Source organism: Streptomyces sp. NPDC127097 (assembly GCF_042724075.1).
Taxonomy (GTDB): Bacteria; Actinomycetota; Actinomycetes; order Streptomycetales; family Streptomycetaceae; genus Streptomyces.
In genome coordinates this window covers 48345-104148 of the sequence record NZ_JBHXFI010000016.1, presented here as the reverse complement: position 1 = coordinate 104148, position 55804 = coordinate 48345, and the positions used below count along the sequence as shown (strand labels likewise).

The window sequence follows — 55804 nt, the reverse complement described above, 5'->3', positions numbered from 1 at the left end:
CGCTGCTGATGCTGGCCGGCTCCACCGCCGACCGGCTCGGGCGGCGCCGGGTCTTCCTGGTCGGCCTGGTGGTCTTCGCGGCCGGCTCGCTGCTGTGCAGCCTGGCGCCGAGTCTGGAGTGGCTGGTGGTCTTCCGGATGGTGCAGGCGGTCGGCGGCTCGATGCTCAACCCCGTCGCGATGTCGATCATCACCAACACCTTCACCGAGCCGCGCGAGCGGGCCCGTGCGATCGGGGTGTGGGGCGGCGTCGTCGGCATCAGCATGGCGGCCGGGCCGGTGATCGGCGGACTGCTGGTGCAGAGCGTCGGCTGGCGCTCGATCTTCTGGATCAACGTCCCGATCGGCGCCCTCGCGCTCTTCCTGACCCTGCGCTACGTCCCCGAATCGCGCGCTCCCAGGCCGCGCCGTGTCGACCCGGTCGGCCAGCTGCTGGTGATCGGGCTGCTCGGCTCGCTGACGTACGCGATCATCGAGGCCCCGGACGCCGGCTGGGCGTCCCCGGAGATCCTGGCCTTCGTCCTGGTCGCGCTGGCCTCGCTGGCCGGGCTGGTCGGCTATGAGCGGCGCCGCCGGGAACCCCTGATCGACCTGCGGTTCTTCCACAGCGCGCCGTTCAGCGGGGCCACGGTCGTGGCGGTCTGCGCCTTCGCCGCGCTGGCCGGCTTCCTCTTCATCAACACGCTGTATCTCCAGAACATCCGCGGTCTGTCCGCTTTGGACGCCGGTCTCTACATGCTCCCCATGGCCGGGATGACGCTGCTCTTCGCCCCGCTGTCGGGACGGCTGGTCGGCAGCCGGGGGCCGCGGCTCTCCCTGCTCCTGGCCGGTGCGGCGATGGGGGCCAGCGGAGTGCTCTTCGCGGCGTTCGACGCCCAGTCGGCGGACCCGCTGATGTTCACCGGCTATGTCCTCTTCGGCATCGGGTTCGGCCTGGTCAACGCGCCGATCACGAACACCGCGGTGTCCGGGATGCCCCGTGCCCAGGCCGGGGTGGCCGCCGCGGTCGCCTCCACCAGCAGACAGGTCGGACAGTCGCTCGGCGTCGCGGTGATCGGCGCCGTACTGGCGAGCGGGGCGCATGCCGCCGCCACCGCGGACGCCTTCCTCGCGGCCGGCCGCCCGGCGTGGTGGATCATCGCCGGCTGCGGCGCGGCCGTCCTGCTGCTCGGCGCGCTGACCACCGGCCGCTGGGCGAGGGCGACGGCCGACCGCACGGCGGCACTCTTCGAGGACGAGGCCCCGGGGTTCCGGCCGGCGGACGCGCGCTCCTAAGGGGTATCTCCTCTTCGGTCTCCGTGGGCCTGCGACGCCTGGCACCGCAGGCTGATCCACGGAGACCGAAGAGAGACACCCCCTAGGCGTACGGTCCGGCTCCAGGCGCACGACGCAGGAGGGGTGCGCGGGTCCTCACTGCCCGCCCAGGAGTCCCAGCACCTTGTTGACGGCCTCGACGATCGGTACGCCGAGCGTGCCGAAGGTCGCGGCGATGCCCGCGACGGCGTACAGCGCACGGTGGCGCTCCTGCTGCGGGACGTCCGCCTCGGCACGGAGGGCGGGCAGCGAGTCGTCGAGGGCCTCGGCGCCTGCCTGCGGGACCTGGTCGCGCAACTCCTGCACCAGGGCGAGGAGTTCGCGGAGCGCCTCCTGGACGGCCGGAGCCGGCTCCGCGGCCGGGGTGACGCGCTTGTCGATGCCGAGGTTGCCGGTGCCGCCGTGCAGGGTGACGTGGTCGCCGCTGCCGAAGTAGTAGTGCTGGCCTCCGCCGCTCATCAGCTCGCCATCCCCACGTTGCCGGTGCCGCCGTACATGTTGACGCTGTCTCCGAAGTAGTAGTGCTTGGGGCTGATATCGATGGTGTTCACCCGCACCGTGAACTCGGCCTCGGGGTTCTCGATGGCGTGCGCGATCTGATGGGCGAGCCGCCGTAGTTGGTCCGGGTCGGGGCTGGTCACCACGGCGGTGGAGGGGCCCGTCGTCTCCACGGCCAGGACGAAGTGCGGGGGCGCGCTGAGCACCCTCAGCATCTCCACCACGGAGTAGACCAGTGCCGCACCCGCGGCGATCACCACGAGGGCGATGACTCCGCCGGAATCGTCGCTGCTGCTCCCGAAGCCGCTGCTGGTGGCGGCGAGCAGGAGGAGGAAGACCGTGGCCGCCCCGAGGAGCAGCAACCGCTTCACGAAGGTCACGACGGCGTCCTTGCGCCGGGGATGGATGGTGAGCGTGTACACCCGCGCGACGTTCTGGAGGGGGTAGTAGGCGTCACCGACCCAGAGCAGCCGCTTGTCGACCCGCAGATCGACCCCGATGATCGGCTGTGCCGATGCCGCCGGTGCCACATCGGGGTAGAGATCGGCGGCAGGCGACGGAGCGGCCGGTGGCTGCGGCGGGGCAGCGGGCGGCGGCGGTGGCGCGGCGGGCGGCGGGACCCCGGGGGTGTCCCGGGCCTCTGCCGGCGGGTTCCACGGCTGCTCCGCCGGACCTGTTGACGTCATACGAGTCCCCCTCTTCAGACCTCACTGCGCGAGATCCGGTCGCCTCGCGGCAAGGAGATCTCTTCCTCTCTCCGTGCCGGACCATGCAAGAGGATTCACTGTGTCAGAGGTGCTGCCACGGACGGAAGTTGGTTCTCCGTGGCCAGTCCCTCGGCCCCTCGCCGCCTCAGCCCCTCGCCCGTACGGTCACACCGCCGCGAGCGCCGCCGGTTCGGCGGCCAGTTGCTCCAGCCGCTCCCGGGACATCTCGTCCACGGGCGTGTAATACAGCAGCTTGGGACCGGGGTTGGGGCCCGTCCACAGGCTGGTGGCGGTCAGTTGGAGCGCGCCCACCCGTGGATGCCGGAAGATCTTCACGGCACTGACCGGGCGGAGGACCTCGTGCTGCGCCCAGATCTCACGGAACTCCGGCGAGGCTTCCATCAGCCGCGCGACCAGCGCCTTCCAGGCCGGCTCGGCGAGATGTTCGGCCATCGACGCCCGGAACTTGGCGGCCATCACGCGCAGCGTGGCCTCCAGATCGCCGAGGCCCGCCCGCCACACGGGGTGGGTGAACGCCAGCCACATGCAGTTGCGGTCCTCTTCGGGCACCGCGTCCAGATCGCACAGCAGACGGCCGTAGGTGCGGTTGTAGGCGAGGATGTCGAACCGGCTGTTCTGGACGACCGCGGGGAACGGCGTGAGCTGGTGCAGCAGTTGCCACAGCTCCCGGGTGACGCCCGTGCACTCCGTGCCGGGCATCGGATCGACCGCCCCCGCCAGCGCGAACAGATGGCTGCGCTCGGCGCGGTCGAGCAGCAGCGCACGGGCCACCGCGTCCAGGACCTGCGGCGATACATGGATGTCCCGCGCCTGTTCGAGCCAGGTGTACCAGGTGACGCCGACCGCGCCCAGGTGCGCGACCTCCTCGCGGCGCAGACCGGGCGTACGCCGGCGGGCGCCGCGCGGCAGTCCGACCTGCTCGGGTGTGATCCGCTCGCGTCGGCTGCGCAGGAAGGCGGCCAGCTCGGCCCGGCGGGCGGCGTCATCGCGCGGGGCGGTGCCGTACGGCGGGGCGGCGGCGCCACCGGGGCCTGTGGCAGGCTGCGGCAGGAACGGGTCCACGGTCATGGGTCCAGCCTGCCGCAGGCCCGAGCCGGTTGCCAGGTAGCGCTGGTACCAGGATAAGAACACTCTGGTACCTGGTTGAGCGGTCGACGATCGTCGACTCCGTGAGCGATACCCGAGCACAGATGACCACCCGGGAAGCCCCGGCCGGGCCACTCGGCGCCCCGGCCGCCGCCCCGGAGGCCGCGTTCCCGGACGCCCCGGCGACCCCGGAGGCACCGGCCGCACCCGGCCCCGCCCGACAGCCGCAGCGGATCCCGACCGTGCTGACCCCGCTTGGTCTGCTGACCGTACTGCTGGGCGCGGCCCTACCCATGATCGACTTCTTTATCGTCAATGTCGCCCTGCCGACCATCGACCAGGATCTGCACGCGGGTCCGGCGTTGCTGGAGATGGTGGTGGCCGGTTACGGCGTCGCCTACGCGATGCTGCTGGTCATCGGCGGGCGGCTGGGCGACATGATCGGCCGCCGCCGGCTGTTCCTGTGGGGCCTGGCCGCCTTCGGCGTGACCTCGCTGGCCTGCGGTCTGGCACCGGACTCCTGGACGCTGGTGGCCGCCCGGGTCGCCCAGGGCGCCGCGGCCGCCCTGCTGCTGCCGCAGGTACTGGCCACCATCCAGGCCACGACCACCGGCAAGCGGCGCGCCAAGGCCGTCAGCCTGTACGGCGGGACGGCCGGGGTGTCCAGCGCCGTCGGCCAGGTCCTCGGCGGACTGCTGGTCTCCGTCGACCTGGTGGGCACCGGCTGGCGCGCGGTCTTCCTGGTGAACGTCCCGATAGCCGCCGCGGCCTGGCTGCTGGCCGCCCGTACGGTCCCCGAGACCCGCTCCCCGCACCCGGCCCGGGTGGACGGCCCCGGCACCGCACTGCTCGCCGCCACCCTGATCACCCTGCTGCTGCCGCTGACCGAGGGCCGGGCGGCGGGCTGGCCCCTGTGGTCCTGGGTCCTGCTGGCCGTCTTCCCCTTTGCCGCGACCGGATTCGTGCTGTTCGAGCGCCGGGCCGAGCGCCTCGGCCGTACGCCGCTCGTCCCGCCCTCCCTGCTGCGCATCCCCTCCGTGAACAGCGGACTCCTCATGCTCGTTCCGTTCACGCTGGGCTTCGGCGGCTTCATGTTCGTGGTGGCGGTCGCCCTCCAAAACGGCCTGCACTTCGGCCCGTTCGCGGCCGGACTGTCCCTGGCACCGCTGTGCGCCGCCTTCTTCCTCGCCTCGCTGGCCGGTCCGCGGCTGGTGCTGCGGTTCGGGCGGCGGGTGGTGATCGCCGGTTCGCTGATCCAGGGCACCGGGCTGGCGCTGCTGGCGCTGACCGTGCACCAGGGCTGGCCCGCGATCTCGGTGGCCGGCCTCGCGCCGAGCATGGCCGTACTGGGCATCGGACAGGGCATGTTGATGCCGGTGGTGATGCGCATCGTGCTGAGCGAACTGCCGATGTCGCAGGCGGGCGTGGGCGGCGGCGTCATGGTCACCACCCAGCAGTCCGGCCTCGCCCTGGGTGTGGCCACCCTCGGCACCCTCTTCCTCTCGCTGCTGCCGTCCGTCGGCATCCGCGACGCCCTGCTCGCCGCGCTGCTGACGCAACTGGCGATCGTCGCGGGCACCACGCTGCTCACCCTGCGCCTGCCACGCACTGTGCGTTGAGGTGCATTGAGCTGGGCTGAGCTGGTCCGGGCTAGGTCTGCGCGGCATGACGACTGACAGATATTGAAATCTGTCAGTCGTCATGCCATGCTGGGTGCACGGCAGCCGTACTCCGTCCCCCTCCTCCCTCCATCCCCTCTCACTCCCCTCATCACCTTCAGGAGCACACAGTGCAGACCCGCACCCTGGGCACCACCGGCCCGCAGACCTCCGCCCTCGGCCTCGGCTGCATGGGCATGTCCGCCCTCTACGGCGACAGCGACCGCGGCGAATCCCTCGCCACCGTGCACGCCGCCCTCGACGCGGGCATCACCCTGCTCGACACCGGCGACTTCTACGGCATGGGACACAACGAACTGCTGATCAACGAAGCGCTGCGCACCGCCCCCGCGGCGGCTCGCGAAAAGGCGCGGATCAGCGTGAAGTTCGGCGCCCTGCGCACCGTCGAGGGCGGCTTCACCGGCTACGACGGCCGGCCGAACGCGGTGAAGAACTTCGCCGCGTACTCCCTCCAGCGCCTGGGCACCGACCACATCGACATCTACCGGATCGCCCGGGTCGATCCGGACGTCCCGATCGAGGAGACCGTCGGCGCCATCGCCGAGCTGGTCGAGGCCGGCCATGTCCGCCACATCGGCCTGTCCGAGGTGGGCGCGCAGACCCTGCGCCGGGCCGCCGCCGTGGCCCCGATCTCCGACCTCCAGATCGAGTACTCCCTCCTCTCCCGGGGCATCGAGGAGGCGATCCTGCCGACCGCCCGCGAGCTGGGCATCGGCATCACCGCCTACGGGGTCCTGTCCCGTGGCCTGATCAGCGGCCACTTCACCCGCGACCGCAAGCTCGCCGCGAATGACTTCCGGGGTATGAGCCCGCGCTTCCAGGGCGAGAACCTCGACCGCAATCTCGACCTGGTGGATGCGCTGCGCAAGATCGCCGACCAGAAGGGCGTCTCGGTCGCCCAGACCGCCATCGCCTGGGTGCTCTCCCGCGGCGCGGACATCGTCCCGCTGGTCGGCGCCCGCCGCCGCGACCGGCTGACCGAGGCCCTCGGCGCCCTGGACATCACCCTGGACGCCGACGATCTGACCGCGATCGAGCACGCCATCCCGGCCGGCGCCGCCGCCGGCGACCGCTATCCCAGCGAGCAGATGGCCCACCTGGACAGCGAGCACTGACGAAGACTGACGAGGGCTGACGAAGACTGAAGAAGGGGGAGGCGGAGCACTGTGAACGGGGACTACTGCGGGAGGTCACCGCCGGGCCGGCGCCACCATCGAGCGGCGGTCCCATTGGGCGGAGCACCCGTCGGACGGCGCTCTCATCGGGCGGGCGCTCCCGTCGAGCGGGCGCTCTCATCGGGCAGAGCTCCCATCGGGCGGCGCCTTCATCGGGCGGGCGCTCCCATCGGGCGGCGGAGCTCCCATGGGGCGGGCGCTCCCGTCGAGCGGAGCTCCCATCGGGCGGAGCCATCACGGGGCTACCGGGCGCACACCGGCCCCGGCGGACCACCGAGCCGGCGGCCCCCGAGCCATCGGACCACCGAGCCCTCGGGGCATGCGGGCCACCGGGGCAAACGCGCTACCGGCCATGCGGCCACCGCAGCGGGTACGGGGCGCGGCCAGGTACCGTCCGTACGTAACACCGTCCCCGCTCCATCCCTCCCCGACGCCGCGCCGTCGCCGCCCGGTCCCGCCCCGTCGCCGCCGCGTGACCGTCCGTCCTCCCGAAAGGCCGACCCGCCGCATGCCCCCCGAAACGTTGACCCCAGAGCGCATCCTCGAAGCCACCGAGGAGGTGCTGCGCCGGTACGGCCCGGCCAAGGCCACGGTCGTCGATGTGGCACGGGCCCTGGGCGTCAGCCACGGCAGCGTCTACCGCCACTTCCGTACGAAGGCGGCGCTGCGGGAGGCGGTCACGGCACGCTGGCTGGACCGTACGAGCCAGGAACTGTCGGTCATCGTCACGGCGGAAGGGCCGGCTCCGGAGCGGCTGGACCGCTGGCTGACCGCCCTCTTCGAAGCCAAGCGGCACAAGGCCGGCGACGATCCCGAACTGTTCGCCACATACATGACGTTGATCGGGGAGAGCGGCGGCGTGGTCGAGCGCCATGTCACCGACCTCGAATCCCAGCTGACCTCCATCATCGAAGCCGGTGTCAGCCAGGGCGACTTCCACACCCCCTCCCCCGCCACCACCGCCCGCGCCGTCTTCGACGCCACCGGCCGTTTCCACGACCCGTGTTACGCCCCCGAGTGGTCCCGTCCCGGGATCACCACCGACTTCGAGGCCGTCCGCGACCTGGTCCTGCGCGGCCTGCGCACGGATGCCTGAGCAGGAACAACACCTGCGCTGACGGGGCAGCACACCGCAGGGGCAGGGACTGGCCACGGACTGGCCTCCGGGCCAGGCGCACCCCTGCCGTGACGGACGGGGTGCGGGACCGGGCGGGTACGGGACCGAACCGGCGCAGGACCGGACCGGCGCAGGCCCAGACCGGCCCAGGACCGGACGGCCCCCTGGCGGATGCCATCCGCCCCGCTCCCCGCTCCCTGCCCGCTACACCACCCCCGCCGTGCCGTGCAGAAAGAGGGCCCAGGCGAGGAGGCCGAAGGCTGCGGTGTGCAGGAGGGCGCGGATGGTGTTCCAGGTGACCCAGCGGCCCTCGAAGGCGGACCGGGCGGCCGCGGTCCGGTGGTCGTCTCCCGTATCGGCCTTGTCGAGGGCGTTGTTGAGCGGGACGTTGACACCGCTGGTGACGAAGAAACCCGCCAGGTAGAGCACCAGCGCGGCGAGAACCCAGGGCAGGGCCACCCGTCCGTGGCCGTTCCAGGCCAGAACCGTGGCCAGGACCAGCAAGGGGATCGGCAGCAGAAAGGGGATCAGGAACCAGCCGTTGAGGATGGCCCGGTTGATGTGCTGCATGGCCTGGACGAAGGTGCGGTCGGCGGAGCGGGCCAGACCGGGCATCACCGCGTAGGCGAAAGCGGCGAAGAGTCCGGCCATCAGGCCCGCGCCGAGCGTCGCGACCAGCAGCGTGGCGGTCTGCAAGGCCCTCATGGCTCCTCCGTGTGCGCTACGCGATGCGATCCGTGAGCCGACCCTACCGAGCACATCCCCGGAAACCGTCCCACCGGGAGGAGCTGCGATCAGGTCTGTTCCCCGCCGCCCGCCCGGGAGCGCTCGGCCAGCTCCGCGGCCCACCCGTCCGACCAGCGGACGAGGGGGCGAAGGGCCCGGTGGGCGTCCTTGCCGAGGGCGGTGAGCGCGTACTGGCCCTCCGGCGTCTGCTCCACCAGGCAGGCGTCGACCAGTTCGAGCAGGCGTTGACGCAGCACGCTGGAGGACATGTTGTCGCACCGTTGCTGAAGGGAGCGGAAGCCCAGGGAGCCTTCCTTCAGCTCCCAGACGACGCGCAGCGTCCACCGCCGGCCGAAGAGGTCGAGTGCGGCCATCAGCGGCCGCCCCGTGGTCGAGCCACGGACGGGCCGTCCCGGTGTCGGCGATGCCATGGGCGGTTCCTCCTCCGGACGTTCCCCGGTGATGGCGATCATCGCACGCGACGGGCGCCGGGGCAGCTGCCCCGGCGCCCGTCGGCAGCGGTGGAACTCAGTCCGAGCTCTGCTGGCGGTAGCGGACCCACGTCACGACCGTCAGGCACGCAGTGGTCCACATCAGGACGCTGGTAGTGGCCACGGATTCGACGTACGGCTCGTAACCGTTCGCGCGCAACTGGACCGCGAGGACGCCCAGCACCGTCCCTAGCGCCGCAAGCGCGGCGGACAGAGAAGCGAACGGAGGCTGCTGTCTCATGTCATCTCCTTTTGAGCTGTGAGCCGGCAGGGTGATCATCAAGTCTATGTAACGAGCGCCCGCCCAGGGCCGGTTGTGTCGCGATCGACGTCAACCCACCGCGCACGCCCACCACCTGACCCGCCATGCTCCGCCGAAAGCGCCTGAGGCGGCGCGGCCGCGAATCGCCCGCCCGGCGGTCGAAACTCGCCGCCTGGCGGGCGCTGCACGGCGAACTCGCCCGGAGCCCGGGCCCGGGGCCCGCCGTGCCACCTGGCTGCCACTACAGGTCGAGTCCGGCGACTACAGGTCGAGTTCGGCGACGATGGCAGCGTGGTCGGAAGCCTGGTCGCCGGGCCCGGACACGGTGTCGAACGGGGTGCCGAACTCGAAGATCCCACGCCGCTCCACCTCGACCTTGTCCACCTTGGCGAACAGTTGCGGCGAGAACATCAGGTAGTCGATCTTGTCGCTGGGACTCGTGCACTTCCCGTGGGTGCCGGGCGGCCCCTCGTAACTGTGGTGCGTCATCGCGTCCTTCAGGCTGGTGGCCTCGAGGAACGCGAGCGGCGGGCTGCCCGGGGTGTCGTTGAGGTCCCCGGCGACCACGACATGGGCCGAGCGCTTGAGCGCGGCCCGGTAGAGCTGGGCGACGCGCTCGCCCTGGAGCTTGCGCTTGTCGGCGCCCCCGCCACCGAGCTTGCTCTTGAAGTGGTTCCCGAGGAGCCAGAGCGGCTCGCCATCGATGTCGATCTCGAATTCCGGGCAGTCCCGGCTGAAGATTTCCCGGGAATCCTTCTTGTCGAAGATGTGCGAGCGTATGGAGGTGATCGGGTGTCGGCTGAAGATCCCCACGTCGATACCGCGAATATCGTTGCCGTCGATCAGCATGTTGAACGGATACGGCTCCACGTCGAACTGGCCCGCCAGCACCTGTTTGTTGAAGCGGTGCAGGGTGAGCCGGTCCTCGACTTCGACCGTCAGCAATATGTCGGCGTTCACCTCGGCGATCACCTTGGCGGTGTTCGTGACGGCGTCCCAGCTGAGGTCGCCCTTGACCAGTTCGGCCCAGCCGACCCAGGAGTCCCGTCCCGTAACCTCGGCCCTGACCTCGATGTTCCTGCCCTCACCCTTGAGCAGCCGGGCCTGTCCACGCGGCTCGTTCATCAGGATCGTCTGAGTGGAAATGTCCTGGGAGACATCGACGCTGTGCTTCTTGAGAAGCTCGATGATCTTCTTCTTGTCGTTGGCCGTATACGTGCCGTGATCGAGGATTTCGACAAGTTTTCTGAAGTCCTCGAGCACGGCTTCGCGTACAGGGTCGTTCCCGGCGCCGAAAACGATGGGCCTCCGGAAGAGATTTTCGCAGTTGAAAGTGGCTATGCGGATACTCATGGGCCCCTCCTCACCTACCTACTTCCGATTCTCCGGCGGTGGGGCACGGCTGTCGAACGGAGCAGCGCCGCTCCCGGAGGAGCGCGGCTCCGGGGCGTCACACACCCCCTAAGGGCTCTCCCGTCATCCCTGGCGGAACAGCCCTTAGCCCCCCATCCCCAGGAAACGCAGCACCGCCAGCACCCGTCGGTGATCGGCATCGGCCTTGGGCAGATCCAGCTTGGCCAGAATGTTGTTGATGTGCTTGGCGACCGCGCTCTCGCTCACCACCAGTTGTGCGGCGATACCCGCGTTGGAGCGGCCCTCGGCCATCAGCGCGAGCACGTCCCGCTCGCGGGCCGTCAGCCGCTCCAGCGGATCGCTCGCCCGGCGCACCAGCAGCTGCGCGACGACCTGCGGGTCCAGCGCGGTGCCGCCGCCCGCCACCCTCCGCAGCGCCTCGATGAACTCCTCGACATCCGCGACCCGCTGTTTGAGCAGATAGCCCACCCCGCTGGTGTTCGTCGCCAGCAGTTCGGCCGCGTACCGCTCCTCGACGTACTGGGAAAGCATCAACACCGCTGTGTGTGGCCACTTCTGACGGGTTGTCAGCGCCGCGCGCACACCCTCGTCCGTGAAACCGGGCGGCATCCGCACATCCACCACCGCCAGATCCGGCCGGTGCTCCTCGACCGCCGTCAGCAGCCCCTGCCCGTCCCCCACCTCGGCCGCCACCTCGAACCCGGCCATCTCCACCACCTTGACCAGCCCGATCCGCAGCAGAACGGAGTCCTCGGCGATCACGGCACGCCTCACATCGGGCACGGCAGCTCCACGCTCATCATGGTCGGGCCCCCTACGGGGCTGCTCATCCGGAAGGTTCCGTCCACGGAGCGCACGCGCTGGGCGAGCCCCTTCAGACCGCTTCCCCTGGACGGATCGGCGCCGCCCATACCGTCGTCGGCGATCACCACCCGCAGTATCCCGCCGAGCCGGGTGACCGTCACGTCCGCCCGGGTCGCCTCCCGCGCGTGCTTGGCGACATTCGTCAGCGCCTCGGAGACGACGAAGTAGGCGACGGCTTCGACGGCCGGCGCGGTCCGCTGCGGCAGCTCAGCCGGCAGATCCACCCGCAGCCGTACGGGGAGCGGCGCGCGGGCCGCGAGCCCCGACAGCGCGGCATCCAGCCCCAGTTCGTCCAGAACGGCCGGATGGAGGCCGCGCACCAGATTGTTGAGCTCCTCGATCGCGTCCTTCGCCTCGCGGTGCGCGGCATCGATGACCTGCTGCGCCTCCGCCGGCAGATCCGTGAGGGTGGCCTTGGCGAGCCCGAGGTTCAGCGCGAGGGACACCAGCCGCTGCTGTGCGCCGTCGTGCAGATCCCGCTCGATGCGCCGCCGTTCGGCGTCGGCGGCGTCCACCGCACCGGCCCGGCTCTCGGTCAGGTCCTCGACCCGCCGCGCCAGTTCGTCGGACCGGCTCACCCCCAGCACCGCCCGCCCGACCAGGATCTCCAGCCGCACCAGCCCCGCGGCCAGCGCGGGCACCGCGGCGAGCGCCAGCAGCCCCAGCACGGTGAGATAGGTGGCCGTGGTGGTGTAGCCGCGGTGCTCGATGCGCCATTGCGCCGGCGCGAGCCACACCCACACCAGAACCAGTGCCGCGGCCAGCGCCGTCAACACCAGCCCCAGCAGCAGGACTTCCAGCACGCCGAGCAGCGGACCCACCAGCCAGTGGTAGCCCAACTGCCGCTTCCCCTGCGCGAACCGCAGCCGGGGCAGCTCCACCCCGCACAGCGCCCGGAACCGCCATCGCTGCGCCTCCGTGAAGCCGTACCCGGCGATGACCAGCAGGGTCAGCGGGGCCGTCAGCAATACGGGGGCGTCGGGGGAGGCCCCGGTCACCGTGTCGGCCAGCAGGGACAGCGCCCACCAGGACAGCAGCACCGGGACGAGATGCAGCGGCACCCCGGCGGCGGCGAAAGCGAGGTCGCGCCGCATACGGACGAGAGCCCGGCGCTGCCGGGGCGGGATGGTCATGATCACACCGTATGGGGCCGGTGATGGGGCGGCCATGACGGCAATGTCCGTACCGGGGGTGTAGCTGGTGCCACCCCAAGTCGGACAGCGACGTTACTGACGGAAGGCGCCCGAAACCGGAGTGTTGATCACGAGCCCGACGGCCGGGTTCACGACTCCGAAAGCGACCCTTCCATGACCCTGCTCGCCTACAACTCGCCTGCCACGCACGCCAGTTGCTCCCGTCGCGGCATCTCCACCGGTCCGGCGCGAATCGTCACCGGACGTCGCCGACAGTCCGGAACCCTGACCGCCACCGGAGGCCGCCGGCAGTCCAGGCTCCTGACCGCCACCGGACGTCGGCGGCATTCCAGGATCCTCACCGACACCGGACGTCGCCGGCTGGGCAGGATCCTGACCGGCGCCGGCCTCGTCCTCCTCCCCTGGCTCGGCTACCTCGCCGGCACCCTCCCGCCCGCCGAGGCCGCAGCCTGGGTCACGCTCGACACCCTGGAGGCCGCCGCCCTCCTCCTCACCGGCACCCGCCTCCTGCGCGGCGGCCCCCGCCACCGCACCCCCGCAGCCGCCGCGGCCCTCCTGCTCCTCACCGACGCCTGCCTCGACCTGGCCACCGCCGCCCCCGGCACGGAACTGACCACCGCCCTCGCCATGGCCATCGGAGCGGAACTCCCCCTGGCAACGCTGTGCGCGACACTGGCCGCCCGCGCGGCACACCCGGCCGCCGCTCCGCAGTCGCGTTGAAAACGCCGACGCTCCATACGCCTAGGGGCCGACCGAACAAAACCCGTAGGGGCCCCATGCGCCCCCTGCGGGCCACAACGCGGCGGGCATAACGGCGTATTCCCGCTGCCCCGCTGCCCCGCTGCCCCGCAACGACGCCCAGCCCACGCGGCCACCTCACGCTACGAGCACACAAAAGCGCCGACCAGGCCCGGAATTCCCAGCCCGACCGGCGCTTGAGGTCACCCGCAGGGGCACCACCCCGCAACGCAAACACGCAACGCCGGCCGGCCCCAGAACACCCAGCCCGACCGGCACTTGAGGTCACACGCAGGGGCCCCGCCCCGCGAACCACCGCCCCGCGAACCCCCGCAACGCGCACACGCAAAAACGCCGGCCGGCCCCGGAATACCCGAGCCCGACCGGCGCTTGAGGTCACCCGCAGGGGCACCACCCCGCAACGCAAACACGCAACGCCGGCCGGCCCCAGAACACCCAGCCCGACCGGCGCTTGAGGTCACCCGCAGGGGCACCGCCCCGCGAACCCCCGCAACGCGAACCACCGCAACGCGCACACGCAAAAACGCCGGCCGGCCCCGGAATACCCGAGCCCGACCGGCGTTTGAGGTCACCGCAGGGGCGCAGCCCCGTGGGAAAGCGGCCCCGCCCCGTGAGGGATCAGCAGCCGAGGAGGCGCGCCCCCAGGTACGACTGGATCTGGTCCAGGCTGACCCGCTCCTGCTTCATGGTGTCGCGCTCGCGCACGGTCACCGCGTTGTCGTCGAGGGTGTCGAAGTCGACGGTGACGCAGAACGGCGTGCCGATCTCGTCCTGGCGGCGGTAGCGGCGGCCGATCGCGCCCGCGTCGTCGAACTCGATGTTCCAGTTCTTGCGCAGGTCCGTGGCCAGCCCCTTCGCCTTGGGCGACAGCTGCGGGTTGCGGGACAGCGGCAGCACCGCGACCTTGACCGGCGCCAGGCGCGGGTCGAGGCGCATGACGGTGCGCTTCTCCATCTTGCCCTTGGCGTTGGGCGCCTCGTCCTCGATGTACGCGTCGAGCATGAAGGCGAGCATCGCGCGGTTCACACCGGCCGCCGGCTCGATGACGTAGGGGGTCCAGCGCTCGCCGGCCTCCTGGTCGAAGTACGAGAGGTCCTGGCCGGACGCCTTGGCGTGCGCCGACAGGTCGTAGTCGGTGCGGTTGGCCACGCCCTCCAGCTCGGAGAACTCGGTGCCGCCGAAGTTGAAGCGGTACTCGATGTCGGCGGTGCGCTTGGAGTAGTGCGAGAGCTTCTCGGCCGGGTGCTCGTACCAGCGGATGTTCTCCTCGCGGATGCCGAGGTCGCGGTACCAGTTCCACCGCTCGGCCATCCAGTACTCCTGCCACTTCTCGTCCTCGCCCGGCTTGACGAAGAACTCCATCTCCATCTGCTCGAACTCGCGGGTCCGGAAGATGAAGTTGCCGGGCGTGATCTCGTTGCGGAAGGACTTGCCCATCTGCGCGATGCCGAACGGCGGCTTCTTGCGGGAAGTCTGCTGCACCTGGGCGAAGTTGGTGAAGATGCCCTGGGCGGTCTCGGGACGCAGGTAGGCGACCGAGGCGGTGTCCTGGGACGGGCCGAGGTGGGTGGAGAGCAGGCCGGAGAACTGCTTGGGCTCGGTGAAGCCGCCCTTGTTGCCGCAGTGGGGGCAGTTGACGTCGGCGAGGCCGTTCTCGGGGAGCCGTCCGTGCTTCGCCTCGTACGCCTCCTCCAGGTGGTCCGCGCGGAAGCGCTTGTGGCAGGAGGTGCACTCGGTGAGCGGGTCGGTGAAGGTGGCGACGTGGCCGGACGCCTGCCAGACCTCGGGGGCCAGGATCACCGACGAGTCGATGCCGACGACGTCTTCGCGCGAGGTGACCATGGCGCGCCACCACTGGCGCTTGATGTTCTCCTTGAGCTCGACGCCCAGGGGACCGTAGTCCCAGGCAGCGCGGGAGCCGCCGTAGATCTCACTGCACGGATAGACGAAGCCACGGCGCTTGCTCAGGCTGACGATGGTATCGATCTTGTCGGCGGCCACGGTGCTCTCTTCATTACGACGACGAACGATGGATGGGCGGCGCCCTAGCGTCTCAATGAGGGGTGCTGGTCAAAAGACGGGCGGGCGAATAGTTCAGGGTACCGGCGGCCGTACCCCCCGGATCAAATCGGTTCCGGCCCGTTGTCGCCCCGCTCACACCACCCCATCCGCTGTTGACAATCGTTTCCAATATTGTTGAAAATGAGTGTCATGAACATACGCCGTCCCATATCCACCGCGACCCTCGCCGGAGTCTCGGTGCTCGGCCTGCTGGCCCTCTCCGCCTGCTCCCCCTCGGGCGGCGCCCGGACCGAGGACGGCAAGCTGAGGGTGACAGCGTCCTTCTATCCCATGGAATTCCTCGCCCGGCAGATCGGCGGGAAGCACATCGAGGTGACCGACCTCACCAAGCCGGGGGTCGAGCCGCACGACCTGGAGCTCTCCCCGAAGCAGACCGCCCAGCTCGGCGAGTCCGGCGCGATCGTCTACCTCAAGGGCCTCCAGCCCGCCGTGGACGCCGCCGTCGAGCAGTCCGGCGCCGAGCACGTCGCCGACGCGGCGGCCCTCACCTCCCTCGAAGAGCACGGCACCGAGGTCGACGGCCACCACCACACCACCGGCGACAACCACTCGCACTCGGAGTCCGAGGGCGGCAAGGACCCGCACCTCTGGCTCGACCCGGTGAAGTACGCCGAGGTCGCCAAGGGCGTCAACAAGACCCTCGCCAAGGCCGACCCGAAGCACCAGGCCGACTACCAGAAGAACACCGACGCCCTGGTGAAGAAGCTGGACGGGCTGAACACCGAGTTCAAGAACGGCCTGAAGAAGCGGTCGTCCGACACCTTCCTCACCACCCACGCCGCCTTCGGCTACCTCGCCGAGCGCTACGGCCTCACCGAGGAGGCCATCAGCGGACTCGACCCCGAGTCCGAGCCCAGCGCCAAGCGCATCAAGGACCTGCACACCCTCGCCAAGGAGCACCACGTCTCCACGGTCTTCTTCGAGACCATCGCCAACCCCGCCACCGCCAAGGCCCTGGCCGGCGACCTCCACCTGAAGACCGATGTCCTGGACCCGCTGGAGGGGATCAACGCCAAGTCCCGCGGCAAGGACTACTTCGGTGTGCAGCGCGCGAACCTCGCCGCGCTTCAGAAGGCGCTCGGCAGCAAGTGACGGACACCGCACCGCACGTGACGGAGGCCCCCATGAACCAGCCGCCCACCCAGCCGGTGATCGACCTGCGCGGGGCGACCGCCTCGCTGGGCGCCCGCCCCGTGCTGCGCGGTGTCGACCTCACCGTGCACTCCGGCGAGGTCGTCGCGCTGCTCGGCGCCAACGGCTCCGGCAAGTCCACCGCCGTGCGCTCCGTGATCGGCCAGGTCCCGCTCACCGGCGGTGAGCTGGCCCTCTTCGGCACGGACTTCCGGCGGTTCCGGCAGTGGGCCCGGATCGGCTATGTCCCGCAGCGCACCACCGCGGCCGGCGGCGTCCCCGCCACCGTCCGCGAGGTCGTCACGGCCGGCCGGCTGGCCCGTACGAAGCTGGGCATCCTGCGCAAGGCCGACCGGGCCGCGGTGCACCGGGCGCTGGAGCTGGTCGGCATGGCGGACCGCGCCAAGGACTCCGTCAACGCGCTCTCCGGCGGCCAGCACCAGCGGGTGCTGATCGCCCGTGCGCTGGCCGGGGAACCGGAACTGCTGATCATGGACGAGCCGATGGCCGGCGTCGACCTGGCCAGCCAGGAGGTGCTCGCCGCCGCGCTGCGCGAACAGGTCGGCCGCGGCGCCACGGTCCTGCTCGTGCTGCACGAGCTGGGCCCGCTGGAACCGCTGATCGACCGCGCGGTGGTGCTGCGGGACGGCTGTGTCGTCCACGACGGGCCGCCGCCCGAGGCCGTCGGCCAGCACGCGCTGCCCGGCCACGACCATGTCCACCCGCACGCCGACCAGGCCGCGGAACCGATCCGGACGGGGCTGCTGAGCTGATGCCGCGATCTTCGGGGGACGACCCCCGCACCCCCAGCCGACACCCGAGCACCGGCTCCCTTTCGCGAGGTGGACCGACATGGAAATCCTGAACTACGCCTTCATGCAGCGGGCCCTGATCGCCGCCCTGATCGTCGGCGTCACCGCCCCCGCCATCGGCATCTACCTCGTCCAGCGCCGCCAGGCCCTGATGGGCGACGGCATCGGCCATGTCGCGCTGACCGGCGTCGGCCTCGGCTTCCTGCTGAACACCAGCCCCATCTGGGTCGCCACCGCCGTCGCCATCGCCGGCTCGGTCGTCATGGAGCTGATCCGCTGGTACGGCAAGACCCGCGGCGATCTCGCGCTGGCCATGCTGTTCTACGGCGGTATGGCGGGCGGCGTGATGCTGATGAACCTCTCCGACGCGGGCTCCAACGCCAACCTCGGCACCTACCTCTTCGGCTCGATCACCACCGTCTCCCCGCAGGACATGACGACGATCTACGTGCTCGCCGCCCTGGTGCTGGCGATCACGATCGGGCTGCGCCGCCAGCTGTTCGCGGTGTGCCAGGACGAGGAGTTCGCCCGGGTGACCGGCCTGCCGGTGCGGCTGCTGAACCTGCTGGTCGCCGTCACCGCCGCGGTCACCGTCACCGTCGCCATGCGCGTCGTCGGTCTGCTGCTGGTCAGCGCCCTGATGGTGATCCCGGTCGCGGCCGCCCAGCAGATCAGCCGCAGCTTCGCGGTCACCTTCTCGGTGGCCGTGGCGATCGGGGTCGCGGTCACCCTGACGGGCACCACCACCTCGTACTACGTCGACGTCCCGTCCGGCGCCACGATCGTGCTGTTCGCCATCGGCCTGTTCGTGATCTTCACCGGGCTCGCCGCCCCGCTCGCGAAAAAGCGTGCAAGGGCTGCCGCGGAAGCCTCGAAGGGGTGCACTCTGGAGGTACCCGGCGACCGCTCGGCGACGGACGATGTCAGCGTGGCCGGGTGAGCACGGGCGGCAGGAAGCCGGCGACCAGCGCCGGCGACAGATGCGTGTATCGGTAAGCGTCTCCCCGGCGGGCCGGTCATCACCTGGCACAATGGCGGGACGCACGTGCAGGGGGAAGTCCTGACGTCGTAAACGTCCTAGGGAGGCAACGGTGGCGACGAGCGCGGGATCTCCGGTACGCGGCCGGTCGACGCGGCAGCGGACCGCGGTGTCGGCCGCACTCGACGAGGTCGACGAGTTCCGCAGTGCGCAGGAGCTGCACGACATGCTCAAGCACAAGGGCGACTCCGTCGGGCTGACCACCGTCTACCGGACGCTTCAGTCCCTCGCCGACGCCGGTGAGGTCGATGTGCTGCGCACCAGCGACGGCGAGGCGGTCTACCGCCGGTGCAGCACCGACGATCACCACCACCACCTGGTGTGCCGGGCCTGCGGCAAGGCCGTCGAGGTCGAGGGCCCCGCGGTGGAGAAGTGGGCCGACCAGATCGCCCGGGAGCACGGCTTCCAGGACGTCGCGCACACCATCGAGATCTTCGGGACCTGCGGCGAGTGCGCCGAGCGGGCCACCGAGAAGCAGTAGCGGCAGCACCGCGACGCAAACGCCGAAGGGCCGCCTCCGATGACCGGAGGCGGCCCTTCGCGCGTCTGCCCGCGGCCGCTACGTCGCGGACTCGCCGTCCGCCAGCTGCGCGCCACCGAACCTGCGGTCCCGCTTGGCGTACTCCAGGCACGCCTCCCACAGGTTCCGACGGTCGAAGTCCGGCCACAGAATGTCCTGGAAGACCATCTCGGCGTACGCGCTCTGCCAGATCAGGTAGTTCGAGGTCCGCTGCTCGCCCGACGGCCGCACGAAGAGGTCCACATCCGGCATGTCCGGGTAGTACATGTACTTGGCGACGGTCTTCTCATTGACCTTCGACGGGTCCAGCTTCCCGGCCCGCACATCCGCCGCGATGGCCGCCGCGGCGTCCGCGATCTCGGCCCGGCCGCCGTAATTCACGCAGAAATACAGCGTCATCGCGTCATTGTTCTTGGTCTGCTCCTGGGCGATCTGGAGCTCCTGCACGACCGACTTCCACAGCTTCGGCATCCGCCCGACCCAGCGGATACGGATACCCAGGGCGTCCATCTCGTCACGGCGGCGGCGGATCACATCGCGGTTGAAGTTCATCAGGAAGCGGACCTCGTCGGGTGACCGCTTCCAGTTCTCCGTCGAGAAGGCGTACAGCGAAAGGTTCTTCACACCCATTTCGATGCAGCCCTTGAGGACGTCCAGGACGACGCCCTCGCCGACCTTGTGGCCCTCGGTGCGCGGCAGCCCGCGCTCCTTGGCCCACCGGCCGTTGCCGTCCATGACGACCGCCACATGGTTCGGGACGAGCTCACCGGGGATCTTCGGCGGCCGGGCACCGGAAGGGTGCGGCTCGGGCGTCTCGTACGCACGTCGATTACGGCCCAGAATCCCGCGTCGTGCCATGCGGCCCACTTCTCCTAGAGGTCTTGAGAGGCGTCTTCGCCTTGAGGGTCGTGTTCGCTATTTCTCTACGTACCGGAGAGAGCGCAGGCCCCGCTCCAGATGCCAGTGCAGATACGCCGTGACGAGACCGCTGCCCTCCCGGGCATGACGGGCCTCACAGGCGTCCGCGGTCTCCCAGTCGCCGGTCAGCAGCGCACTCAGGAGCCCGATGGCCTCAGAGGAGGGTACGACGCTCCCCGGCACCCGGCAGTCACCACAGGTCACCCCGCCCGACGCGACCGAAAAGAACCGGTTGGGGCCGGGCAGCCCACATCGCGCACAGCTGTCGAAACTCGGCGCGTAGCCGTTGACGGCGAGCGAGCGCAGCAGGAACGCGTCCAGCACCAGATGCGGCTCGTGCTCCCCGCGGGCCAGCGTCCGCAGCCCGCCGACCAGCAGCAGATACTGCTGTACGGCGGGCTCGCCCTCGTGATCGGTGAACCGCTCGGCGGTCTCCAGCATGGCCGTCCCGGCCGTGTAGCGGGCGTAGTCGGTGACGATGCCGCCGCCGTACGCCGCGATCGTCTCGCTCTGCGTACACAGCGGCAGCCCGCGCCCGATCAGCTCGCTGCCGCGGGCGTAGAACTGCACATCGACATGCGAGAACGGCTCCAGCCGCGCCCCGAACTTCGACTTCGTCCGCCGCACCCCACGGGCCACCGCCCGCACCCGGCCGTGCCCCCGGGTGAGCAGCGTGATGATCCGGTCCGCCTCACCCAGCTTCTGGGTGCGCAGCACGATGCCGTCGTCGCGGAACAGACTCATGGCGCCATTCTCGCGCATGGCGGCGGGGCCGCGGTCGCCCGGCCCGCTGCGTACGCGCCCGCCCTCGATGGCCACTGTTCGCACCCATGGCGTGACGCTGCGCATTCGGGCTGCGTCATGAGATGAGCGCGACAACCGGCCGGCAGGGAAGGGCGGGGGGGGGCAGCGGCCATCGCACCCACCACCGGGGTGCGAATTCCGGGCTCCGGAACTCAAGGACCGACGGGCGGCACCGGCCCGGGGCAGGATCCCCGGTGCCGTCGAAAATTCGCATTTCACCGGCGCCTGACGGCCTTTCACCAGGCGTACACAACAGGCTCACAAAGGCCCCGCCGTCCCGCTGGATGACGGGGCCACATCACGTTATGGTCCGGGTCATCGTGGGCGGAAGGCGACCTTCCGTACTTCTCAGTCGCCCCGTGGAAGTGGCCCTCACGGCTCGTCAACTGCCCGGTAGCATCCCGTGAAGTTCGGCAACACACTGCCGTGAAGGCCGGCCGATCCCGTCAGTACCCAATTGAGGATCTCGATGACATCCATACCGGAGGCGCTGTTGTGGTGCCTCAGCGCAGGTACGGCCGCCGCCGTGGTCCTGGCGGCGCTCTCGATCCGTGCGGGCAGGCAGCGCGCCGATCTGAGAAAGCGCCTGTCCGCCGCTGAGGAACAGAACAGCGCCACGCTCCACAGCAATACGGAGCTGACGGCCCGGCTGCGCGCCACCGAGGCCGAGATCCGGCATCTGGCCGGTACCCGGCTCCCGGATCTGACGCTGGCACTGGCGCATCCCCATGTGCCCGTCCCGGGGCTGCTGGACGCGCGGTTCACCGGGTCGGAGACCGACCAGGCGCTGAACGCCGTACTGGAGCAGGTCAGCGACGCGATCACCAAGGAGCGGGCGCGGGTCGACGCCGCCGCCCAGTCCACCCTGCGCGGGGCGACCACCACCATCCAGGCGCTGCTCTACCAGCTCCAGACGGCGCTCCAGGAGATGCAGCACCGCTACGACGACCCGAACATCGCCCAGGACCTGCTGAACGCCGACTTCCTCAACGAGCAGGCGCTGCGGCGCATTCAGGCCACCGGTGTCGTGTGCGGCGCCTGGCCGGGGCTGACCCGCGAGGACTCCTACCTCGCCGAGCTGGTCGTCGGCGCCACCTCCCGGCTGCGCGGCTATGAGCGGGTGAACATCAGCAACCAGCTGCGTGACCCGATCGCCGTGGTCGCGCGGGCGGTGGAGCCGATCGCGATCACCGTGACCGAGCTGCTGGCCAACGCGCTGCACCACTCACACCGTGAACTGCCCGTCACCATCACCCTCCAGCAGGGCAATCGCGGCGCCTCGGTCATCGTCGACGACTACGGCGTCGGGATGCACGACGACGAGATCAAGGCGGCGATGGAGCTGCTGTCCGGTGACGAGGACCTGCTGCTGACCCAGCTCGGTGACCCGCCGCGGTCCGGGTTCGCGGCGGCCGGTCAGCTGGTGCGCCAGTACGGCTACGGGGTGCATGTCGAGCCGTCCCCGTACGGCGGCGTGCGGGCGGTCGTGTACATCCCGGGTGACCCCCTCCTCACCGTCCTCGACGAGAGCGCCCAGCCGATGTCCGTGATGGCTCCTCTGCCGCACCGTTCCGCGGTGCCGGATCGTTCCGCCTCCGTGCTGCCCACCGGTTCCGCGACGCCGCCTCCGGCCGCCGCGCCCGCCGCCCAGCCCGCCCCCACCGGGCAGCCCGCCGCCTCCTACGAGGCCCCCGCCCAGCCGGCCGAAGGGGAACTCCCGCGCCGGCGGCGCCGTAAGCCCATGTCCGAACCCGACGAGAGTGCCGCGCGCACCGAGTCGGCTCCGGCGCGCTCCCCGGAAGAGACCGGAACCCGCTGGGCAGCGCTCCAGCGCGGTACCGAATCCGGCCGGGCAGCCGCCCAGTCAGAACCCCCTCGCAGTCCCGAAGGGAACGCTTAGTCATGAACAGCCCCACCCGCCGCCGTGTTGCCGAGGACAAGTCCTGGGTGCTGGCACCCCTTTTGGAGCTGCCGCATGTTATTCACGCAGCCGTCATCTCCGGCGACGGATTCATCGAGGGCTCCTCACCCGGTCTGAAGCGGGACTCCGCCGAGGGTGTCGCCGCGATGATGTCCGCGCTCCAGGGTGCGGGCCGGGCCGTCACCGCGGCGTTCGCGGAGAAGGACGACACCCGGCTGCGGCAGACCGTGATCGAGTCCGATGAAGGCTTCGTCTTCGCGATACCGGCCGGCGAGAACACCTGCCTGGCCGTCTTCGCCGGCCCGGAGGTGAACATGGGTGTGGTCGCGCACCATATGCAGGTCCAGGTGACGACCCTGGGCAACAAGGTCATGAACAGCCGGGCGCGGGACCTCGGTAACCCGGTATGACCCCCCGCCAGAGCAGCGGCAGGCGCCTCGTACCGGCCTATCTGGCGACCGGCGGACGCGCCCAGCCCAGCCGCAACACCTTGGACCGGCTCACCCTGCTGCACAGCGTGGGGATGCCGATCACCAGCGAGGTACGCCCGGAGGAGCACCGCATCCTGGAGCTGCTTCAGCCCGGGGCGCTGTCTCTGGCCGAGGTCGCCGCCCACCTTCACCTGCCCGTGAGCGTGGTGAAGGTGCTGGTGGCCGACCTCGTCGACGTCGGGCGGCTGCACGCCCGTGCCCCCATCCCCGAAGCCGAGCAATTCGACCGACACATCCTGGAGAGGGTTCTCGATGGACTCCGCTCTCTCAAGTCCTAGCCCCGGCACCGGCGCGAGCACCGGCAACATGTACCTCTCCGGCGAGAACCAGACACTGGTCAAACTGCTGATCGCGGGACCGTTCGGGGTCGGCAAGACCACCCTCATCCGTGCGCTGTCGGAAACCCCGCCGCTGCACACCGAAGAGGTCATGACCCAGACCGGTGCCGCCGTCGACGATCTCGCCGGAGTCCGGGAGAAGACCACCACCACCGTCGCCATCGACTTCGGGCGGCTGACCCTGCCCGGGGACCTGGCGCTGTACCTGTTCGGCACGCCCGGCCAGAAGCGCTTCCGTCCCCTGTGGCAGGACATCGCCCGCGGCGCACTGGGCGCCCTGGTCCTCGCGGACACCCGCCGGCTGGCGGACTCCTTCGAGGTGATGGACATCGTCGAGGAGGCCGGACTGCGCTACGCGGTCGCGGTCAACACCTTCCCCGACGCGCCCCAGTACGACGCCGAAAAGCTCCGCGAGGCGCTCGATCTGCACCCCGAGACGCCGCTGGTGCTGTGCGACGCCCGCGACCGGGAGCAGTCCGTCGACGCGCTGATCGCGCTCGTCGGGCACGTCCTGGCCCACACCCCCGAGGAGAACCCGAACCCGTGACTTCCCCGCACCAGCCGGGAGCCGCACCGCCACCGGGCTGCCCGGCGCACGCCGCCCCGTACCAGCAGGCACCGGCACAGCCCGACGCCCAGACGCCGGTGAAGCTCTACGGGCCGGACTTCGCCGCCGACCCGCACCGCATCTACGCGCAGCTGCGCCAGTACGGCGCGCTGGCGCCGGTCGAGATCGCGCCGGAGGTGACCGCGATGCTGGTCACCGACTACCGGGCGGCCCTCGACCTGCTGCACGACGACGCCACCTGGTCCAAGGACTCGCGTGAGTGGATGACCACCGTCCCGGCGGACTCGCCGGTGATGCCGATGCTGATGTGGCGTCCCAACGTCTTCTACGCCGACGGGCCGGCGCACGTCCGCTACCGGGACGTCATCGTCGACAGCTTCAAGCTCGTCGAGCCGCATGAGCTGCGGGCCCGCGTCCACCACGCCGCGGACAGCCTGATCCAGCGCTTCGGGGCGCGCGGCGAGGTCGATCTGATCGGCGACTACGCGCGGCTGATCCCGCTGCTGATGTTCAACAACCTCTTCGGGATGCCCGACTCCTACAGCGACCGGCTCATCGAGGCCATCGCGGGGATGCTGGACGGCACCTCCCCGGAGGAGGCCGCGGCCGCCAACGAGGCGTTCACCAACTACATCATGGAGCTGGTGGGCGCGAAGAAGGCCGAACGCGGGCTGGACCTGACGTCCTGGTTCATGGACCACCCCAATGGGCTGAGCGACGAGGAGCTGATCCACAACATCCTCCTCACGATGGGCGCGGGCAACGAACCGCTCGCCAACCTCATCGGCAACGCGCTGTCGCGGATGCTGTCCGACGACCGCTACTACAACACCCTGTCCGGTGGCGCGCTGACCGCGCACGACGCCATCAACGAGGTGCTGTGGAACGACCCGCCGCTGACGAACTACTCCGCCCACTTCCCGGTCCGGGACGTCTTCTTCCACGGGACCTGGGTGCGCAAGGGGCAGTTGGTGATGGTGTCGTACGCGGCCTCCAACAGCCAGTTCGACACCACGTCGCTGGGGACGCCCGGGTCGGGCGGCGGCTCGCACCTCGCCTGGGCGGCCGGGCCGCACGCCTGTCCCGTGAAGCGGCATGCGCTGCTGATCGCCACCACGGCGATCGAGCGGCTCACGGCCTGGCTCTCCGACATCGAACTCGCCGTGGACCCCGGCACGTTGCAGTGGCGCAACGGCGCGTTCCACCGGGCTCTCGTCGCGCTCCCGGCCCGCTTCACCCCCATCACCCCCGACCAGGCAGGAGCTACTCCATGGCACAACAGGGACAGCGGCCCTTCGTCATCGACCCGGTCGGAAGCGACATCCACGGGGAGGCAGCCCGCCTCCGCGCACTAGGCCCGGTGGCCCGGACCGAGCTGCCCGGCGGTATCGAGGCATGGACGGTCACCAGCCACTCCCTCCTCAAGCAGCTGCTGACCGACGACCGGGTCTCGAAGAACCCCCGGGACCACTGGCCGGAGTGGCAGCGCGAGGAGATCCGCAGCAGCTGGCTCCAGTACTGGATCGGCGTCACCAACATGTTCACCGCGTACGGCGCCGATCACCGGCGGCTGCGCAAGCTGATCGCCCCGGCGTTCACGGCCCGCCGTACCGACGCCATGCGCCCTCGGGTGGAGAGCATCACCACGGCGCTGCTGGACGGCCTCGCCGCGCACCCGGCGGGCGAGCCCCTGGACCTGCGGGCGCGGTTCAACCACCCGCTGCCCATGCAGGTCATCTGTGAGCTGTTCGGCTTCCCCGAGGGGGAGAAGCGCGGCGAACTCGCCCGCCTCGTCACGGCCATCATGGACACCACGGCCACCCCGGAGCAGGCCGGCGCCACCGGCGCGGCCGTCCATGCGCTGCTGTCCGAACTGGTCGCCGCCAAGCGCGAGCACCCGGCGGACGACCTCACCAGCCTGCTGGTCTCCGCGCGCGACGACGAGGGCCAGAAGATGACCGAGCAGGAGCTGCTGGACACCCTGCTGCTGGTCATCGGGGCCGGTCACGAGACCACCGTCGATCTCCTCGGCAACGCGGTGCACGCCCTGCTGACCCACCCCGAGCAGCTCAAGCTGGTGCTGTCGGGCCAGGTCTCCTGGAACGACGTCATCGAGGAGACCCTCCGCTGGGCCCCCAGCATCGCCGCGCTCCCGCTCCGCTTCGCCGTGGCGGACATCGAGATCCCGGACGGCCCGACGATCCGCAAGGGCGAGGCGATCCTCCCGGCGTACGCGGCGGCCGGCCGGGATGCCGCGTTCCACGGCGACACCGCCGCCGACTTCGACATCCGGCGCTCCCACCAGGAGCACCTGGCGTTCGGCCACGGCGTGCACCACTGCCTCGGCGCCCCGCTGGCCCGTATGGAGGCCCGGATCGCCCTCCCGGCTCTCTTCGCCCGCTTCCCGGACCTCCAACTGGCCACCCCGGCCGAGCAGTTGGAGCCCACCAGCGGCTTCATCTCGGGCGGTCTGCGCACCCTGCCGGTCCGCCTGACTCCGGCGTGAAGCCCGTCCTGAGCCGGGCCTGAGACGCGCCTGAAGCGGGCCTGAGACGGCCTTTGGGCGGCCCGCCCGCGCCGGCATCCGGCCCCGTCACCCCGCCCGGGTGGCGGGGTCTTCGGCTGCCGCCCTCAGGACGGCGTACGCGCCGCGGCCAGCAGCCGGTTGATCTCGGCGGGGCGCAGCATCAGGGCGCTGCCGACGGTGCTCAGCACCTCGCGTTCCGCGGGGGTGTAGGAGCCGTCGGCGAGGGCGATCCGGGCGCCTTGGAGGAGGAGCGATTCCCGGCCCGCCGGGGCGAGGTGCGGGGCGAGCGGCTCCAGCGCCTCGTGGAGCTCTATGGCCAGCGCGGTGCCGCACGGGTCCAGGCCCTGGTGGCCGCAGTGACCGCCGGTGACCGCGTCGTAGGTGCCGGTCAGCCGGCCGGTGTCGGCGGCGAGGGCGGCGAGCAGGGTCAGCAGCTCGTCCTCGGTGCAGTCCGCGAAGCCGGCCGTGCGGACCGTGTCGACGGCGGTGTCGCGGACCGCGCGGGAGGAGGTGCCGCCGGCCGCCAGCAGCGCGAGGGTGACGGTGTGGACGGCGTCCCGGAGCATCGCGGAGAAGCGGAGGGTGGTGGGGTGGTCCAGGGCGTCCGGGCCGAAGTGGCCGCGGCAGGCGGAGCACTCCAGGACCGGGCCGGCGGCGCCGCGGGAGAGCAGCGGGAGGCCGAGGAGGGTGAGCCGGCGACGGCCGGTCCGGCGGAGGTAGTTGCGGTCCCCGCCGCAGTCCGGACAGAAGAACTCGCCATCGGCGACGGTCCGCCAGGACGTGCGCACGCCCATCACACACATCTTGTGCATCACGTCAGCCCTCCGTAACTCACCCGTGCCCCTCCGGATACGGGTGGGGGTCCGCCCAGCGGTAGCTGGGGGAATACCCCCATGGCCCCCTCGTCGCATTGGACGTGATGTTAGCCACATACGTGATGCGGCGTCAGCACCTCGTACCGGACAACTGGCCGGATGACGAAGCACCCCGCCCTCCGGAAGGTAGGGGGCGGGGCCTATGGACACCGTGAAGAGCATGGCCATGAGGAGGCGGGCAACGGGCGGGGCGGCCGTGGGGGCCGCCGGCGGCGGGGCCCGGCTTGGCCAAATCGGTGGGGGTACGGCGGGGCCGCGCCGGGACCGGCGTCAGCCGTACGAGGTCATCGGCCTTACGGGATCATCAGCGCCCGGGTCACCTGGCGGGTCTGGTTGTCCAGGCCGCGGGCGTTGGGGTGGACGAAGGTGCAGGCCGCGCCGGTGCCGGGGAAGGACCGGCACAGCTCCGTCGGCGGGTCGGTCTGGTCGCCGTCGCCGGTGAGGTCGTCCTTGATGCCGTACATCCACTTCGCGTCGCCGCTCGCGCAGACCCCGTGCGCGGCACTCGGCCCGTAGGTGTCGACGTAACTCGCGCCGTGGTAGGCGGCGTGCTTCTCCAGCAGGGCGTTCAGGCGCAGTTCGAGGCTGTCGAGCCAGGGCATATCGCCCTTCTTGACGCTGCCGAGCTGGTTCCAGCGGCCGAAGGTGCAGCCGGAGTTGTCCGGAACGATGGCCGGATATCCCACGACGGCGACCCGTGCGTGCGGTGCGCGCCGGTGGATCACCGTCATCATGTGGGCGAAGTCGGTCTCCAGCCGGCTGAACCGCTCCTCCAGCCAGTCCTCGCCCGGACCGCCCTCGCTGTAGTGGTCGGTACAGGGCTTCGGCCGAAGGGGCTTGGTGATGCCCAGTTCGAGGCACTTGGTCACGATGGACCCGAAGCCGAGGGAGTTGCCGCCGATGCCGACGGTCACGTAATCGGTGTCCGGGGACAACGCCTCGATCTGCGGGGGCAGATCGGACCAGCCGCCCGGGGGCGGGATGGTCGGCGGCCCGTGAATCTTGGCGGCCGGCTGGGGGCCGAGGACCCCGTCGACCACCTCGGCGGCCCCGCAGGTCACATCCGTCAGCGCGAATCCGAGCTGACCGGCCACCTGGTGCGGGTAGTTGCGTCCGGAGCGGCCGCAGCCGTCGCGCTCCTCCCAGGGGCGGACGAAGACCCCGGCGCTGTAGGAGTCGCCGAGCGCCACATACCGCGGACGGTCCGCCGTCCGGGCCGGGGCCCCGGATGCCGCCGGGGCGAGCGCGGAGGCCAGCACGGCGAGCGAGGCGGCCGCCGCGACGGCCAGCCGGGAGAGTGCGGGCACGCCATATCTGCTCATCTGCACGTCCTTGGTGTCCGCGCCGCGGCCGGTCCGACGGGCGCCACTCACCAAACGTACTGAGCCACTTACGCACAGTGATATGCGTCAGGTCCAAACCCCACCTTCAGGTGGCGGGGTCGCACAACGGCGCCCCCGCGGCTCGGAAGGAGTCGCGGGGGCGCCGAAAGGGGGCGGCCGGCGCCGGGCGTCAGCGACCCGCGCGGTTCACGGCGGAGACCACGGCCTTCAGCGAGGCGCGCGTGGTGTTCGCGTCGATGCCGATGCCCCACAGGACCTTGTCACCGATCGCGCACTCGATGTACGAGGCGGCCAGCGCGGAGGCGCCCTCGCTCATGGTGTGCTCCTGGTAGTCCAGCAGCCGCGCGTCGACGTCGATGCCCTGGAGCGCGTGGAAGAACGCGGAGATCGGGCCGTTGCCGGTGCCGACCAGCACCGTCTCCGCGCCGTCCACCTCGGCCTCGACGGTGAGGGTGTCGACGCCGTCCTTGTCGGTGGTCGTCTGGCCGTTCTTGACCTGGATGCGGCCCCACGGGTTCTGGGGGTTGGGCAGGTACTCGTCCTGGAAGGCCGACCAGATGGCGGTGGGCGTGACCTCGCCGCCCTCGGCGTCGGTCTTCTCCTGGATGATCCGGGAGAACTCGATCTGCATCCGGCGCGGCAGTTCCAGCTTGTGGTCGTTCTTCAGGACGTAGGCGATACCGCCCTTGCCGGACTGCGAGTTGACGCGGATGACGGCCTCGTAGGAGCGGCCGACGTCCTTGGGGTCGATGGGCAGGTACGGCACCGCCCACTCGATGTCGTCCACGGTCTTGCCGGCGGCGGCCGCCTCGGCCTCCATGGCGTCGAAGCCCTTCTTGATGGCGTCCTGGTGGGAGCCGGAGAAGGCGGTGTAGACCAGATCGCCCGCGTAGGGGTGGCGCGGGTGGATCTCCATCTGGTTGCAGTACTCGCTGGTCCGACGGATCTCGTCGATCTGCGAGAAGTCGATCTGCGGGTCGACGCCCTGGGAGAACAGGTTCATGCCCAGCGTCACCAGGTCGACATTGCCGGTGCGCTCGCCCTGCCCGAACAGACAGCCCTCGATACGGTCGGCGCCCGCCATGATCGCCAGCTCGGCGGCGGCGACGGCGGTGCCCCGGTCGTTGTGCGGGTGCACGGACAGGCATACGTGCTCGCGCCGGGACAGGTGGCGCGACATCCACTCGAAGCGGTCGGCGTGGGTGGACGGCGTGGAGCGCTCGACGGTGGCGGGCAGATTCAGGATGATCTCGCGGCCCTCTTCGGGCTGCCAGACGTCGCAGACCGCCTCACAGACCTCCAGCGCGAAGTCCAGCTCGGTGTCGGTGAAGATCTCCGGGCTGTACTGGTAGCCGAAGATCGTCTCGTCGCCGAGGATCTTGTCGGCGTACTCCATGACCAGCCGGGTGCCGTCCACGGCGATCTGCTTGACCTGCTCCTTCGAGCCGCGGAAGACGACCCGGCGGAAGGTGGGCGCGGTGGCGTTGTAGAGGTGCACCGTGGCGCGGTGGGCGCCGCGCAGCGACTCGACGGTGCGCTCGATCAGCTCCTCTCGGGCCTGCGTCAGGACGGAGATCGTCACGTCCTCGGGGATCGCGCCCTCTTCGATGATCGAGCGGACGAAGGCGAAGTCCGTCTCCCCGGAGGACGGGAAGCCGACCTCGATCTCCTTGTAGCCCATGCGTACCAGCAGGTCGAACATCTCGCGCTTACGGGCCGGCGACATCGGGTCGATCAGCGCCTGGTTGCCGTCCCGCAGGTCGGTGGAGAGCCAGCGGGGCGCGACGGTGATGCGGTTGTCCGGCCAGGTGCGGTCGGGGATGTCGACCGCTTCGTAGCGGCCGTACTTGTGGACCGGCATTCCGGAGGGCCGCTGGTGCTGCGTCGCGTTGGTGACCGGGGTGGGCCGGCCGACGGCATGACCTGCGGGGCTCGACGGATTCGTCATGGTGCGTAGGGCTCCTCGTATGTCCGCTGGGGGTCCCCCTGCTCCAAAAGAGCCAGGGAGAGGCCGACGGGGCGATAGATCGCAACACCGAACTCCGCGGGGAGGGGGTCGGCCTACGACTACAGGCCCTCGCCGCGGCAGCTAAGGAGAAGCAGCCCGAAACGCATGATGCACAGCACCCTAGCCGAGGTACGCCGTGTCCGGCGGTCGCGTATCAGTATGCGGGACCGGACGGACGTTACGACCTAAATGCGACCAACCACACTTTTACGGGAATCTTGGACGCAGGCAGTGACAGCCGGATTACACAGTGCCACCGTTTGTGCATGGACCTCAACGACGCGCAGTCAGATCCCGCCACCTGCCACACGCCCGTCTTCTGCACGATCATCCCGCCGCACATCCTCGACAACCTGGCCCAGTCGGACGACCCCGAGCGGCACGAGCCCGCCCGCCGCACCCTGGAGCACGACCACGTACAGCGCACCGAGCGCCGCGCGATCGCCGCCCGCGGCGGCCTCACCCCCGGCGAGCCCGGCGCCGACGCCGACAAGCCCAACCGCACCATCTACGACGCCCGGCACCACGAGGACCTGCCCGGCAAGAAGGTCCGCAGCGAGTCCGACGGCCCCTCCAAGGACGCCTCCGTCAACCGCGCCCACGCCGGCCTGGGCGCCACCTTCGAGCTCTACCTCAAGGTCTACGGCCGCAAGTCGATCGACGGCGCGGGCCTGCCGCTCAACGCGACCGTCCACTACGGCCGGCGGTACGACAACGCCTTCTGGGACGGCGAGCGGATGGTCTTCGGCGACGGGGACAACGACCTGTTCAAGGACTTCACCATCCCCGTCGACGTGATCGGCCACGAGCTCACCCACGGGGTCACCCAGTACACCGCCAACCTCGACTACCAGGGCCAGTCCGGCGCCCTCAACGAGTCGGTCTCCGATGTCTTCGGCGTGCTGATCAAGCAGTACGCCCTCGGCCACACCGCCGACCAGGCCGACTGGCTGATCGGCGCCGAGCTGCTCGGCCCGAACGTCACCGGCACCGCCCTGCGCTCGATGAAGGCCCCGGGCACCGCCTACGACGACGACGTCCTCGGCAAGGACCCGCAGCCCGCCGCCATGAAGGACTACGTCCGCACCACCGACGACAACGGCGGCGTGCACATCAACTCCGGCATCCCCAACCACGCCTTCTACCTGGCCGCCACCGCCATCGGCGGCAAAGCCTGGGAGCGCGCCGGGCAGGTCTGGTACGACGTGCTGACCGGCGGCGAGCTCACCAAGACCGCCACCTTCGCCGACTTCGCCGCCCTCACGATCAAGGCCGCCCAGGCCCGCTTCGGCGCCGGCGCCGAGCACGAGGCGATGACCAAGGCGTGGACACAGGTCGGCGTCACCACGAAGTAGCGGCACCGCGCGCCCGGGGCGGGAGGATTTCGGCAGCGCCTTCCGCCCCGGGCACGATTACCGTGGCCTTACGGGGTAGGAGTCCGTCGAAGACGTCGGAGGAGTCCGTTATGCGCATTCATGTCCATCGCACCGGAGGCTTCGCGGGCGTCGACCGCCGCGCCGAGATCGACACCTCGGGCCGCCCCGACGCCGATGACTGGCAGGACCTGGCCAAAGAGGCCGTCGCCACCGCCCGCACCGAACCCCCCGTCGGGGTCCCGGACGGCTTCAGCTACCAGATCACCGTCGACGGCCGGACGGTCTACTGCTCCGACCCGCGCCTCACGAAGGAACAGCGGTCGCTGATCACGAAGGTGATGAAGGAAGGCGCGTAGCGCCGCCGCGGGGGGATTCCGCGGGGCCGCCCCGGCCGCCCCTCAACTCCCGTACCGCACCGCCCCCTTGACACCGTTACCGCCGGTTACAAAGATCCGGTTCATGACGACCGAGCCGGTGCCCGCCGCCCTGCCCCGCTTCCCCCGTGACTTCGTGTGGGGGGTGTCCACGTCCGCCGCGCAGATCGAAGGCGCGGTGGCGGAAGGCGGGCGGGGGCGGTCCGCATGGGATGTGTTCGCGGCGGAGGCGGGGCGGATCAAGGACGGGTCGCAGCCGCGGGTGGCGACCGATCACTACCACCGGTACCCCGAGGACGTGGCGCTGCTGAAGGAGCTCGGGGTCGGGGCGTACCGGTTCTCGGTGGCCTGGCCGCGGGTGGTGCCGGACGGGAGCGGGGCGGTCAGCGAGGCGGGGCTGGACTTCTACGACCGGCTGGTGGACGCGCTGCTGGCGGCGGGGGTCGCACCGGTGCCGACGCTGTTCCACTGGGACACTCCGCAGGCGCTGGAGGAGGGCGGCGGATGGCTCGTCCGGGAGACGGCGGAGAAGTTCGCGGCGTACGCCGACGTGGTGGCGGAGCGGCTCGGGGACCGGGTGGAGCGGTGGATCACGCTCAATGAACCGGCCGAACTGACCTTGCTGGGCTATGGGTTGGGACAGCATGCGCCGGGGCGCCAGTTGCTGTTCGAGGCGCTGCCGGCGGCACACCATCAGCTGCTGGGGCACGGCCTCGCCGTACAGGCGCTGCGGGCCCGCGGGGCGACGAGCATCGGGATCGCCAATTCGCACGGGCCGACCTGGACGGCGAGTGCGTCGGAGGCGGACACCGCGGCGGCCGATCTCTACGACCTGCTGCTCAACCGGCTGTTCGCGGAGCCGGTGCTGCTGGGGCGGTATCCCGATGAGGAGCTGGCGGCCCTGCTGCCGGGGCCGGTCGCCGAGGACCTGAAGGTCATCGCGCAGCCGCTGGACTGGTACGGGATCAACTACTACCAGCCGACGCTGGTGGGCGCCCCGGGGGCCGAGGGGGCGGCGACGGCCGAATTCGGCGGGATCCGGCTGCCGCCCGAACTGCCCTTCGCGCCCCAGGAGATCGAGGGGTATCCGCGGACCGACTTCGGCTGGCCGGTGGTGCCGGAGGCGCTCACCGAGCTGCTGGTGTCGTTCCAGGAGCGGTACGGCGACCGGCTGCCGCCCGTCGTGATCACCGAGAACGGGTGCTCCTACGAGGGCATCGAGGACGGCGAGCGGATCGCGTTCCTGGACGGGCATCTGCGGGCGCTGCACCAGGCCATGGCGGCCGGGGTGGACGTCCGGGGGTACTTCGTCTGGTCGCTGATGGACAACTTCGAATGGGCCGAGGGGTACGCCCGGCGCTTCGGGCTGGTGCACGTGGACTACCCGACGCTGGCGCGGACGCCCAAGGCGTCGTTCCGCTGGCTGCGTGACGCCCTCCGGGAGCAGGCCCGGGGATGAGCCGCCCCGCCGCTCCGGAGGCGCTCACGGAGCCGACGGAGCCGGCCGGACGCGGGTGGACCGCGGCCCTGTCGTTGGCCAACGGGGCGATCTGGGTCGGCTGGTACGGGCCGCTCCAGATCCTGCTCGCCCTCCAGGCCGCGGAACTCGCGCCGCCGGGCGTCGCGAAGGAGTCGGTGCTGGCGTGGGTGACGGGCGCCGGGGCCGTTGTCTCGATGGTGGCCAACCCGCTGTTCGGGGCGCTCTCGGACCGTACGGCCTCGCGGTTCGGGCGGCGCACCCCGTGGATCCTCGCCGGGGTGCTGGGCGGGGCCGGTGCGCTGGTGCTGCTGGCCGGGGCGGGCACGTTGCCGGCGATGGCGCTGGGGTGGTGTCTGGTGCAGCTCACCCTCAACGCGGCGTTCGCGGCGATCACGGCGGCGGTGCCCGACCGGGTGCCGCACGGCCGGCGCGGGGCGGTGGGCGGCTGGCTGGGGGCCGCGCAGATCCTCGGGGTGGTGGCCGGGACGGGGCTGGCGACGGTCGCGGGTGGCGTGGTCGCGGGCTATCTCGCCTGTGCCGGGTTCACGGTGCTGGGCGCCCTCCCGTATGTGCTGCTGCACCGGGACCCGGTGCTGCCGGCCGGGCGGCGTCCGGCGCTGCGCCCAGGGGCCCTGCTCGCCGGGTTCCGGATCAGTCCGCGCCGCCACCCCGATCTGGCGTGGGCCTGGCTGACCCGGTTCCTGATCAACCTCGGCAATACGCTGGCCCTGCTGTATCTGCTGTATTACCTGCGGGACGTGCTGCACCGTCCGGACCCGGACGGCGGGGTGCTGGTGCTCACCGCCGTCAACGCGGTGACCCTGCTCGGCACCGTCGTCGTCGGGGGCTTCTGGTCCGACCGGATCGGGCGCCGGCAGCCGTTCGTGCTGTGGGCGGGGGTGCTCATGACGGTGGCGACCGGGCTGCTGGCCGGGTGGCAGACCTGGCCGGGGGCGGTGTGTGCCGCGGCGCTGCTCGGGGTCGGCTTCGGCGTCTTCACCTCCGTCGACTTCGCGCTGATGACGCAGGTGCTGCCGGCCGCCGCGGACCGCGGCAAGGACCTGGGCGTCATCAATATCGCCAACGCGCTGCCGCAGGTGGCCGCCCCGGTGCTGGCCGCGCCGATCGTGCAGCACCTCGGCGGCTACCGGGTGCTGTACGGCGTCGCGGCGGCGATCGGGCTGCTGGGGGCGTTGCTGGTGCGGCGGATCCGGGGCGTGGCGTAGCGGGCGGTGCGCCGGGCCGTCGGCCGGGCGCCGGGCCGGAAAGGCTCAGAAGCCCAGCTTGCGCAGCTGCTTCGGGTCGCGCTGCCAGTCCTTGGCGACCTTGACGTGCAGATCCAGGAAGACCGGCGTGCCCAGCAGGGCCTCGATGTGCTTGCGGGACTTCATGCCGACCTCCTTCAGGCGCTTGCCCTTGGGGCCGATGATGATGCCCTTCTGGCTGGGGCGCTCGATGTAGACATTGGCGTGGATGTCGAGGAGCGGCTTGTCGGCCGGGCGGTCCTCGCGCGGCAGCATCTCCTCGACGACCACCGCGATGGAGTGCGGCAGCTCGTCGCGGACGCCCTCCAGCGCGGCCTCGCGGATCAGCTCGGCGACCATGACCTGCTCGGGCTCGTCGGTGAGGTCACCCTCGGGGTAGAGCGGCGGGCTCTCCGGGAGCATCGGGACCAGCAGGTCGGCGAGCAGGGACACCTGGGCGTCGCCGACCGCCGAGACCGGGATGATCTCCGCCCACTCGATGCCCAGCTCCTTGCCGAGCTGGTCGATGGCGATCAGCTGGGCGGCCAGTGCCTTGTTGTCGACCAGGTCGGTCTTGGTGACGATGGCGACCTTGGGGGTCTTCTTGATGTCGGCCAGCTCACCCGCGATGTAGCGGTCGCCGGGGCCGATCTTCTGGTCGGCGGGCAGACAGAAGCCGATCACGTCGACCTCGGACCAGGTGGTGCGCACGACATCGTTCAGCCGCTCGCCCAGCAGCGTGCGCGGCTTGTGCAGGCCGGGGGTGTCGACGAGGACCAGCTGGGCCTCGGGGCGGTGCACGATGCCGCGGACCGTGTGGCGGGTGGTCTGCGGGCGGTTGGAGGTGATGGCCACCTTCGTGCCGACGAGCGCGTTCGTCAGGGTCGACTTGCCGGCGTTGGGACGGCCGACGAAGCAGGCGAAGCCCGCACGGTGCGCGGCGGAGGACTCGGTACGAACGCTCATGGCGCCCATTCTCCCCGATCCCGGGCGCGCCTCCGACCATCCCGGCCCGGAGACGGCCGGCGGGGGGCGCGAACGGCGCGGGGCGGCCCTCCGCTGCCGGCGGGCCGCCCCGTGCGCCGTCGTACGGCCGGCCGGCTCAGGCCGGGGTCCCGCCCGCCGGGACGGTGCTGCGCAGCGTGCCGTCCGGGCCCGCGACGAGCACCGGCGTCCCGGGGCCGCCGAGGTCCCGTACGGCCGCGCGGTCCGCGTCGGTGGCGCGCTCGGCGTCGGTGACCACGGCCGCGGCCTCCAGGGACGTGGCCCCGCTGGCGACGGCCATCGCGACGGCGGTCCGTAGCGCGCTGAGCTGTAGCGAGTCCAGGGCAACGGTGCCGGCGACATAGGTGCGGCCGGTCTCGTCGCGGACGGCGGCGCCCTCGGGCACGCCGTTACGGGCCCGCGCCGAGCGCGCGAGCGTGATGATCTTGCGGTCTTCGGGGTCCAGCGGTGCGGCTTCGCTCATACGGGCGAGCATATGCGGGGCGGCCGGAGGACCGCGGCAAGGGGCGACGGGCCGGGCCCCCGAGGGCCGCCCCCGGGCCGCCCCGGGCCGTCAGCCCGCGACCGAGGACATCCCGCCGCGCCGGCCCTCCGGGGAGGAGAGCCACGCCAGCCTGGCCGCGGTGTCCGTCTCCGGGCGCGGATTGTGCAGCACGATGTTGAGGTCGGGGCGGACCGGAACCCGCAGCTGGGTGGTCTCGAAGAGCAGGGCACCGACGAGCGGGTGGTCCAGCTCCTTGTGGAGCGTCCCGCCGTCCTGCACATCGCCGCGTCCCCACAGCTCGGCGAACTCCGCGCTGAGCGCCGATGCCTCGCGGACCACCTCGTCGAAGCCCTCGTCGCCGGGCCGCGCCGACCACGCGGCCCGGTACTGCGCCACGAGCGAGGGGGCGTTCGCCTCCCAACTCGCCGCCCGCGCACGGTAGACGGGGTCGGTGAAGAAGGCGATCAGGCAGTTCGTCGAGACCCCGGGGCGGCCGTGGCCGAGTACCAGCCCCGCCGCCTCGTTGTGGGCGATGAGGTTCCAGTACGGGTCCATGATGTGCGCCGGGTAGGGCATCCAGGCGTCGATCAGCCGCTGGAGGCCCGCGCACACATCGGTGAGTCCCAGCTCCTCGGCGTCCTGCCGCAGCGGTGGGTTCAGCCCGGCCAGGACGTACAGATGCCGGCGCTCGGCGCCGCTGAGCCGCAGGACCCGGGCGACCGAGTCCAGCACCTGCGGCGAGACGGTGATGTCCCGGCCCTGCTCCAGCCACTGGTACCAGGACGCGCCGACCCCGGCGAGGACGGCGACCTCCTCGCGGCGCAGGCCCGGGGTGCGGCGGCGGCCGCCGTCGGGCAGGCCCGCCTCGGCCGGGGTGACCCGGGCGCGACGGCTCCTGAGGAAGTCGCGCAGATCCTGGCGGCGGCGCGCGGTGTCCGGGTTGGCTGCGTTCGTGGCCACGTTCTCCCCCTGTTCGCGTGGCTGGTGGTGCGGACACCACGATAAGTTCCCGCTCCCCACGCGGTCTTGCGGGGCCGCAGCCTCGTCGTATGCCGATAACCGACAGCACCACTGCTCTTGATACACCGACGGGCGCCGCCCCCGCGCCGGGCGCCGCCCCGGCTGCCGCGCCCGCCGGCGCGCGGATGACCCGGCGCGCCAAGCTCATCCTGCTGCTCCTGTGCGGCGCGCAGTTCATCATCGCGCTGGATTTCTCCATCCTGAATGTGGCGCTTCCGGTGCTCGGCCGGGATCTGGGGATGGGCCAGGCCGATCTCCAGTGGGCGGTCACCGCGTTCGCCCTGCCCTCGGGCGGCTTCCTGCTGCTGTCCGGCCGGATCGCCGATCTCTTCGGGCGGCGCCGGCTGTTCCTCATCGGGCTCGGGCTGTTCACCGCGGCCTCCGTGCTGGCCGCGCTGGCCTGGTCCCCGACGGTCTTCCTGGCCGCGCGGGCGCTCCAGGGCCTGGGCGCGGCGGTCATCGTGCCCACCGGGATGTCGCTGCTCACCACCACCTTCGCCGAGGGCCCGCAGCGCGAGCGCGCGCTGGGCATCAGCGGCACCGTGCTCTCGACGGGCTTCACCATCGGCATGGTGCTGGGCGGGGTGATGACCGATGCGCTGGGCTGGCGCTCCACCATGGGCCTGCTGTCCGTGGCCGGGGTGGCGGTCCTGGCGGCGGCACCACTGCTGCTGACCGAGTCCCGGCATCCCGAGCGGCCGCGGATCGACGTGCCCGGCGCGATCACCGTCACCGGTGGCCTGCTGTCGCTGATCTACGCCCTGTCGACCGCCGCCGAGCAGGGCTTCGGCCGCCCGGACGTGCTGGTGACGCTGCTCGCGGGGGTGGGGCTGCTGGCCGCGTTCGTGGTGGTGGAGTCGCGGGCCGCGCAGCCGCTCGTTTCACTTCCGATGCTGCGCCGCCGGACCGTCGCCTGGGGCAATCTGGCGGGCCTGACGACCTTCGCGATGATGAGCACCGTCATCTTCCTGCTGACGCTCTACCTCCAGGAAGTGCTGCGGCTGTCCCCCTTCCACACGGGGCTGGTGTTCGGGGTGCAGGGCGTGGTCTCGGCGCTCGCCGGCCTCGTCGCCCCGAAGGTCATCGGCCGGCTGGGCGCCCGCCGCACCCTGCTGACCGGGCTGCTGATCCAGGCCGGTTTCACGGCCGCGCTGCTGGGGCTGGGCACCGGCAGCGGCCTGTGGCTGGCCCTGACCGGGGTGGCCCTCGGCAGCCTCGGCCATCTGTGGGCGATCATCTCCTACGGCGTGACCGCCACCTCCGGGGTGCCGGACGCCGAACAGGGCCTGGCCACCGGGCTGGTCACCAGCTCGCAGCAGGTGGGCATCACGATCGGCATTCCGCTGCTGAGCGCGGTCGCCTCGGCGCATATCGCCGCGCTGCGGGCGGACGGCAGCGGCGCCGCCCAGGCCACTCTCGGCGGCATCAAGCTGGCGCTGGGCCTGGACGCGGCGCTGCTCGCAGTGGTCGCGCTGCTGGTGGCGGCCGGGCTGCGGACGGTGCGGACGACGCGCCGCGGCTGAGGAAGAAGGTGGTTGCCCCGGTCCCCCGCCCCGGGGCAACCTGCGCTACAGGATTTCTCTCACGCAATGCGGCCACGCGTCGGCGACCGCTTGAAGATCCTTCCACGGCGCCTGCCGCGGAATCCAGCTCCCCCGGATATGGCTTTCAGAACATTTCTGCTGCACTGGAGATAAGTAGCCGCCCGGCCCGCGACAGCAAGAAATATTCCCGGCATCACCAGAGATTACGCGGCGAATTCCGCGGATGTTCAGCCGGCGGTGCGGCCGCCCGCCGACGACTCCCCGGCGGCGCTCGCGCCCGCCGGACGCACCGGCTCGCACAGCACCGTGATGATCTTGTTGCGGCGGCCGGCCGGGGCCTCCGCGGTCAGCCGCAGCGCCTTCAGCCCCGGGTCGGAGGCGTCGTCGGCGAGGTCGACCTCGGCGGTGGCACCGGCGATCGGGACCCGGCCGAGGAGCTTGGCGAGCAGTCCGCCGACGGTCTCGACGTCCTCGTCGTCCAGCTCGGCCAGGCCGTACAGCTCGCCGAGGTCGCCGATGTCCAGCCGGGAGGTGACGCGATAGCGGCCGTCGCCGAGATCCTCGACGGGCGGCAGTTCCCGGTCGTATTCATCGGTGATCTCGCCGACGATCTCCTCCAGAATGTCCTCGATCGTGACAATGCCGGCGGTGCCGCCATATTCATCGATCACCACCGCGACATGATTGCGGTCCTGCTGCATTTCCCGCAGCAGATCACCGGCATTCTTGGTGTCGGGGACGAAAACGGCGGGGCGCATGGCCGTGGAGACCAGCTCGGACTCGGCGTCGCGGCTGATGTGGACCTTGCGGGCCAGGTCCTTGAGGTAGACGACGCCGACGATGTCGTCCTCGTTCTCGCCGGTCACCGGGATACGGGAGAAGCCGGAGCGCAGCGCGAGGGTCAGCGCCTGGCGGATGGTCTTGAACCGCTCGACGGCGACCAGGTCCGTACGCGGCACCATCACCTCACGGACGAGGGTGTCGCCGAGCTGGAAGACGGAGTGCACCATCCGGCGCTCCTCGTCCTCGATCAGCGACTCCTTCTCCGCGAGGTCCACCAGGGAGCGCAGCTCGGCCTCGGAGGCGAACGGGCCCTTGCGGAAGCCCTTGCCGGGGGTCAGGGCATTGCCGAGGAGGATCAGCAGCTGCGGGATGGGGCCCATGATGCGGGCCAGCGGCAGCAGGACGTAGGCGGCGGCGGTGGCGGTGTTCAGCGGGTGCTGGCGGCCGATCGTCCGCGGTGAGACGCCGACGGCGACATAGGAGACCAGCACCATCACGGCGATGGCGACGGTCAGCGCCTCCCAGGTCTCGTCGAACGAGCGCAGACAGGCGTACGTGACCAGGACCCCGGCGGCCATCTCGCAGCCGACCCGCACCAGCAGCGCGACATTGAGATAGCGGGTGGGGTCGGCGGCGACGGCGGCGAGCCTGGCGGCGCCGCGGCGGCCGGAGCGGACGGCTTCCTCGGCCCGGAAGCTGGTCGTCCGGGCCAGGCCGGCCTCCGCGCAGGCGGCGAGCCAGGCGATCACGACGAGCAGGACCGCGACCGCGATCAGCTGGGTGGTCATCGGGCCGTCCCGTCAGGTCACGGTGGGGGCCGGAGAGGGGCCGGTGAGTCCCCGCTCGGCGCGCCAGCCGTCAACGATCGCCGCCTGGAGACCGAACATTTCGGCCTTCTCGTCCGGCTCCTCGTGGTCGTAGCCGAGGAGGTGGAGCACTCCGTGGACGGTGAGCAGCTGGAGTTCCTCGTCCATGCTGTGCCCGGTCGGCGCCTCCTCGCCCTGCTTCTTGGCGACCTCCGGGCAGAGCACGATGTCACCGAGGAGGCCCTGCGGGGGCTCCTCGTCGTCCTTGGCCGGCGGGCGCAGCTCGTCCATGGGGAAGGACATGACATCGGTCGGCCCCGGCAGGTCCATCCACTGGAGGTGGAGCTGCTCCATGGCCTCGGCGTCGACGACGATCACGGACAGCTCGGAGAGCGGGTGGATGCGCATCCGGGCGACGGCGTAGCGGGCGACATCCAGGATGGCCTGCTCGTCGATCTCGGTGCCGGACTCGTTGTTGACGTCGATGGACATGGGGAGGGTTGCTTCTCGCTTCTCGGGCCCGGCCCGATGGTTGCTGGGACCGCGGGTCGTGGACCCCGGCCGGCCGGATGGCCGGCCGGTGGGCTCACGTGCCGTTGCGGCTGTCGTACTTCTCGTAGGCGTCGACGATACGGCCGACGAGCTTGTGCCGGACCACGTCCTTGCTGGTGAGCAGGGAGAAATGCACATCGTCGACGCCGTCCAGGATGTCCCGGACCTGGCGCAGACCGCTCTTCGTCCCGCCCGGGAGGTCGACCTGGGTGACATCGCCGGTGATGACGATCTTCGAGTCGAAGCCGAGGCGGGTGAGGAACATCTTCATCTGCTCGGGGTTCGTGTTCTGCGCCTCGTCGAGAATGATGAAGGCGTCATTCAGGGTACGGCCGCGCATATACGCCAGCGGGGCGACCTCGATCGTCCCGGCGGCCATCAGGCGCGGGATGGAGTCGGGGTCGAGCATGTCGTGCAGCGCGTCGTAGAGCGGGCGCAGATAGGGGTCGATCTTCTCGTAGAGCGTGCCGGGCAGGAAGCCGAGCCGCTCACCGGCCTCGACCGCGGGGCGGGTCAGGATGATGCGGTTGACCTGCTTGGCCTGGAGCGCCTGGACGGCCTTGGCCATGGCGAGGTAGGTCTTGCCGGTGCCCGCCGGGCCGATGCCGAAGACGACGGTGTGCTCGTCGATGGCGTCGACATAGCGCTTCTGGTTGAGGGTCTTGGGCCGGATCGTCCGGCCGCGGTTGGAGAGGATGTTCTGGGTGAGCACCTCGGCGGGCGTCTCGCTCACCGCGCCCTCGCCGTCCTCCGCCGCGCGCAGCATGGCGATGGACCGTTCCACTGCGTCCTCCGTCATCGGTTGTCCGGTGCGGAGCACCAGCATCATCTCGTCGAAGAGGCGCTGGATGAGAGCCACTTCCCGGGCGTCCCCGACAGCGCTGACCTCGTTGCCCCGGACGTGGATGTCGGTCGCCGGGAAGGCTTTTTCGATCACGCGCAGTAGGGAGTCACCGGATCCCAGGACCGTCACCATCGGGTGCTTGGCCGGGACGGTGAACTGGGCGCGCGCCTGCGGTTGCGTGGGTGTCTGAGTCATAAGGCGGCTCGGTGGCCTGCTCAACCCCCATCCTTTGCTAATAAGAGGTGCCTGCCTGCACTCGACTCCTTGGGATACAAGAGTACGACGGAGCACTGACAGGCCCGAGGGCTTTTCCCGCCGGTGCGGGCCGACGGGGGCACGCCGCAAGCCTCCCGGGGCGGGGCGGCCGCACCCGCCGGGCCCGGCCCCGCGGCTGCTCAGGCCGGCCGGCGGAAGCCGATCGTGGGGACCGCGCGAGCCAGCGGCGCGAGCCGGTACGCCGCGGGCAGCACCTCGTCCAGGAAGGCGTACTGGCGGCGCAGCACGCCCGGTGCGCCCGCCTCGCAGGACCGCACCTGCTGCCACCAGGCGGCGATCTCCGCCCAGCCCGGGGCGGACAGCGAGCCGCCGAATTCCTGCACGGACAGCGCGGCGGACAGCCCCGCGAAGGCGAGCCGGTCGGCGAGCGGCCAGTCGGCGAGGGTGCCGGTGACGAATCCGGCGACGAAGACATCGCCGGCGCCGGTCGGGTCCAGCGCCTCCACGGCGATCGCGGGCACCTCGGCGCTCTCGCCGGTCCGGCCGTCCACCGCGTAGGCGCCCTCCGAACCCAGCGTGACCACCGCGAGCGGCACCCGGTCGGCGAGCCTGCGGGCCGCGGCGCGCGGGCAGTCCGTCCGGGTGTAGCGCATCGCCTCCTCGGCGTTGGGCAGGAACGCCTCGCAGTGCTCCAGGTCGGCGAGGTCGGCCGGGTCCCAGCGGCCGCTGTCGTCCCAGCCCACGTCCGCGAAGATGCGGCTGCCGCGGCCCGCCGCGCAGCCCAGCCAGCCCTCCCGCCGGCCCGGGACCAGCGAGGCGATGCAGGCGCGGGACGGCGGCGGGCAGCCGGGGGCGTGCTTGCCGTCGAAGGCGAAATCGGGCGGTGGCGCCTCGTGGCCGTGCGACACCATCGTGCGCTCGCCCTCGTAGGCCATGGAGACGGTGACCGGGGAGTGCCAGCCGGGGACGGTGCGGGACAGCGCCAGGTCGATGCCCTCGCCCTGTTCGAGCACCTCCCAGCAGTACTCGCCGTAGTGGTCGTCGCCGAAGGCCGCGGCGAGCGAGGTGCGCAGCCCGAGCCGGGCCAGGGCGGTGGCCATGTTGGCGACGCCGCCGGGGCTGGAGCCCATCCCGCGGGCCCAGGACTCGGTGCCGCGGACCGGGGCGGAATCCAGGCCGGTGAAGATGATGTCCAGGAAGACCGAGCCGGTGAGGTAGACGTCGGTGCGCGGATCGCCGTCGGCGCGCACCCCGGCCAGCGGATCGAGGGCCGCGGGCACGGCCGCCGGGCCCGCGGGCGGAAGGTCATCGCGTCGGCTGCTCACCGTGCTCTCCCCTCTCGTATCTGCACGTGCCGCCAGTGTGCCTGATGCTGCGGTACGTTCCGCCCCATGAGGCTCACGATTCTGGGCGGGGGCGGTTTCCGGGTGCCGCTGGTCTACCGCGCCCTGCTGGACGACCCGGGGCGCGCCGTCTCCGAGGTGGTGCTGCACGACACCGATCCGCGCCGGGTGGCGGTGATCGCCGAGGTCCTGGCGCGGCTGGCGCAGGGGCATCCGGCACCGGTGCCCGTACGGGTCGCGGACGGTCTGGACGAGGCGCTGGCCGGCGCCGGCTTCGTCTTCTCGGCGATCCGGGTGGGCGGCACCGCGGGCCGGGTACGGGACGAACGCATCCCGCTGTCCGAGGGCGTGCTCGGCCAGGAGACGGTCGGCGCCGGCGGTGTCCTCTACGGCCTGCGGACGATCCCGGTGGCGCTGCACATCGCCGAGCGGGTCGCGGCGCTCGCCCCGGACGCCTGGGTCATCAACTTCACCAACCCCGCGGGCATGGTCACCGAGGCGATGTCCCAGGTGCTCGGCGACCGCGTCATCGGGATCTGCGATTCGCCGGTGGGGCTGGTGCGCCGCGCGGCGCGGGCGGCCGGCGCGGACCCGGACCGGGCCGGTTACGACTATGTGGGGCTCAACCACCTCGGCTGGCTGCGGTCGTTGACGCTGGACGGCACGGATCTGCTGCCGGGGCTGCTCGCCGACGAGGACGCGCTGGGCTCCTTCGAGGAGGGCCGGCTGTTCGGCGGGGACTGGCTGCGGACCCTGGGCGCGCTCCCGAACGAGTATCTGCACTACTACTACTTCCGCCGCGAGACCCTCGACTCCGTACGGGACACCCGGGAGACCCGCGGCGAGTTCCTCGACCAGCAGCAGGGCGGCTTCTTCGAGCGGGCCGCGGCGGCCGGCGGCCCGGACGCGGTGTACGCCCTGTGGGAGCGGACCCGGCTGGAGCGCGAGGAGACGTACATGGCGCACAGCCGGGAGGCCAGTGGCGGCTGGCAGCGCGACAGCCACGATCTGGAGGGCGGCGGCTACGACCGGGTGGCGCTGGCGCTGATGCACGGCATCCTGAACGGCAGCGGCACCCGGCTGATCCTCAATGTCCGCAACGGGACGACCGTGCCGCAGCTGGCGCCGGACGCGATCGTGGAGACCGTGTGCGAGGTGACCGCACAGGGCGCCCGCCCCCTGCCCTGCGCACCGCTGCGGGAGGACCAGTTGGGCCTGATGTTGCAGGTCAAGGCGGTGGAACGGGCGACGATCGAGGCCGCGGTCTTCAAGGACCGCACCGCCGCGCTACGAGCCCTGGCCCTGCACCCGTTGGTGGACTCCCCCACGGTGGCCGCCCGCATTCTGGAGCGGGCGGCCGGGGAGGGGTGAGGGGGCGGGGCAGGCCCGGGGCGCGGGGCGTAGGGGCTCGGGAGCGCGGGGCGCGCGGCCGCGGGGCGTGCCGCGGGGGCGTGCGGCCGCGGAATATCCTCCGCCCCCGCCACGTTGTGGCCCCGAGGGGGCGTCCGCACCCCCTACGGGAAGTGTTCGCCCCTCCCCTACGGCATCTCCGATGGCTCGGGGGACTTCCTCGCGTGACTTCTGAGTTACCTCCCCGCTCCGGTCGCTGTGGCACGGACCCCCGGGGCCAGGCCCTTGACCTGTCGGACCGCCCCCCGCTCCGGCAACCGGCCGCACGTTCACCAACTACCCGCCACAGCCTGCCCCTTCGGCTTCCCCCAGGCGTATTCCCCCTGCTCACACCCGTGTTAGCCGGACGTTAGCGGAGCGGAAGCCTCGCGCTAGTGGCCCAGACCAGAGTGGTGGTCGTCACGAGGAAACAGCGACACCGAACGCCCTGGGGGGACCCGAAATGAGCGCCAACACCACTGCCCGCACCGCCCGTCGCCGCACCCTGCGCATCGCCGTCGCGACCCTGACCGCGGTCGCCGGCCTGACGCTGACCGCCTGCTCCGGCTCGGATGTCGCCGCCACAGCGCCCGCGGACCAGTCGGGCCCGGGCACGGCCGTCGAGTCCAGCGGCACGGACTCCGGCACCGAGGCGCAGGGCTCCGGTGACGAGGCGGGCTCCGGAGCCAAGACCGACACCAAGGCCGACGCCAAGGGGGGCGCCGCGGCCAAGAAGCCGGGCGGCCAGGCCGCCGGCGGTGGCGGGGCGGGCTCGGGCGTGGAGCGCTGTCACACCTCCGGTCTGAAGGCGGTCTTCGCCACGGGCGAGGACGCGGCCCCGGACCCGAACGCGGGCGGCTCGACGACCACCAGCGTCGTGCTGACCAACAAGGGCAGCCGCAGCTGCAAGATCGGCGGCTTCCCGGGTGTGGACCTCAAGTCCGAGAACGGCGGCGAGCGCTGGTCGCTGGCCCGCTCGTCGGCCAAGCACGGCTCGATCACCCTGGCGCCCGGCGACAGCACCGACTTCACCATCAACGTCGCCATGACCAAGGAGGACAAGGGCTTCTACCAGCCCGCCTTCGCGGACATCACGCCGCCCAACGAGACCAAGTCGATCACCGTCAAGTGGCCCTGGGGCACCCTCGTCGACCAGCGCAGCGCCACCCACCCGGCCACCTTCGTCAACCCCATCGGCTGACCACCTCGGCGCTGCCCTGGACATCAGTCGGGAACGCATCTGAGCCCGACCAGCTCAGAACGCAAGGACAAGCAAAGACAAGCAAGGGAGATCACCATGAAGGCGTTACGTACTCGCATCGGTGTCGGTCTCGCGGTCGCTGCCGCGGCGGTCGCCATCCCGCTGACCTCCACCGCCGCCTTCGCCGCCGCTCCCCCCGGCGACGGCTGGGTCCCCGTCGGTGCCGAGAAGTACCCCTCGAAGGCGGAGTGCGAAGCGAAGGAACTCCCGTACGCCCAGGCGAACGGGTACCACGAGGTGTGGTGCGACGACAGCGACCCCATCATGGCCATCTACAACCGCTGACGGCCTTCTCCAACCGCTGACGGCTCTCCGCCCGGCGAGGACTCCTCCCGCCGGCGCCGCGCCGAAAAAGTCCGCTGCCCCGGTGTGTCACACCGGGGCAGCGGACTTTCCGCGATCACTGCGGGCCCGCCCTGGGGCCGGTCGTTCTAGTGCCCCCGCTTGATCCACTCCTCCAGGTGCGGGGCCTCCGTCCCGATCGTCGTCGGATCACCGTGGCCGGTGCGGACCGCCGTCTCGGGCGGCAGGGTCAGCAGCCGGTCCCGGATCGAGGCGACGATGGTCGGGAAGTCCGAGAAGGACCGGCCGGTGGCACCGGGGCCGCCCTGGAAGAGGGTGTCGCCGGTGAAGACGGTGCGCAGGTCGGGCGCGTGGAGGCAGACCGCGCCGGGGGCGTGGCCCGGGGTGTGCAGCACGGTCAGGTCCGTACCGGCGATGGTCAGCACCTGACCGTCCGCCAGCTCCGCGTCCGGTGGGGTGCCCGGGTGGGTCATCTTCCACAACGGCAGGTCGGCGGGGTGCAGATGGATCCGGGCACCGGTGCGGGCGGCGAGCGCCGGGGCCGCGTCGATGTGGTCGTTGTGCCCATGGGTGCAGATGATCGCGCGCAGCGTCCGGCCGCCGAGGGCCTCGACGATGGCGTCGGCGTCATGGGCGGCGTCGATGACGATCGCCTCGTCGTCGTCGCCGACGATCCAGACGTTGTTGTCGACGTCCCAGGTGCCGCCGTCGAGGGAGAAGGTGCCGGAGGTGACCAGGTGGTCGATGCGGGCCGCCATCAGAGCGTCACCACCGAACGCAGCACGTCGCCCGCGTGCATCCGCGCGAAGGCCGACTCCACGTCCTCGATGCCGATGGTCTCGGTGACGAACGCCCCCAGGTCGATCCGGCCCTGGAGATGCAGATCGACCAGCATCGGGAAGTCGCGGGACGGCAGACAGTCGCCGTACCAGGAGGACTTGAGGGAGCCGCCGCGGCCGAAGACGTCCAGGAGGGGGAGTTCCAGGGTCATGTCCGGGGTGGGGACGCCCACCAGGACGACGGTTCCGGCCAGGTCACGGGCGTAGAACGCCTGCTGGTAGGTCTCCGGGCGGCCGACCGCCTCGATGACGACGTCCGCGCCGAAGCCGCCGGTCAGCTCGCGGATCGCCTCGACGGGGTCGGTGGAGCGGGAGTTGACGGTGTGGGTGGCGCCCATGGAGCGCGCGGTCTCCAGCTTGCGGTCGTCGATGTCCACCGCGATGATCTTGGCCGCGCCGGCCAGCCGGGCCCCCATCACGGCCGCGTCGCCGACGCCGCCGCAGCCGATGACCGCGACCGCGTCGCCGCGTGCGACACCGCCGGTGTTGAGCGCGGCGCCCATACCCGCCATCACCCCGCAGCCCAGCAGACCGGCCGCCTCGGGCGCGATCTCGGGGTTGACCTTGGTGCACTGCCCGGCGGCAACCAGCGTCTTGTCGGCGAAGGCGCCGATGCCCAGCGCCGGGCTCAGCTCCGTGCCGTCCTTCAGCGTCATCTTCTGGCGGGCGTTGTGGGTGGCGAAGCAGTACTGGGGGCGGCCGCGCAGACACGCCCGGCACTGGCCGCACACCGCCCGCCAGTTGAGGATGACGAAATCGCCGGGCGCCACATCGGTGACGCCGGAGCCGACCGACTCCACCACGCCGGACGCCTCGTGCCCGAGCAGGAACGGGAAGTCGTCGTTGATGCCGCCCTGCTTGTAGTGCAGATCGGTGTGGCACACCCCGCACGCCTGGATCTTCACCACGGCCTCGCCGGGACCCGGGTCCGGCACCAGGATGGTCTCCAGCCGGACCGGTTCGTTCTTCCCCGGCGCAATCACGCCGCGCACTTCCTGTGCCATCGGGACAGCCCCTCTCAAAGATCACTTACGGGACCACTGTGGCGCACCGCCACTGAGCCGTGCCTCACCGTACGCGTGCCGGGCCACCGCGCACAGGACCACGGCCGGGTCCGTGATCTCCGTCCCCGGGCCGCCGGCGGGCGGGCCCCGGGGGTCACCAGCGTGGAGTGGTGGGGGCGACCCAGCCGGGGTCGGCGTACCGCATGGCGGCGGCGTCATCGCGGTCGCGGAGTCCGCCGTCGTCGGCGAGCCAGCGGCGGTGCAGCACGGCGAGCCGGTCGCGGTCGAGGGTGATGCCGAGGCCGGGGGCGTCACTGACGTCCACCCGGCCGTCGCGGATGCCGATCCGCTCGGTGAGGACGTCCTCGGTCTGCCAGGGGTAGTGGCTGTCGCAGGCGTGGCCGAGGTGCGGCAGGGTCGCCGCGACCTGGGTCATGGCGGCGAGGCTGATGCCCAGATGGGTGTTGGAGTGCATGGACAGGCCGACGCCGAAGGTGTGGCAGACGGCGGCGAGTTCGCGGGTGGTGCGCAGCCCGCCCCAGTAGTGGTGGTCGCAGAGCACGATCTGGACGGCGTCCCGGGCGAACGCCCCGGCGATCTCGTCGAAGGTCGTCACGCACATGTTCGTGGCCAGCGGGAGGCCGGCCCGTCCGGCGGCGCCCGGCCGCGCCCCGCGCAGGGCGGCCGCCACCTCCGCCATCCCTGCCGTGCCGCTCGTCGGGTCCTCCAGATACTCCAGGACGTCCGCCAGCTCGTCCGCGACCCGGCAGGAAGTCGGCACGCTCCAGGCGCCGTTGGGGTCCAGGCGCAGCGGCCGCCCGGGGAACTCGGCGGCCAGCGCCCGGACCGCGGCGATCTCCTCGTCGGGCGGGAAGACGCCGCCCTTGAGCTTGAAGGAGGTGAAGCCGTAGGTGTCGGCGAGCCGGCGGGCCTGGGCGACGACACCGGCGGGGTCGAGCGCCGCGCCCCAGTCGTCGCGTTCGCCGCGGCCGCCCGGGTGTCCCGCCCAGCGGTAGAAGAGGTAGGCGCTGAACTCCACCCGGTCGCGGACCTTGCCGCCGAGCAGGGCGTGTACGGGCAGTCCGGTGGCCCGGCCCCAGGCGTCCAGGCAGGCGACCTCGAAGCCGGAGAGGACGGAGAGCCGCAGTTTTCCGGCGGTCCGGACGCCGCGCAGTCCGCCGGCGTCCACGGCGCCGGCGCCGGTCGCGCCCGGCGGGTCCCCGCACACCTCGGCGGCCAGCTCGGGCAGTCCGTTCAGATCCGTGACCGACCGGCCGATCAGCGCACCGGCCAGCGGCTGGGCCAGGGCCAGGTAGTCGGTGTCCCCGTAGGTCTCGCCGAGCCCGGTGACGCCGCCCTCGGTGGTCACCTCGATGATCAGCCGTGGGGTGTACGGCTGGTGTACGCCCTGGGTGTTCAGCAGCGGCGGATCGGCCACCAGGACCGGGGTGAGCCGGACCTCGGTGATGATGAGGCCGTGCCGGGCGTCGGTCATCCGGAAGCTCCTACGAGGCCGAGGGCTGTTTTCCTGTGTAGATGACGTCTACGGAGGGAGTGGGAGGTTAGGGATTCCGACCAGTGACCGTCAATAACCGCACCGCGGTCAGCTTTTACCAAGGGTTGAATCTGCGCGCGTAGATACCGATGTGAGGCTCTGTTAGACCTACGGGGTCCGCTCATGTCTCCGGAGGAGCCGCGCATGCCCCGTCCCGCCCGTTTCCGCCCCGCCCTCTCCCGCCGGGCCCGCCTCGGCGCCGCCACGGTCGCCGCCCTCGTCGCCGGCACCGCCGTCTTCGGCATCGGCCAGGCCACCGCCGAACACTCCGTACCGCGCACCGACAAGGAGATCCCGAACCTCACCCAGGTGCAGGACAAGATCAAGGCGTACTACGGCGACACGGTGACGGCGGACGGCGAGCACTACGCCTCCCCGCGCAGCAACTACGCGCACCAGGTCCGCGGCATAGAGGCCAAGGCCCGCAGCTACCTGTCGAAGGCCCTTGCCCGCCATGACCGCACGGGCAAGGCCAAGCCGGCCATCGTGCTCGACATCGACGACACCACCCTGCTCACCTACAACTACGAGCTCCAGGTCGGCTTCCACTTCACCGAGGAGAGCCAGGACAAGTACCTGGCCCACACCGACATGGACCCGGTCTTCGGCATGGACCGGCTGGTCAACTGGGCGCACGACAAGGGCGCCGAGGTCTTCTTCCTCACCGGCCGCAAGGAGGCCCAGCGCGCCTGGAGCGTCCGCAACCTCAAGAACGTCGGCTACGGCATGCCCCTGGACCGCCGGCACGTCTACCTGAAGGACAAGGAGCACCCGCCCGCCTACCTGCCCTGCGGTGCCACCTGCACGACCATCGAGTACAAGTCGGGCACCCGCAAGCACATCGAGTCCCTCGGCTTCCACATCGTCGCCAGCTTCGGGGACCAGTACAGCGATCTGCGCGGCGGCGCCGCGGACCGGACGTTCAAGCTGCCCAACCCGATGTACTACCTGCCATAAGGCCGAGGTGTGCGGTCCGGTCCCACGGGGCCGGACCGGCGGGCCGGCCGCGCCCCGGCCCGCGCCCCTCAGCGCCGTTTGGGCAGCGGCACCCGCGACAGGTCCCGGGCGATGGTCAGTTCGCCGGTGTACCCCGCCGTACGGGCCTGCCGCTCGAACTCCGTGGGGTCGTCGTAGCGCTGCGAGAAGTGCGTCAGCACGAGATGCCGCACGCCGGCCCGGGCGGCCACCTCCGCGGCCTGCCCGGCGGTCAGATGCCCGTGGTCCTCGGCCAGCTGGACGTCCTCATCCAGGAACGTCGACTCGATGACCAGCATGTCCGCCCCCTCGGCGAGCGCATGGACCCCGGGGCACAGCCGGGTGTCCATGACGAACGCGAACCGCTGGCCCCGCCGCCGCTCGCTCACCTCGTCGAGGGTGACGCCGTGCAGCTCGCCGAGCTGCTTGAGCCGCCCGATGTCCGGCCCGGCGATACCGTGCTCCGCCAGCCGGTCCGGCAGCATCCGGCGGGTGTCCGGCTCGACGAGGCGGTAGCCGTACGACTCGACCGGGTGGGAGAGCTTGCGCGCCTCCAGGACGTACGCCGGCGAGCGCTCCAGCTCACCGTCGACGGCGACCGGCCGCTGGACCAGCCGGACCGTCTCCCGGTACGCGGTGGCGTAGCGCAGCCGTTCGAAGAAGCGCTCCCCGCTGGCCGGGTAGTGGGCGGTGACCGGGTGCGGCACCCGGTCGAGGTTGATCCGCTGGATCACGCCCGCCAGGCCGAGCGAGTGGTCACCGTGGAAGTGCGTGATGCAGATCCGGTTCAGGTCATGGGCGGCGACCCCGGCGCGCAGCATCTGGCGCTGGGTGCCCTCGCCGGGGTCGAAGAGCAGCCCCTGACCGTCCCAGCGCAGCAGATAGCCGTTGTGGTTGCGGTGCCGGGTGGGGACCTGACTGGCGGTGCCGAGGACCACCAATTCACGTACGGACACGGTCGGTTATCCGGGGGGCCACTGGAGGCCGCGGCCGCCGAGCACGTGCAGGTGGGCGTGGAAGACGGTCTGGCCGGCGCCCGCGCCGGTGTTGAAGACGACCCGGTAGCCGCGGTCCTCCACGTTCTCCTCGGCGGCGACCTCCCGGGACTCCCGCAGTATGTCGGCGATGATCTGCGGTTCGGCGACGGCCAGGGCCGCGGCGTCGTGGTAGTGCACCTTGGGGATGATCAGGACATGGGTCGGCGCCTGGGGATTGATGTCGCGGAAGGCGACAGTGGTCTCCGTCTCCCGGACGATGGTCGCCGGCACCTCCCTCGCCACGATCTTGCAGAACAGGCAGTCGGCCTGCGGTTCTCCCGCCACGGGTGGCTCCTCCCAGGTCATCCGTCCGGCGCACGGTGCGCACGGCCTCGGATGCTACCGGGCGGGCCGCACCGGAGCGTCCACCCGGCCCGCCCGCCGCGCGGCTGCGCCCGCCCGGTGCCGGCGCCGCGGCGGGCACGCCCACGGGTCGGCCGGGCGCCGGGCCACCGGATCATTAAGCTGGGCGGTGATCCCTTTCGCCCACAACCGGGAGTTCTGCACCATGGCAACCACGCGCACCGCCAAGACCCACTGGGAAGGCAACCTCCTGGAGGGCAAGGGCACCGTCGCCCTGGAGTCCTCCAAGGTCGGTACGTACGACGTGAACTGGCCCGCCCGCGCCGAGCAGCCCAACGGCGTCACCAGCCCCGAGGAGCTGATCGCGGCGGCCCACTCCTCCTGCTACTCCATGGCCTTCTCGCACGGCCTGGCGGGCAAGGGATACACCGTCGAGGCCCTGGACACCCAGGCCGATGTCACCTTCCAGCCCGGTGAGGGCATCACCGGTATCGCGCTGACCGTCAAGGCCCGCGTCCCCGGCCTGTCCGAGGAGGACTTCCAGGCCGCGGCCCAGGACGCCAAGGCCAACTGCCCGGTGAGCCAGGCGCTGGCGGGCGTCAAGAACATCACGCTGGCGGCCGAGCTGATCTGACGGGGCGGCCGGCCGGGCCGGTCCTCCGAGTGTGAACGGCGGTGCGCCGGACGGCCCCTGAGGGCGCGTCCGGCGCACCGTCGCGTTGTCAGTGGGCTGTGCCACGATCTTTGTGCCGCTGCGGAAGGGCCCGGTGCCGTTCCGCGGACCTCCGCACGCCCGCCCCGCGAAGGGACCCCGCACGTGACCCACCGCTCCACCACCCCGCTCCGTCAGGCCCTGCGGCTCGCCGCGCCGGACACCGCCGATGCGCTCGCCGAGCGGCAGCGCCCGGAGCTGCTGGCCGCGCTGTCCGACCGGTTCGGGCTGCCGGAGGAAATGGTGGAGACCCTGGTCGGGCCGGGCGGCCAGGCGCTGCGTGCCGCACTGGCCGGCGACCCCGAGGCGTTCCTGCTCCGGGCGGCGGAGACCGGCGATCCGGTGATCGCCCGCGCGGTGTGGCGGGCGCGCTACCGCCCCGCACCGGACCGGACCCGGCGCGCGAGGGACCTGCCGGATCTGCTGCCGGCGATACTGCGCGCCGCCGATGTCACGGACCCGCGCTGGCAGGCCGAGGACGGCCTCGTCCCGCTGATCCAGGAGGAGGCCACCAGCGTTGACCTGCTGCCCGCCCTGACCGGCCCGTTCCCCCAGCTGATCTCCTTCACCCTGGTCCGGCTGGCCCGGTTCCTCCCGCTGCCGGTCGCCCTCGACGCCTGTATTGCCCTGGTGCAACTCGCGGGCGGCGAGGGGCTGCTGGCCTTCGCCGACGGTGTCGAGCGGATCGAGGAGTTCGACCTCGGGCGGCCGGAATTGCTGGATCTGATGCGGGCGGCCGCGGCCGCCGACGATCCGGAGGCGTTCCTGCGGGAGCGGCGGCCGGCCGGCGAGTGGACCGACCCCGCCGCGCTGCGGGCCCTGCTGCGGGTCCGTGACACCAGCGCGGTGGTGGCCGGGCCCGACGGCCTGGACTGGGAACTGGTCCGCCGCGAGCATGCCCGTCTGCCCTTCGGGACCGAGCCAGCGCGCGGCTACGGCCGCCACGGCAGCAACCGCCTGTTGCAGCTCACCCGCTGGGAAGGCTGCCCGGCGGACCTGGTCATGGAGAGCTTCCGTGCCGACCCGCGGTCCACCGCGCGGCACGCCTCCGCGCTGCCCTTCGAGGCACTGAAGGGCCCCGAGGCCGCCGCGGGCAAGGTGGAGTTCGGGGACGTCCTCGCACGCGGCATCCGGGCGGGCTGGCTCCCGGTGGACCGCGCGCTGACCGAACTCACCCCGGCGCCGGAGGTGCTCGGCGCGCTGCCCTACGACCACGAGCCGACCCGCAAGACCCTCGCCGGCCTGCTCGACCGGCTGGGCACGGACCCGGTCAACTGGCTGACGTGCTACGCCCGGATGGGCCGGGCCCGGGGCAGTGTCGCCGAGCTGATCGACGACGCCGCCTCGGCCACCTCCCGCCAGAAGCGCAACACCAGCTGGCCGCGCCCCCTGGAGGCGGTGTTCCCCGCCACACCCCCCGAGGCGTCCCGGGCCGCGTTCCTGGCCCTGTTCCAGTGCGCCTCCGAAGAGGCCCAGATCGCCGTCGTCCCGCACTTCGACGCCCGGGCCGTGCAGCATCTCCTGGTATACGGCGATCCGGCACCGGCCGTCCGGGACGCGGTCATCGCCGCCCACGGGGTGGCGGCACAGGCCGCCCAGGCCGCCACCACCGCCCTCTCCCCCGAGAAGCTGACCTACCTCCTCGATCTCGACGAACCGCAGGTGGACGCCCATCTGTTCTTCCACTGCCGGATCGACCAGCGGGAACGGGAGCGGATGCTCGCCGGACGGCTGCGCGGCGGCGGCGTCCGCCCCGTCCCCGAGGAACTGCTCCACGTCCTGCGGGAGACCAACCTCGGCCACTACCGTCACTGGCTCATCGCCGGCCTGGAGTCCGGCGACCTGGGGGTGGCGCGCACCCTCCTCGGGCGGCTGAAGCTGCGCATACCCGCGGCCCGGCTGCGGCTGCTGGTGGCCGTGTGGCAGCGCGGCGGCCCGGACGCGGTGCGCGAGATCCTGGCGATGGACCGGCTCCCGGTCACCCTCCGCCGGCAGACCGAGAAGCTGCTGGACGCCCCGGACGGCCTGGACCGGCTGCGCGCCCGCCTGGCCGCGGAGGAGGACCCGGAGAAGCTGCTGGCGTACCTCAACAAGGCGCCGGGCTACGACGGCAGCCAGCCGCACAAGCTCACCGGCGAGGGCATCCCGCTGCCCTGGCCCGAGCTGATCGCGGCATACCGCTCCGGCACGCTGACCCGCAGCGCGGCCCAAGACCTCGCCGAGCGTGCGGACTGCCCCCGCGAGCTGCTACTGGCCCTCCTGCCGGACACCCCGGAGGTCGACCGCTACAGCACCGCATGGCCCCAGCTCGCCCTCCGCCACGGCACACTCACCCCACAGGACATCCTGACCCACGCCGCCCCCGCGCGCCGGGCCCTGTCCCACCTCCGCCACGCCCTCAACTCCTCCGAGCAAAAGGCCGACCGACAGGAACTGCACACACAGGCAACCGCACTGACCACCGAACATCTGGGCACCGACCCCGAAGCCTGGGCCGTAGCCCTCCAGCTGCTCCCAACCTTCGCCGGCACCCTCACCGAACTGTGCACAACGGCAGCCGCAATCACACACCCGTCAACCTGACCGCCCCAGGCGTCGCCCCGTTTCTGCCAGATCCGCGAGGCACACCGAACCACCTACGCAAACCCCCACCGGCCTTCTCCCCACCCCCAACGGGAGGGGACGGGCCGGAGCGGGGGCGGGTGCCGCCGTAAACCGAAGCCGTCCCGGAAACCACCCACCCCCGCCCCGC

At 71.4% G+C, this 55804-nt stretch carries 53 protein-coding genes (1 of these 53 running past the window's edge); 26 read left to right on the top strand and 27 right to left on the bottom strand.

Annotation, left to right across the window (positions count from 1 at the left end):
* Positions 1 to 1274, top strand: the 3' portion of a protein-coding gene (locus tag ACFWJW_RS15280) for an MFS transporter (protein WP_387240200.1). It extends 181 nt beyond the left edge of the window; the window shows 1274 of its 1455 coding nt (coding positions 182–1455); its start codon lies off the left edge, out of view; the stop codon is at positions 1272 to 1274.
* 135 nt (positions 1275 to 1409) lie between these two features.
* Here ACFWJW_RS15280 and ACFWJW_RS15275 read toward each other — a convergent pair whose 3' ends face one another.
* The 3 genes from ACFWJW_RS15275 to ACFWJW_RS15265 form a co-directional block, all read right to left on the bottom strand.
* Positions 1410 to 1772: a hypothetical protein gene (locus tag ACFWJW_RS15275; protein WP_387240197.1), complete on the bottom strand. Its 363-nt coding sequence runs from the start codon at positions 1770 to 1772 to the stop codon at positions 1410 to 1412.
* Positions 1772 to 2497, bottom strand: a complete 726-nt coding sequence (locus tag ACFWJW_RS15270; RefSeq protein WP_387240194.1) for a DUF6232 family protein — start codon at positions 2495 to 2497, stop codon at positions 1772 to 1774. The genes ACFWJW_RS15275 and ACFWJW_RS15270 overlap by 1 nt, the downstream gene beginning before the upstream one ends.
* A gap of 186 nt (positions 2498 to 2683) precedes the next feature.
* A complete protein-coding gene (locus tag ACFWJW_RS15265) occupies positions 2684 to 3607 on the bottom strand; it encodes a helix-turn-helix transcriptional regulator (protein ID WP_387240191.1) in 924 nt (307 codons plus the stop codon).
* A gap of 122 nt (positions 3608 to 3729) precedes the next feature.
* Here ACFWJW_RS15265 and ACFWJW_RS15260 point away from each other — a divergent pair, with 122 nt between their 5' ends.
* The 3 genes from ACFWJW_RS15260 (at position 3730) to ACFWJW_RS15250 (ending at position 7575) form a co-directional block, all read left to right on the top strand.
* Positions 3730 to 5244 (top strand): MFS transporter, encoded by a 1515-nt coding sequence (locus ACFWJW_RS15260; RefSeq protein WP_387240283.1) that lies wholly within the window; start codon positions 3730 to 3732, stop codon positions 5242 to 5244.
* 170 nt (positions 5245 to 5414) lie between these two features.
* On the top strand, positions 5415 to 6419 hold the full coding sequence (locus ACFWJW_RS15255; protein ID WP_387240188.1) for an aldo/keto reductase: 1005 nt from the start codon (positions 5415 to 5417) through the stop codon (positions 6417 to 6419).
* Positions 6420 to 6987: 568 nt separating this feature from the next.
* Positions 6988 to 7575, top strand: a complete 588-nt coding sequence (locus ACFWJW_RS15250) for a TetR family transcriptional regulator (protein ID WP_387240185.1) — start codon at positions 6988 to 6990, stop codon at positions 7573 to 7575.
* Positions 7576 to 7800: 225 nt separating this feature from the next.
* Here ACFWJW_RS15250 and ACFWJW_RS15245 read toward each other — a convergent pair whose 3' ends face one another.
* The 6 genes from ACFWJW_RS15245 to ACFWJW_RS15220 all read right to left on the bottom strand — a co-directional run bounded on the left by ACFWJW_RS15245 (position 7801) and on the right by ACFWJW_RS15220 (position 12446).
* Positions 7801 to 8301, bottom strand: a complete 501-nt coding sequence (locus ACFWJW_RS15245) for a DUF1772 domain-containing protein (protein WP_387240182.1) — start codon at positions 8299 to 8301, stop codon at positions 7801 to 7803.
* Between the two features lie 89 nt (positions 8302 to 8390).
* Positions 8391 to 8753 carry a winged helix-turn-helix transcriptional regulator gene (locus tag ACFWJW_RS15240; protein WP_387240179.1) on the bottom strand — a complete coding sequence of 121 codons (363 nt, stop codon included), beginning with the start codon at positions 8751 to 8753 and terminating at the stop codon, positions 8391 to 8393.
* 97 nt (positions 8754 to 8850) lie between these two features.
* Positions 8851 to 9054 carry an SCO3870 family protein gene (locus tag ACFWJW_RS15235; protein ID WP_042154618.1) on the bottom strand — a complete coding sequence of 68 codons (204 nt, stop codon included), beginning with the start codon at positions 9052 to 9054 and terminating at the stop codon, positions 8851 to 8853.
* Positions 9055 to 9336: 282 nt separating this feature from the next.
* On the bottom strand, positions 9337 to 10428 hold the full coding sequence (locus ACFWJW_RS15230; protein WP_387240176.1) for an endonuclease/exonuclease/phosphatase family protein: 1092 nt from the start codon (positions 10426 to 10428) through the stop codon (positions 9337 to 9339).
* Positions 10429 to 10572: 144 nt separating this feature from the next.
* Positions 10573 to 11211: a response regulator gene (locus ACFWJW_RS15225; protein WP_387240280.1), complete on the bottom strand. Its 639-nt coding sequence runs from the start codon at positions 11209 to 11211 to the stop codon at positions 10573 to 10575.
* Positions 11212 to 11219: 8 nt separating this feature from the next.
* Positions 11220 to 12446 (bottom strand): sensor histidine kinase, encoded by a 1227-nt coding sequence (locus ACFWJW_RS15220; protein WP_387240173.1) that lies wholly within the window; start codon positions 12444 to 12446, stop codon positions 11220 to 11222.
* Positions 12447 to 12620: 174 nt separating this feature from the next.
* Between ACFWJW_RS15220 and ACFWJW_RS15215 the strand changes: the two genes are divergently transcribed.
* Positions 12621 to 13187: a hypothetical protein gene (locus tag ACFWJW_RS15215; RefSeq protein WP_387240170.1), complete on the top strand. Its 567-nt coding sequence runs from the start codon at positions 12621 to 12623 to the stop codon at positions 13185 to 13187.
* Positions 13188 to 13844: 657 nt separating this feature from the next.
* Here ACFWJW_RS15215 and ACFWJW_RS15210 read toward each other — a convergent pair.
* Positions 13845 to 15227: a glycine--tRNA ligase gene (locus ACFWJW_RS15210; protein WP_387240167.1), complete on the bottom strand. Its 1383-nt coding sequence runs from the start codon at positions 15225 to 15227 to the stop codon at positions 13845 to 13847.
* Between the two features lie 210 nt (positions 15228 to 15437).
* Between ACFWJW_RS15210 and ACFWJW_RS15205 the strand changes: the two genes are divergently transcribed.
* The 4 genes from ACFWJW_RS15205 to ACFWJW_RS15190 all read left to right on the top strand — a co-directional run bounded on the left by ACFWJW_RS15205 (position 15438) and on the right by ACFWJW_RS15190 (position 18771).
* Positions 15438 to 16400 carry a metal ABC transporter substrate-binding protein gene (locus tag ACFWJW_RS15205; RefSeq protein ID WP_387240164.1) on the top strand — a complete coding sequence of 321 codons (963 nt, stop codon included), beginning with the start codon at positions 15438 to 15440 and terminating at the stop codon, positions 16398 to 16400.
* A 32-nt stretch (positions 16401 to 16432) separates the two neighbouring features.
* Positions 16433 to 17212: a metal ABC transporter ATP-binding protein gene (locus ACFWJW_RS15200; protein WP_387240161.1), complete on the top strand. Its 780-nt coding sequence runs from the start codon at positions 16433 to 16435 to the stop codon at positions 17210 to 17212.
* A 79-nt stretch (positions 17213 to 17291) separates the two neighbouring features.
* Complete coding sequence (locus ACFWJW_RS15195) at positions 17292 to 18191, top strand: metal ABC transporter permease (RefSeq protein ID WP_387240158.1); 900 nt, start codon at positions 17292 to 17294, stop codon at positions 18189 to 18191.
* Positions 18192 to 18342: 151 nt separating this feature from the next.
* Complete coding sequence (locus ACFWJW_RS15190) at positions 18343 to 18771, top strand: Fur family transcriptional regulator (protein ID WP_085927078.1); 429 nt, start codon at positions 18343 to 18345, stop codon at positions 18769 to 18771.
* A gap of 78 nt (positions 18772 to 18849) precedes the next feature.
* Here ACFWJW_RS15190 and ACFWJW_RS15185 read toward each other — a convergent pair whose 3' ends face one another.
* Together ACFWJW_RS15185 and recO are read right to left on the bottom strand one after the other, a co-directional pair.
* Positions 18850 to 19668 (bottom strand): isoprenyl transferase, encoded by an 819-nt coding sequence (locus tag ACFWJW_RS15185; protein ID WP_387240155.1) that lies wholly within the window; start codon positions 19666 to 19668, stop codon positions 18850 to 18852.
* A gap of 57 nt (positions 19669 to 19725) precedes the next feature.
* The gene (gene recO, locus ACFWJW_RS15180) at positions 19726 to 20472 is read right to left on the bottom strand and encodes a DNA repair protein RecO (protein ID WP_042154633.1); all 747 of its coding nucleotides are present in this window, start codon (positions 20470 to 20472) and stop codon (positions 19726 to 19728) included.
* A gap of 529 nt (positions 20473 to 21001) precedes the next feature.
* Between recO and ACFWJW_RS15175 the strand changes: the two genes are divergently transcribed.
* From ACFWJW_RS15175 to ACFWJW_RS15150, 6 genes are read left to right on the top strand one after another with little or no spacing between them, the layout of a single operon-like run.
* Positions 21002 to 22432: an ATP-binding protein gene (locus tag ACFWJW_RS15175; protein ID WP_387240152.1), complete on the top strand. Its 1431-nt coding sequence runs from the start codon at positions 21002 to 21004 to the stop codon at positions 22430 to 22432.
* A 2-nt stretch (positions 22433 to 22434) separates the two neighbouring features.
* Entirely contained in the window at positions 22435 to 22863 is a 429-nt protein-coding gene (locus ACFWJW_RS15170; RefSeq protein WP_042154637.1) for a roadblock/LC7 domain-containing protein, read from the top strand.
* The gene (locus ACFWJW_RS15165) at positions 22860 to 23222 is read left to right on the top strand and encodes a DUF742 domain-containing protein (protein WP_387240149.1); all 363 of its coding nucleotides are present in this window, start codon (positions 22860 to 22862) and stop codon (positions 23220 to 23222) included. Before ACFWJW_RS15170 ends, ACFWJW_RS15165 begins: the two co-directional genes overlap by 4 nt.
* Positions 23223 to 23250: 28 nt before the next feature.
* Positions 23251 to 23829 carry an ATP/GTP-binding protein gene (locus tag ACFWJW_RS15160; protein ID WP_328549286.1) on the top strand — a complete coding sequence of 193 codons (579 nt, stop codon included), beginning with the start codon at positions 23251 to 23253 and terminating at the stop codon, positions 23827 to 23829.
* On the top strand, positions 23826 to 25205 hold the full coding sequence (locus ACFWJW_RS15155; protein ID WP_387240146.1) for a cytochrome P450: 1380 nt from the start codon (positions 23826 to 23828) through the stop codon (positions 25203 to 25205). Before ACFWJW_RS15160 ends, ACFWJW_RS15155 begins: the two co-directional genes overlap by 4 nt.
* Positions 25121 to 26356, top strand: coding sequence for a cytochrome P450 (locus ACFWJW_RS15150; RefSeq protein ID WP_387240143.1), 1236 nt, complete (start codon positions 25121 to 25123; stop codon positions 26354 to 26356). The genes ACFWJW_RS15155 and ACFWJW_RS15150 overlap by 85 nt, the downstream gene beginning before the upstream one ends.
* A 125-nt stretch (positions 26357 to 26481) precedes the next feature.
* Here the strand turns inward: ACFWJW_RS15150 and ACFWJW_RS15145 are convergent, their stop codons facing one another.
* From ACFWJW_RS15145 to leuA, 3 genes are all read right to left on the bottom strand, one after another.
* Positions 26482 to 27189 (bottom strand): TerB family tellurite resistance protein, encoded by a 708-nt coding sequence (locus ACFWJW_RS15145; RefSeq protein WP_387240277.1) that lies wholly within the window; start codon positions 27187 to 27189, stop codon positions 26482 to 26484.
* Between the two features lie 356 nt (positions 27190 to 27545).
* The gene (locus tag ACFWJW_RS15140) at positions 27546 to 28625 is read right to left on the bottom strand and encodes an SGNH/GDSL hydrolase family protein (RefSeq protein WP_387240140.1); all 1080 of its coding nucleotides are present in this window, start codon (positions 28623 to 28625) and stop codon (positions 27546 to 27548) included.
* A 139-nt stretch (positions 28626 to 28764) separates the two neighbouring features.
* Positions 28765 to 30543 carry a 2-isopropylmalate synthase gene (leuA, locus tag ACFWJW_RS15135; protein ID WP_387240137.1) on the bottom strand — a complete coding sequence of 593 codons (1779 nt, stop codon included), beginning with the start codon at positions 30541 to 30543 and terminating at the stop codon, positions 28765 to 28767.
* A 326-nt stretch (positions 30544 to 30869) separates the two neighbouring features.
* On the opposite strand from leuA, the gene ACFWJW_RS15130 reads away from it, so the two are divergent.
* From ACFWJW_RS15130 to ACFWJW_RS15115, 4 genes are all read left to right on the top strand, one after another.
* On the top strand, positions 30870 to 31958 hold the full coding sequence (locus ACFWJW_RS15130) for a M4 family metallopeptidase (protein ID WP_387240134.1): 1089 nt from the start codon (positions 30870 to 30872) through the stop codon (positions 31956 to 31958).
* Between the two features lie 110 nt (positions 31959 to 32068).
* Entirely contained in the window at positions 32069 to 32335 is a 267-nt protein-coding gene (locus ACFWJW_RS15125) for a protealysin inhibitor emfourin (RefSeq protein ID WP_018088185.1), read from the top strand.
* Positions 32336 to 32438: 103 nt separating this feature from the next.
* Complete coding sequence (locus ACFWJW_RS15120; protein ID WP_387240131.1) at positions 32439 to 33812, top strand: GH1 family beta-glucosidase; 1374 nt, start codon at positions 32439 to 32441, stop codon at positions 33810 to 33812.
* Complete coding sequence (locus ACFWJW_RS15115) at positions 33809 to 35059, top strand: MFS transporter (RefSeq protein WP_387240129.1); 1251 nt, start codon at positions 33809 to 33811, stop codon at positions 35057 to 35059. Before ACFWJW_RS15120 ends, ACFWJW_RS15115 begins: the two co-directional genes overlap by 4 nt.
* A gap of 45 nt (positions 35060 to 35104) precedes the next feature.
* Here ACFWJW_RS15115 and era read toward each other — a convergent pair whose 3' ends face one another.
* The 3 genes from era to ACFWJW_RS15100 form a co-directional block, all read right to left on the bottom strand.
* A complete protein-coding gene (era, locus tag ACFWJW_RS15110) occupies positions 35105 to 36052 on the bottom strand; it encodes a GTPase Era (RefSeq protein WP_370682736.1) in 948 nt (315 codons plus the stop codon).
* 127 nt (positions 36053 to 36179) lie between these two features.
* Complete coding sequence (locus ACFWJW_RS15105) at positions 36180 to 36545, bottom strand: cytidine deaminase (protein ID WP_387240127.1); 366 nt, start codon at positions 36543 to 36545, stop codon at positions 36180 to 36182.
* A gap of 90 nt (positions 36546 to 36635) precedes the next feature.
* On the bottom strand, positions 36636 to 37526 hold the full coding sequence (locus ACFWJW_RS15100; protein WP_387240124.1) for a helix-turn-helix transcriptional regulator: 891 nt from the start codon (positions 37524 to 37526) through the stop codon (positions 36636 to 36638).
* An 89-nt stretch (positions 37527 to 37615) separates the two neighbouring features.
* On the opposite strand from ACFWJW_RS15100, the gene ACFWJW_RS15095 reads away from it, so the two are divergent.
* A complete protein-coding gene (locus ACFWJW_RS15095; protein ID WP_387240121.1) occupies positions 37616 to 39109 on the top strand; it encodes an MFS transporter in 1494 nt (497 codons plus the stop codon).
* Between the two features lie 248 nt (positions 39110 to 39357).
* Here the strand turns inward: ACFWJW_RS15095 and ACFWJW_RS15090 are convergent, their stop codons facing one another.
* The 4 genes from ACFWJW_RS15090 to ACFWJW_RS15075 all read right to left on the bottom strand — a co-directional run bounded on the left by ACFWJW_RS15090 (position 39358) and on the right by ACFWJW_RS15075 (position 43656).
* Positions 39358 to 40701 (bottom strand): hemolysin family protein, encoded by a 1344-nt coding sequence (locus ACFWJW_RS15090; protein WP_387240118.1) that lies wholly within the window; start codon positions 40699 to 40701, stop codon positions 39358 to 39360.
* Positions 40702 to 40713: 12 nt separating this feature from the next.
* A complete protein-coding gene (ybeY, locus tag ACFWJW_RS15085; RefSeq protein ID WP_042154667.1) occupies positions 40714 to 41211 on the bottom strand; it encodes an rRNA maturation RNase YbeY in 498 nt (165 codons plus the stop codon).
* A 94-nt stretch (positions 41212 to 41305) separates the two neighbouring features.
* The gene (locus tag ACFWJW_RS15080; protein ID WP_085927058.1) at positions 41306 to 42310 is read right to left on the bottom strand and encodes a PhoH family protein; all 1005 of its coding nucleotides are present in this window, start codon (positions 42308 to 42310) and stop codon (positions 41306 to 41308) included.
* Between the two features lie 200 nt (positions 42311 to 42510).
* On the bottom strand, positions 42511 to 43656 hold the full coding sequence (locus ACFWJW_RS15075; RefSeq protein ID WP_387240114.1) for a carbohydrate kinase family protein: 1146 nt from the start codon (positions 43654 to 43656) through the stop codon (positions 42511 to 42513).
* A gap of 66 nt (positions 43657 to 43722) precedes the next feature.
* Here ACFWJW_RS15075 and ACFWJW_RS15070 point away from each other — a divergent pair, with 66 nt between their 5' ends.
* The 3 genes from ACFWJW_RS15070 (at position 43723) to ACFWJW_RS15060 (ending at position 46609) form a co-directional block, all read left to right on the top strand.
* On the top strand, positions 43723 to 45045 hold the full coding sequence (locus ACFWJW_RS15070; RefSeq protein WP_387240112.1) for a 6-phospho-beta-glucosidase: 1323 nt from the start codon (positions 43723 to 43725) through the stop codon (positions 45043 to 45045).
* 481 nt (positions 45046 to 45526) lie between these two features.
* Complete coding sequence (locus ACFWJW_RS15065) at positions 45527 to 46264, top strand: DUF4232 domain-containing protein (RefSeq protein WP_387240109.1); 738 nt, start codon at positions 45527 to 45529, stop codon at positions 46262 to 46264.
* 96 nt (positions 46265 to 46360) lie between these two features.
* Entirely contained in the window at positions 46361 to 46609 is a 249-nt protein-coding gene (locus tag ACFWJW_RS15060) for a hypothetical protein (protein ID WP_387240107.1), read from the top strand.
* 146 nt (positions 46610 to 46755) lie between these two features.
* Here ACFWJW_RS15060 and ACFWJW_RS15055 read toward each other — a convergent pair whose 3' ends face one another.
* From ACFWJW_RS15055 to ACFWJW_RS15045, 3 genes are all read right to left on the bottom strand, one after another.
* Positions 46756 to 47385 (bottom strand): MBL fold metallo-hydrolase, encoded by a 630-nt coding sequence (locus ACFWJW_RS15055; protein ID WP_387240104.1) that lies wholly within the window; start codon positions 47383 to 47385, stop codon positions 46756 to 46758.
* Positions 47385 to 48470, bottom strand: coding sequence for an S-(hydroxymethyl)mycothiol dehydrogenase (locus tag ACFWJW_RS15050; RefSeq protein ID WP_387240101.1), 1086 nt, complete (start codon positions 48468 to 48470; stop codon positions 47385 to 47387). The genes ACFWJW_RS15055 and ACFWJW_RS15050 overlap by 1 nt, the downstream gene beginning before the upstream one ends.
* 154 nt (positions 48471 to 48624) lie before the next feature.
* Entirely contained in the window at positions 48625 to 49965 is a 1341-nt protein-coding gene (locus ACFWJW_RS15045; protein ID WP_387240098.1) for a glucarate dehydratase family protein, read from the bottom strand.
* A 204-nt stretch (positions 49966 to 50169) separates the two neighbouring features.
* On the opposite strand from ACFWJW_RS15045, the gene ACFWJW_RS15040 reads away from it, so the two are divergent.
* Positions 50170 to 50982, top strand: a complete 813-nt coding sequence (locus ACFWJW_RS15040; RefSeq protein ID WP_387240095.1) for an HAD family acid phosphatase — start codon at positions 50170 to 50172, stop codon at positions 50980 to 50982.
* Positions 50983 to 51050: 68 nt separating this feature from the next.
* Here ACFWJW_RS15040 and ACFWJW_RS15035 read toward each other — a convergent pair whose 3' ends face one another.
* Positions 51051 to 51956, bottom strand: a complete 906-nt coding sequence (locus ACFWJW_RS15035; RefSeq protein WP_387240092.1) for a ribonuclease Z — start codon at positions 51954 to 51956, stop codon at positions 51051 to 51053.
* Positions 51957 to 51962: 6 nt separating this feature from the next.
* Positions 51963 to 52322, bottom strand: a complete 360-nt coding sequence (locus ACFWJW_RS15030; protein ID WP_387240089.1) for a histidine triad nucleotide-binding protein — start codon at positions 52320 to 52322, stop codon at positions 51963 to 51965.
* Between the two features lie 223 nt (positions 52323 to 52545).
* Between ACFWJW_RS15030 and ACFWJW_RS15025 the strand changes: the two genes are divergently transcribed.
* Complete coding sequence (locus ACFWJW_RS15025) at positions 52546 to 52974, top strand: OsmC family protein (RefSeq protein WP_042155497.1); 429 nt, start codon at positions 52546 to 52548, stop codon at positions 52972 to 52974.
* A gap of 183 nt (positions 52975 to 53157) precedes the next feature.
* Positions 53158 to 55635, top strand: coding sequence for a hypothetical protein (locus tag ACFWJW_RS15020; RefSeq protein WP_387240086.1), 2478 nt, complete (start codon positions 53158 to 53160; stop codon positions 55633 to 55635).
* Positions 55636 to 55804: the final 169 nt, after the last annotated feature.

Bases quoted from the DNA above. Each gene is read 5' to 3' on its own strand.
- ACFWJW_RS15145 (WP_387240277.1), bottom strand. From the start codon at position 27,189: ATGCACAAGATGTGTGTGATGGGCGTGCGCACGTCCTGGCGGACCGTC.
- era (WP_370682736.1), bottom strand. From the start codon at position 36,052: ATGGGCGCCATGAGCGTTCGTACCGAGTCCTCCGCCGCGCACCGTGCG.
- ACFWJW_RS15185 (WP_387240155.1), bottom strand. From the start codon at position 19,668: ATGGCACGACGCGGGATTCTGGGCCGTAATCGACGTGCGTACGAGACG.
- leuA (WP_387240137.1), bottom strand. From the start codon at position 30,543: ATGACGAATCCGTCGAGCCCCGCAGGTCATGCCGTCGGCCGGCCCACC.
- ACFWJW_RS15215 (WP_387240170.1), top strand. From the start codon at position 12,621: ATGACCCTGCTCGCCTACAACTCGCCTGCCACGCACGCCAGTTGCTCC.
- ACFWJW_RS15060 (WP_387240107.1), top strand. From the start codon at position 46,361: ATGAAGGCGTTACGTACTCGCATCGGTGTCGGTCTCGCGGTCGCTGCC.
- ACFWJW_RS15175 (WP_387240152.1), top strand. From the start codon at position 21,002: ATGACATCCATACCGGAGGCGCTGTTGTGGTGCCTCAGCGCAGGTACG.
- ACFWJW_RS15245 (WP_387240182.1), bottom strand. From the start codon at position 8,301: ATGAGGGCCTTGCAGACCGCCACGCTGCTGGTCGCGACGCTCGGCGCG.
- ACFWJW_RS15050 (WP_387240101.1), bottom strand. From the start codon at position 48,470: ATGGCACAGGAAGTGCGCGGCGTGATTGCGCCGGGGAAGAACGAACCG.
- recO (WP_042154633.1), bottom strand. From the start codon at position 20,472: ATGAGTCTGTTCCGCGACGACGGCATCGTGCTGCGCACCCAGAAGCTG.
- ACFWJW_RS15240 (WP_387240179.1), bottom strand. From the start codon at position 8,753: ATGGCATCGCCGACACCGGGACGGCCCGTCCGTGGCTCGACCACGGGG.
- ybeY (WP_042154667.1), bottom strand. From the start codon at position 41,211: ATGTCCATCGACGTCAACAACGAGTCCGGCACCGAGATCGACGAGCAG.
- ACFWJW_RS15130 (WP_387240134.1), top strand. From the start codon at position 30,870: ATGGACCTCAACGACGCGCAGTCAGATCCCGCCACCTGCCACACGCCC.
- ACFWJW_RS15025 (WP_042155497.1), top strand. From the start codon at position 52,546: ATGGCAACCACGCGCACCGCCAAGACCCACTGGGAAGGCAACCTCCTG.
- ACFWJW_RS15260 (WP_387240283.1), top strand. From the start codon at position 3,730: ATGACCACCCGGGAAGCCCCGGCCGGGCCACTCGGCGCCCCGGCCGCC.
- ACFWJW_RS15205 (WP_387240164.1), top strand. From the start codon at position 15,438: ATGAACATACGCCGTCCCATATCCACCGCGACCCTCGCCGGAGTCTCG.
- ACFWJW_RS15055 (WP_387240104.1), bottom strand. From the start codon at position 47,385: ATGGCGGCCCGCATCGACCACCTGGTCACCTCCGGCACCTTCTCCCTC.
- ACFWJW_RS15065 (WP_387240109.1), top strand. From the start codon at position 45,527: ATGAGCGCCAACACCACTGCCCGCACCGCCCGTCGCCGCACCCTGCGC.
- ACFWJW_RS15200 (WP_387240161.1), top strand. From the start codon at position 16,433: ATGAACCAGCCGCCCACCCAGCCGGTGATCGACCTGCGCGGGGCGACC.
- ACFWJW_RS15070 (WP_387240112.1), top strand. From the start codon at position 43,723: ATGAGGCTCACGATTCTGGGCGGGGGCGGTTTCCGGGTGCCGCTGGTC.
- ACFWJW_RS15105 (WP_387240127.1), bottom strand. From the start codon at position 36,545: ATGAGCGAAGCCGCACCGCTGGACCCCGAAGACCGCAAGATCATCACG.
- ACFWJW_RS15040 (WP_387240095.1), top strand. From the start codon at position 50,170: ATGCCCCGTCCCGCCCGTTTCCGCCCCGCCCTCTCCCGCCGGGCCCGC.
- ACFWJW_RS15090 (WP_387240118.1), bottom strand. From the start codon at position 40,701: ATGACCACCCAGCTGATCGCGGTCGCGGTCCTGCTCGTCGTGATCGCC.
- ACFWJW_RS15275 (WP_387240197.1), bottom strand. From the start codon at position 1,772: ATGAGCGGCGGAGGCCAGCACTACTACTTCGGCAGCGGCGACCACGTC.
- ACFWJW_RS15095 (WP_387240121.1), top strand. From the start codon at position 37,616: ATGCCGATAACCGACAGCACCACTGCTCTTGATACACCGACGGGCGCC.
- ACFWJW_RS15165 (WP_387240149.1), top strand. From the start codon at position 22,860: ATGACCCCCCGCCAGAGCAGCGGCAGGCGCCTCGTACCGGCCTATCTG.
- ACFWJW_RS15195 (WP_387240158.1), top strand. From the start codon at position 17,292: ATGGAAATCCTGAACTACGCCTTCATGCAGCGGGCCCTGATCGCCGCC.
- ACFWJW_RS15235 (WP_042154618.1), bottom strand. From the start codon at position 9,054: ATGAGACAGCAGCCTCCGTTCGCTTCTCTGTCCGCCGCGCTTGCGGCG.
- ACFWJW_RS15125 (WP_018088185.1), top strand. From the start codon at position 32,069: ATGCGCATTCATGTCCATCGCACCGGAGGCTTCGCGGGCGTCGACCGC.
- ACFWJW_RS15045 (WP_387240098.1), bottom strand. From the start codon at position 49,965: ATGACCGACGCCCGGCACGGCCTCATCATCACCGAGGTCCGGCTCACC.
- ACFWJW_RS15220 (WP_387240173.1), bottom strand. From the start codon at position 12,446: ATGACCATCCCGCCCCGGCAGCGCCGGGCTCTCGTCCGTATGCGGCGC.
- ACFWJW_RS15170 (WP_042154637.1), top strand. From the start codon at position 22,435: ATGAACAGCCCCACCCGCCGCCGTGTTGCCGAGGACAAGTCCTGGGTG.
- ACFWJW_RS15250 (WP_387240185.1), top strand. From the start codon at position 6,988: ATGCCCCCCGAAACGTTGACCCCAGAGCGCATCCTCGAAGCCACCGAG.
- ACFWJW_RS15270 (WP_387240194.1), bottom strand. From the start codon at position 2,497: ATGACGTCAACAGGTCCGGCGGAGCAGCCGTGGAACCCGCCGGCAGAG.
- ACFWJW_RS15120 (WP_387240131.1), top strand. From the start codon at position 32,439: ATGACGACCGAGCCGGTGCCCGCCGCCCTGCCCCGCTTCCCCCGTGAC.
- ACFWJW_RS15160 (WP_328549286.1), top strand. From the start codon at position 23,251: ATGTACCTCTCCGGCGAGAACCAGACACTGGTCAAACTGCTGATCGCG.
- ACFWJW_RS15150 (WP_387240143.1), top strand. From the start codon at position 25,121: ATGGCACAACAGGGACAGCGGCCCTTCGTCATCGACCCGGTCGGAAGC.
- ACFWJW_RS15265 (WP_387240191.1), bottom strand. From the start codon at position 3,607: ATGACCGTGGACCCGTTCCTGCCGCAGCCTGCCACAGGCCCCGGTGGC.
- ACFWJW_RS15080 (WP_085927058.1), bottom strand. From the start codon at position 42,310: ATGACTCAGACACCCACGCAACCGCAGGCGCGCGCCCAGTTCACCGTC.
- ACFWJW_RS15230 (WP_387240176.1), bottom strand. From the start codon at position 10,428: ATGAGTATCCGCATAGCCACTTTCAACTGCGAAAATCTCTTCCGGAGG.
- ACFWJW_RS15115 (WP_387240129.1), top strand. From the start codon at position 33,809: ATGAGCCGCCCCGCCGCTCCGGAGGCGCTCACGGAGCCGACGGAGCCG.